This is a genomic window from Methylobacterium sp. J-070 (assembly GCF_022829385.1).
Lineage (GTDB): Bacteria > Pseudomonadota > Alphaproteobacteria > Rhizobiales > Beijerinckiaceae > Methylobacterium.
Map to the genome: position 1 here is coordinate 1 of NZ_JAKSXX010000075.1, position 57,098 is coordinate 57,098.

Below are 57,098 nucleotides of genomic sequence, written 5' to 3' on the forward strand. Positions count from 1 at the left end.
TGCCTGGCCGGGGACGCGGACGGGTTCGAGGAGCCGGACCCGGGCGAGCGGCGGGCGGCGTTCGGGGCGTTCCTGGCCGGCGCCGCGCGGGTGTTCGCGCCGTCGGCCGACACGGCGGCGCGGATCCGGACCGTGTACCCGGACCTGCCCGTGACGGTGCGGCCCCACGCCGAGCCCGAGCGCGCCGTGCGCGACACCACCCTGCACCGCCCGGGACGCATCCGCCGCGTCGCCGTGCTGGGGGCGATCAGCATGCCCGAAGGCGGGCTCCTGCTGCAGGCCCTGGCGACGAATGCGCGCAAGCGCGAACTGCCTTTGCGGTTCTCGATCGTGGGCTTCTCCGACCCGGCGCTTACCGACGGCTTGGAGCGGGCCGGGGTCACGGAGACGGGGCGTTACTCGACCGACGACCCGACCCTCGATCGCGTGGCGCGGGCGGCCCTTCAGATCGCTGAGACCGGCCGCCACTGGGACGACGAGGAGATCCTCGATCTCGTCCCTCATGTCTCGGCCGACCTCGTGCTTCTGCCGTCGATCTGGCCGGAGACCTACTCGTACGCCCTGACACTGGCGCTGCGCACCGGCCTGCCGGTGGCGGCCTTCGACCTCGGCGCCCCGGGCGAGCGGCTCTCCGCCTGTCCGAACGGACACCTGATGCCGGCCGCGCTCGCCGCCGATCCCGCCGCCCTCAACGACCGGCTGCTCGCCATTGACGTCTCAGAAACCGGCCGGCTGTCCAAGCCAATCCAGGCCGCAACGTACGATGACCTGATGGGCGACTATTACGGTTTCCCAGCCTGACCTCCGCGCCCGGCGCACCGACGGGCTGTGTCAACGCACTTTGGCCCATTTTCTCAGTGAAGCAGGCGACGAAACGCAGAGGTCAATCCCATGGCTGCTCTTCCGTCGGCCCAGACAGAAAAGAACCCGATCGAGTCGTATCTGCACGTGCTGCATGCCTTGATGCTGCGCGACATGCGCACGCGTTTCGGAGCCTCGATGTGGGGTTACGGCGTGATCGTGCTCTGGCCCTGCGTGCACGTCTTCGCGTTGATCTCGATTTACACTTTCCAAAAATTGGCGGCCCCACTAGGGGACAACCGAGCTCTGTTCTTCGCCAGCGGCGCGGTTCCGGTTCTCATCTTTCAGTATATCTCCCGTGAGGTCATGAAGGCTGTGATCATGAATCGGCCACTGACCTATTATCCGCAGGTCAAACTTTTCGACGTGATCTTGGCCCGCGTCCTCGTGGAGATCGTGACGGGTTTCCTCGCGTTGCTCGTCGTCGCGTCCGTCCTCGTCGTCATAGGCACCGATCCGATTCCTGCCGATCCGATTACCGCCGTGTGCGGCTACCTTGCCGCCATCGTGCTCGGAATCGGAGTCGGGACGATCAACGTCGCGATCATCGGGTTCTTTCCCGGCTGGCTGATCGGCTACGCACTGTTCAGCATCATCCTATACGTATCGAGCGGCGTCATGTTCCTTCCGAGCTACATGCCGGAGAAGATCTACTACTGGATGAAGTACAACCCTGCGATGCAGGTGGCGGAATGGGTTCGGTCCGCCTACTATCCCTATGCCGGCATTCAGGTCGACTATCTCTACGTGATCATGTTCGGACTGACGGCGGCCAGCATCGGCTTGCTTCTGGTGAAGCACATTGTGGGCAAGATCCAGATGTGACGAGGATCGGCAGTATCCTGATCGTCCGACCGTTCCGCTCTGAGAAGGCGGCGCGGCGGCGCTCGGTTCTTGAGCGGCCGCGCCGCCATCGCGAACGTCGCGACGAAGACGGTCCTGTCGGGCCTGCCCGCAGCCGCCGAATTCAAGACGATGTTGCAGCACAGATAAAGGCCTGACGAAATCAATTTGATCGACTCCGCGCCGCCTCTGCTGCGGGACACAAACCTCCCCAGCCTCACAGCGCCCTCATGACCATGAACCCTGTCCAAGCCATCGATACGAAATACATCCGCCTGATCCAGCAGCAGCAGCTCGAATTGGCGCTGATCAAGGCGGAGCGCGATGTGGCCCTGCGCGACCGGGACATTGCCCAATCGCGGTCCGAAGCGATGAACACCCTAGTCGACGCCCTGATTGGCAGCTTGCGTCCCTTCGGCTTCGACCGCAAGCGCTTCCTGACCACGATCCGCCAGGCGGCGCGATCCCTTCCAGACCATGGCCCCGCCGCCTCCCAGCATACCGTCCTGTTCGAGGGATCGAACAGATTCCTCGGACGCAAAGCCTCATCGCTGTCGTCGCAGCACGAGTGATACGCACTTTCGTCCGCGCGTCAGATCAATTCCTTTCAGAGGTTGGAGCCGAGGGTCATGGATGTCGAACTCCTGACGATGTTCAACGCCATCATCGGGCTCAGGGACAATCTGGATTGCGGTCCTCATATTCTCAGTTCCGAACTCGATTTTCTATCTTTCGCCACCAGGATGGCTCCGCTGTCCAACGCACAATTACTCCAGGACCTCTGGGTTCTGTATGAACTGAATGAGAAACGGAACGGGTATTTCGTGGAGTTTGGTGCCTGCGACGGCATCAGCCTCAGCAACACCCTCCTACTGGAGAAAACATTCGGCTGGCAGGGAGCCTTAGCGGAGCCGGCTCGAGCTTGGCATGAGGCCCTGTATAAAAATCGCAACTGTTATATCAGTGACAAATGCATCTACAAGACTGACGGGATCGAAGTCCTATTCAACGAGGTCGATATCGGTGAGTTATCCGGCATGAAGGACCTCGTTGAAAACGATTTCCACTCGCATTTTCGGCAGGAAGGTCGGCAATATGGCGTTGAAACGATTTCTTTAAGCCGTTTTCTCTCGGAGGCGCGAGCGCCTAAGCGAATCGATTACATGAGCATCGATGTTGAGGGCGGTGAGTTCGATGTGCTGCAGAGCTTCGATTTCACGAGCTACGACGTTGCCTTGATCAGTGTCGAGCACAATTTCTCAAGAACCCGCGAGCAGATCTACGAACGTCTGGTCGGCCTTGGCTATCGACCGCGGTTCCGGCAATTCTCCCTATTCGACGATTGGTACGTGCGCCCCGATCTAGTCGTCGCGCAACCTTGATCGGAGTGCCTCGTGTCCGCACTTGCCGCCCTCGAAATTCTCGACTCGACGTTCGATCTGTTTAAGCAGATGGGCAGCGGCATCGCTCTTAGCCTGCAATGGCTTGAGATTTCCAGGCGGCTCCAGCTGGTTCGCGCTGAGGCCATCTGGTCGTCCGATCTGGCGTTCGTCGCAACGAAGCTGAAGGCCCATGCGGCCTATTACGTGATGAGTTACCGGCCCGATCTCGGTTCCGAACGCATCAGGAAAATGAACGAGGCCAAGCTCGAAAATGTCGTCGCGCAATATTCCATCCTCCGCGCGCATCTCGAACAACAATTGGCTGATACTTGACTGTGGATCTGCTCTGAATCGGGATCCGAGCTAAAACGGTATTAACGCTTTGATATTGCTCACGCAAATGAAAAAATGGCGGAGTACCGATTGGTATCTCAGGCGACCATCAAATTTACTCGTATGAGCAAGGCATTACATAGATTTTTGACGCGGGTTAGGCTTAAACGCCGATACACAGCACCGTTCGATACGCCGCTTGCATACCGCTGAACCGACCTCCCGGTCAGCGACGTTCCTGAGTTCGGCGCTATTACATCCGCACGCACCCGATTTCCTCTGGTCAATCGATCCGCGAACGGAGACACCGATGTTCAGAGGCGACTGCGCACCGAGCGACGGATCGTCTGACCATTCCGCTCGTCTGGCCCACCCTGCGCTGGGATCGACGTCGATGCTGGGACGTGGAAGACACGACCCCCATTTGCACCACGCTCCTCCACATACCCGGCGAACGGGACGGCCGGTTCGACCTCTGCGAGTACCGCATCGACGGCCCCACGGCTTGTGGTCGGCCTTCGTATACTCTCCCGGCTGCGCCGGACCGGCGGACGTGCCCGCCGAAGCCAATCCGTGAGGTAGTGCAACGCGTAGCTTGTGGCATCGACCTGGTCATCGTGGCGGCCATTCGGGAAGGCTAGCAGTTCGGCTTCGTAGACGCCGAGCCACGACGCCTCCTTGGGAAGGTACACCCGTCCCTCCTCGAAGCGCGCCGACTGCGCCTCACAGCGCGCCACCTTGTCGAGGCGCGCGGGCAACAGAACTGGGCGTAGGGTGCTTGTGCGACGCAGATCCTGCAGCAGCGCGTAGCCGAGCGCCGTCTTTTCGATCAACGTGACGTCCGCGTTCCAGCGCTCCCTCAGCTCCAGCACGGCGCGCCGCAGCTGAGGGAACTCGAGACGCTGGCGGACCGCATCAAGCAGGTAGAAATCCTGATCGTAAACGCCCCAAACCAGCCCGACCGACCAATCGCTGGTCTCCCCGAGCGTCGAAGCGGTATCCCAGGCGATGATGATCCGGTCGAGCGACGCCGGTTGCTCACGATAAAACCTCAGCCACTCGCGCCGGATGAGATTGCCGCCCGCCGGCGTCGGCGCCTGCTGGTATTGTGCCTCGAAAGTGCGCGAGCCGAGCTCACGGCGCAGACCCTCGAGCAGATCGCATGGCTCGCGGTCGGGCTGGAGGGCATCGCCGCAGCGGCGCCGGTGTATGTGGCCCGGACGGTCGCTGAGCTGAAACTCGCCGTCCTCGATTGCGATCGCCGGCAAGTGGACGAGCTGCCAATCCTCTCGGGCTCGCTCGAGCAAGTGGCCGCATAGATCTGCCTCATGCAGACGCTGCATGACGAGTACGATCGCACCGCGACGTTTGTCGTTCAGACGCGAAACCAGCGTACCCTCATAGTACTCGATCGCCCGGCGCCGATCGGCCTCTGAGGTGGAGCTGGAGGCTTTCATCGGATCGTCGAGGATGATGACGTCGGCTCCGCGTCCGGTCAGTGCACCCCCGAGGCCGAAGGCCAAGCGCCCGCCCTTGAGCGTGGTCACGAGCTCGACGTCGCGCTGGCGGCGTGCGACGAGCTCGCAAACTGGAAACAGCTCCCGAAACCAGTCGCTCTCCATGATGTTACGCGTATCGATCGCGTGTTTGCGTGCCAGATCAGCGGCATAAGAGGCGCACAGGATGCGTTTGGTTGGATCGCGGCCCAGAAGCCAAGCCGTGAAGGCGACCGAGACGGTGATCGACTTCATCGAGCGCGGCGGCACGTTGATGATCAAGCGGCGCACTTCGCCGCCGGCGACCCGCCCTAGCTGCCACGCGAGATGGTCAAGGTGCCAGCTGTGACAATACGGTGTCCCGGGCTCGAGGGCATGGAAAGCCTTCTGAGCGAAGGCGGCGAGGCTTTGGCGGAGGAGGGCGCGCAGGAGGCGCTGGCGGTCAATCACGGCCATCCTCCTCGCCACCATCATCGGGCCGGCCCGGACCAATATCCTCGGCGTCGAGTACGTCGGAGCAATGATTGCGCAGGATCGCCTCGTCTTCGGCGGTAGTCTCGTCTCTTGTCCGCTGCGCGGAATCCGCGACTGCTACGCGGAAGATGAGAGCGAAGCAGTCATTAATGGCTTTGCGATCGCCTTTGAAAGCGAGCTCTGCCTGCTTCTTCAGGAGGACGACCAGTCGAGCAACCTGACGCTCGCGGCCGCCCTCGACAATCTTCATTGTCCCATCGAGCCACTGTTCCGCGATCAGCCCGCGAAGAGTCGATTCGTTGAGGCTTCCTTTCGGTCTTCCCTTTGGATTGCCGCTTTGTCCTTTGCGAAAGCGTGTTCGCTTCGGCGGGCGTTTGTACCCGACGCGCTCCACGTCCTCTGCGGGCGGATTCACCTCGGGAGAGCCAGCGGGCTGCTCGTCATCGTCGTGAGTCATTGCGACCTCCAGCGACGCAATACGCCCCCCTCACCGAGGGAGGACGAGTCTGCGCCGGAATGCCGCTCGTTCGAGCGATGACGACTGACCCGCACGATGGCGGAGCGTCTTCCCGGTTGCGTCTATTGGTTAAGAGCGTATCACAGCGATACACTGGTATTACAGTGGCGAAATCTCAGAAACTTGTCAAGCATCCAAGCTTTAAAAAAGCATAATTTTCGAATTTCTTTAAGTAATTCAGCAAAATCAATCTCGGAATGACATAGAGATGCTATGGCTCAAAGCGACTTGCTCCGAACCATAGCCGCCGGGGGTGTCTTGATTGAATGCGAGCGGCGGCGTGACGCTCGTCGTACGGTTACGAGCTCGGCGATCTCAGCTGTTCCCGCACCCGGGGCTTGACCGCTGCCGCTGGCTTCTTTGCCGCGGGTGCAAGTACCTGATCCGAGGTCACACCTGTCTGCGCATCCGCGAGGCGGCGCTCGGACAGCTGCGCCAGGGTCAGCCCGGACTCGAGATGTACCGCCTCAAGGCCCGAGACTTCCTCGAAGCGTCTGATCGCGACCTCGGCGTAGCGAGGCTCGTACTCCACCGCCCGGACGCGCCGGCCAACCCGTTGCCCGGCCAGGATCGTGGTACCGGAGCCCACGAAGGTGTCGAGGACCATCGCGTCACACCCGCTCACATCCTTTAGCGCGTCGGCCACGAGCTGGATCGGCTTGACCGTCGGATGATCGCCGAGGTCGTCCAAGCGCCCGGCGCGAAACGCGTTGGCGCCGGCATAGGTCCAGACGTTCGAGCGGTTGCGCCCGAAACGGCCCATTTGGACGTTGTCACGATGCGGCGTGTCTCCGACCCGAAAGACCCCGATCAGCTCGTGCTGGCTGCGATACAACCCACCCTGGCCCGGGTTGGTCTTCACCCATGTGACAAGGTTGAGATGCGCGCCGTAGACGCGCTCACCGGCCTCGATGAGGTCACGGACGTGCTTCCAGTCCATACACACGAAGTGCACCGCCCCCGGCTCTGAGACCCGAGCGGCGTTTCCGAGCGCAGTCTCCAGAAAAGCCACGAACTCGGTTCGGCTCATCTCCCCCGACGCGAACGCGAAGTCGGGGTGACAGATTTGGCCACGGCCGCCGGTCGAGCGCACGGGCACATTGTAGGGAGGATCTAAAAACGCGACCTCGGCCTTCTCGCCGGCCATGAGGCGGTCGAGGAGATCGATATCGCGCGCATCACCGATGGCGAGCCGATGCGCGCCGAGACCGAAGATATCGCCGCGCCGAAGGCAGGTTTCCGATGCTGTGAGCGGTGAATCGATCGCCTCCTCGGCCAAATCGCCCCCATCCTCGTAGTCGAGCACGAGCGCATCAATCTCGGCAACTTCGAAGCCGGAGTCGCAAACGGTGAGGCCAGCATCCTCGAAGAGCAGCGTCAATTCGGGGATCTGGCCGGCCAACGCCTTACGGTCGAGACGCGCGTCCAACCCGATGCGGTTGTCGCTGAGCAGGAAGGACCGTTTCTGGGCTTCCGACAGATTGAAGACCTGAACGACTGGCATGCAGTCGAGGCCGAGCGCTTTGGCAGCCGCGAGGCGTCCATGGCCCGCCAGGATCATGTAGTGCTCGTCGATGATGGCCGGCGCCAACTGCCCCGCGACCTCGATGGTGCGACTGAGCTTCTTTACCTGCCGTGACGAGTGAGTCTGCACACGGTGCGGGTTCTCGACCAGAGCCGCAAGTGGGGCGCGCCCGTAACGCCCCTCCAGCCCCGACCCGAGTGGCACGCGTGGGGCGTCGTCGAGGGTGATCGCGTTGGCGTGAGATGCGGAGGATGCAAGACCTGCCGTCATGCCGCCAGGACGGATGAGAGACTTCTTAGACATGATGGACTCCATGGCTGACCCAGCGATGGAGACCGATGTTGAGCAAGATGATCGACAGCGTGCGCAGCCATCAGCGGTCGAACGACCCACAGGACCGTTCGCGCCAAACCGATGCTGCTCAGGGCTGGGACGCCCTATGCTGCCTCATATGATATGATTGCGGGCTGCCGACTGCCTCACGGCTCATCGGTCCCGGACACCTGTCGAACCTGAGTCGGCTCCGACAAGTGCCCTTAGGAATGCCGCATTATCTCGGCTGAGGCAAGCGGGTCACAGGCGCTTAAGAAGCGCCATCCACAGAGCACACCGGCGTCGGCGTCCCCGCACTTCTCCGGAGCGGTAAAGACAGCGATCGACCGAAGAGCCCGCCCACGGAGCGTCAAACTCTCTGCCTGAGCGCTTTGCGTGGCGCGCTCGCTCTACTTGCCTCGCCTATCCAGACGTTCGCCCGTGTCGCGACGAATGACGCCACCGCCAATCAGCCGCTTGAACGGGCTAGTCTTCCCGCCCGGAAACGGGCGGCGGTGGGGATCCGCGATCCCGACGTGCCGGTCGCGGACCCGTCGCACCCGCGCAATCACGCCGACATCCACCGCCGTCTTGGCCGCATGACAGGGACGGCACAATACCTGACAGTTCTCCATCGAGGCGTCCCCGGTCAGCGCAGTCGGAACGATATGGTCGTACTGGAACCGCCCGACCTGCAGGGCGCATGGGCAGCGGCTACCGTCTAAAAGGATGCCCTCGCAGCGCCCGTCAGCGCGGGCCAGGGCGGCGCGCAGCACCGCCTTACTGAACTCCCGCCGTGCCATCACGCCGCCCCCGCAGCGGTGTCGTCACTCGGCCCGCCTAGGTCGGCCGCGATCTTGGCGCGCTCAGGCCTCGTCTCGGCCAGCCGATAGGCGTGCAACTCGCGCGCGCCGAGCCTGGCACACGCCGCGAGCCAGCCGAGAAAGCCGGGATCGCCCGCCTCGCAAGCCCGAGCCGCTACGATCGAGGCCCGCCCTTGGTCATCCCGAGCAACCGCGAGGACGACCGCCGCCTGGTCGGCGACCAGGTCTGGAGCATCGAGCGGCTGGACGACCACGACGTAGCGCCGACCGGAGCGACCGCGCCAAACGCTCATGGCGAGGCCAGGCGCGCCGCGCAGGCCGGCGTTCGTGCGCAAGCGCTCCTCGCGCACCGGGGAGCGGACGGCACGATCAGCCTTCAGCTCGCGCAGGGCGGCGGCCCAAGAGATGGTGCGGTTCGACATGCCCGCCCTCACGCCGAAAGAGTGTGAGACGCGGCCCAGCACGGAACTGATGGCCGGCGGCACGCCACCCCTCTGGAACGGTGATCAGAAGATGGGAGGAGGGGGCGGATCTGAACTGGACTGCGTGAGTACATAGCGCGCCTCGGGCTGGCGGCGGGATCTGCCCCGCCACTGCCCCGACCCCGCACGCGGCCTCATGAGCCTGCGGGGCGACGCGATCGCCAGACCTTAAGCGTGCCCGTTGACGGCGCGCTTCAGCCAGATCCTACGGCTGCGCTCGTCTCCGATGGCCTGGGCTCCTCGAGGCCTATCGTGCCCTGCATCAGATCGCCCCTCTTGTAGGAGGACCTTGAACGCGAAGGCCCCGTACTCGTGATCGGCTGATAATGCGCCTGCCGCGCAGGCCAGGATCCCGCCGGTCGGCGCGCCCGTCGGTCAGGCGCACGTCGAGTACGGGCGGATTGGTGACGTTGCTCCAGCCAGCCATACTCAAGATGTTTCGCTCCCGACTTAGGCAAGCCAAGTGCTTCCTGGCATGACCATTCACACTCCAATCACGGCGCCAGTCCAGTCGAATATTGCTGCCAACCCGACAACCCTGTCGGCTCGAAACTCCTTGGCTCAGGAGCCTGCGCGAGCGCTGCACGCGCGACTGAAGGGAGAAGGCGCTCCATGTGCTCGTTGAGCGGTACCGAGCGACATCACCCGGGAATTTCAGTCCCTTCTTCACGACGGCGCCACGTGCCGGTCCCAGTCTATGAGCTCACCCGGCTCGACGCGGCTGATACTGAATCCGATGCGCTGGCTCTCGGCAGCCCTCGACGAGGCGCTTCGCGCCCCTGGTGGATGCGGCCATAATCGCCCGAGTGCGATTCAGCATGAGCGACACGCGGGTATCGCTGATCCGCACCGGCGGCCGGTGCCGGGGCGATCTGATGGTAGTCGCCCCTCCAAGTTTGGCCACCTTCGCGCGCTAGCGCCTCCGGAACGGCCATCGATGGCTGACGATGGCTTACCGTCTGTCGGGAGAGCGGTCCCCGTGATCCGTTTCGAGAAAGTCACCAAGATCTACCGGACCAACGGGCATCCTCGGATCATCCTGGACCAAGCCTCGTTCACCCTGAAGCCGGGCATCTCGTACGGCATCCTCGGCATCAACGGCGCCGGCAAGTCGACGACGATGCGCCTCATCGCCGGGACCGAGGACGCGTCGAAGGGAAAGATCCAGCGTGACCGGAGGGTGTCCTGGCCTCTGGGCTTCGCCGGCGGCTTCCATCCCAAGATGACCGGTCGCGACAACGTCATGTTCGTGGCCCGGATCTACGGGGAGGACCCGCGCAAGGTCCTCGACTTCGTCGAGGATTTCTCCGAACTCGGCAGCTACCTCGAAGCTCCGATCTACACCTACTCCTCGGGCATGGGCGCACGGCTCGCCTTCGGCATGAGCATGGCGATCCCGTTCGACTGCTACCTGATCGACGAGATCACCTCGGTCGGCGACGCGCGCTTCTCCAAGCGCTGCGACGAGGTCTTCGCCCAGCGCTGCAAGCACGCCGACATCATCATGATCTCACACTCGATGGAGACGATCCGCCAGTGGTGCACCCACGGCCTGGTCCTGCTCAACGGGCGCGCGATCATCTATGAGGATGTCGACGACGCGATCGAGGTCTACAAGCGCCTCAACGCCTGAGGTGTCGTCGGGGCGCAAACGGCTGACGTGCTGAGCGGAAACGGCGGGATGGCTTCTCGCCGGCCACGATCCGATCGGCTTTGCCCGTATCGAAGTGGGCATATCCAGCTGTCGATTATAGGCGCCGGCTTGGCGCAGGTGCCTCAGCTAAGACTGCCGCCCAGGAAATTCCCTGTACCTTTCCCTGGTGCAGGGAGCGGCGTAGGGCGCGCGTTCACCGATGATCGCCCCTCGCGAGATCAACGTCCGACCGCCGCAGCTTGAAGATCCATCGCCAGCGCGTGCCGCTCTGCACCTGTTGTCCGTCCGAGTCCTGACCTGAAAGCACCGGGACCGCTCCGGTTCAGCCGATCGCCGCCGGGGCAGCCCCTGCGAGCGGTCCGGCCTCGACCGTCGCGCCGTCGACCGCTGCGGATGAGCCTCCGGCCCGCTGGGCATGGCGCTCCCGGAAATGCGGCACCGCCGCCTCGAACACCGCCTCCGCGGCGCCCCGGTCGCCCGCCGCCACGGCCGCGCGCAGCTGCGTCACCCAGGCATCGAGCCGCGCCCGGTCGGCGAAGACCGGCCGCGCCGCCATCACCCCGTCGATGCCCGGCAGGGCGACGCGGGGCTCCTCGCGGGCGAACAGGATCTCGTTGAGCCGCTCCCCGGGCCGGGCGCCGGTGAAGGCGATCTCGATCTCCGCGCCCGGCTCGAACCCGGCGAGCCGGATCATCCGGTCGGCGAGGTCGGCGATCCGCACCGGCTGGCCCATCTTCAGGACGTAGACCGCGGCGCGCGCGGTATCCGGGTCGGCCCGGGCCTCCCCGTCGGCGTGGGAGGCCGCGGTGAGAACGAGGTCGCAGGCCTCGCGCACGGTCATGAAGTAGCGGACCATGTCGGGGTGGGTCACCGTCACCGGCCCGCCCCGGGCGATCTGAGCCTTGAACACCGGCACCACCGAGCCGACGGAGCCCAGGACGTTGCCGAAGCGCACGGCGATCAGCCGGGTCGGGGGGTCGCGCGTCGCGGAAGGCTCGGCGTCGAGGGCCTGGGCGACCATCTCGGCGAAGCGCTTCGTGACCCCGAGCTGCGAGACCGGCTCGATCGCCTTGTCGGTGGAGATCATCACCAGCGCCCGGGCGCCCGCCGCCACCGCCGCCTCGGCGACGTGGATCGAGCCGAACACGTTGGTCTTGATGCCCTCCTGCCAGTCGCGCTCCAGATAGGGCACCTGCTTCAGCGCGGCGGCGTGCAGCACGTAGTCCGGCCGGAACCCGGCGATGACCTCGTGCACCCGCGCCCGGTCGCGGATATCGGCCAGCACGCCGGTGACCGTCGCCTCCGCGGAGAGGATCGCCGGATGGCTGAGGATGCCGTGCAGGGCCGGCTCGGAGGAATCGAGCACCAGCACGGCGGCCGCCCCGAAGGCCACGGCCCGCAGGCAGATCTCGGAGCCGATCGAGCCGCCGCCGCCCGTCACCACGACCCGGCGGCCGGCGAGGAACGCCTCCAGCCGCGGCCGGTCGATGGCGACCGTGGGCCGGAGCAGCAGGTCCTCGATCTCCAGAGGTGCCAGTTCCGGCCCCTGCGTGCCCTCGCCGAGACTCGCCACCCGGGCCAGGGGCAGGCCGAGCCGGCGGGCCCGGGCGATGAGGTCGTCGGGGGCGGCCTCCGGGACGAGGGCGCTGGGGGCGGCCACGAGCCGGCGCACCGGCTCGCCGCGGGCGCCGAGATCGGCCACCACCCGCTCGAGGTCCGGGAATCCCCCGAGCACCGGCACGCCGCGCATGAACTGGCCGCGCTCGTCGGCCCGGGGCGAGAGGATGCCCCGGGGCGCGAGCTTCCGCACCGAGCCCGCCTCGATCGCCCGGATCAGCACGTCGATGTCGGCGCCGCGTCCGAGCAGCAGGGTCGGGACGGTGGCGGCGCGGGCGCTGGACTGCCGGGAGCGCGTGTCCTTCAGGTAGCGGAACGCCAGACGCGTGCCGCCCAGGAAGAAGATCTGCAGGACCCAGTAGAGCAGGATCGCGATCTTGCCGAAGAAGTAGAAGCCGTACAGGTCGGCCGAGACCAGGACCCAGTCGATCACCAGCAGGGCCAGCGCCAGGACGCTCGCCGCCCGGACGATGCCGGCGAGATCCTGCAGGGAGGCGAAGCGCCACTTGGTCCGGTAGAGCCGGAAGCGGCCGTAGACCAGGCCGGCGAGGAGCAGGAAGGGCGGCAGCAGCAGGGGCAGGGCGTGCAGCCGCTCGGCCAGCATGCTGCCCTGGAAGCGGAACAGGAAGGTGAGCACCACGGCGGCAGCGGTCGCCGCGAGGTCGTGGGTCACCATCACCGCGGTCTTGTAGAGGCGCTGCTGCATCGGGTGCCGGATGGGATGCCGCGGGGTATCCGCCGCGGCACCGGCCCTGTCAACGCGCGGCCGCCCCGCACGCCCCCCGGGACGCGCGACGGCCCGGGCGGGCTACCGGACGAGCGCGCCGGAGAACCCGGTCTTGAAGTTCTTCCGGTAAATGCGGCCCTTCACCGGGTCGAGCTTGTCGACCAGCAGCAGCCGGACGCGTTCGTTGAAGTCTTCCGTGGTCACGGTCTGTGCTCGACCGGTAATCAAGGTTCTGGCCATCATCGCCTCCGCGTCAGCGCCCAGGGCACAGGATTGCGCGGAGGGTCTGTTAGACTTGGGGTGCGGGCGGCCGATTACAATCGGGACGGGCGACGAACCGGCCGGATCAGGTCAGCGCCCGGGCCGCGGCGCCGGCCGCGTCGTCCACCCGGTCGATGTCCGGGGCCTCGATGTGCCGGTACCGCGCCTGGATCAGACCGAAAGCCCCGAAGGCGGCGTGGCCCGCGGCCGCGAGGCCGAGCAGCACCCAGCCGTAGGGCTGGGCGCGCAGCAGCGCGAAGGCCTCGGACAGCCCCTTGGCGTCGGAGGAGCGCTGGTGCCACGCCGCCGCCACCAGGAAGCCGCCGATGATCAGGAAGGCCAGGCCCCGCGCCGCGTAGCCGAACCGGCCGATCGGGCCGGCCCAGCGCGAGCGCGCCTGCGCATCGAGGGCGAGCCGGTCGGTGACGTCGCCGCGCCAGGCCTTGCCGAGGAAGCCGAAGCCGCCGCCGACGACCGCGAGGCCGCCCAGCGCCACCAGCCAGCGGCCGAACGGCTTGGCCAGCAGCCACGCGGTCCAGTCGTGCATGCCGTCGCCGCCGCCCTGGCCCAGACCGAGGCTGAGCGAGGCCGCGCTGACGGCGAGCCCGAGATAGAGCCCGGCGCTGATCAGGTGGGCGCCCCGCACCGCGAGGCCCTTGGCCGACGTGCCCCGGCGGTCCGCGTCGGTGATCCCCTCGACGAGCCTCCAGAGGGCGAAGCCGCAGAGGCCGAGCGCGATGAGCCCGACGACGACCGCGCCGAACGGCCCGGCCATCACGGCGCGCAGGGCGTCCTTGCTGTCGCCGGCCCGCCCGCCGTGACCGAGGGCCGCCAGCAGGGCGAGGCCCCCGACCACCAAGTAGACCACGCCCCGGGCGCCGTAGCCGAGGCGGGCGATGCGCTCGATCGTGTTGCGGCCGCCCAGAACGACCCTCATCGGCAGGCGCGGGATACGGGGGCTCGGGGGTTCGGCGCGGGCGACATCGAGGGGCGGCCTCCGGTGAAGCGGGACCGGTCAACGCCCGGCGGCCCGCACCCGATCCGTTGCCGGCGCATCGGATCCAGCCCGCCTACATCGGTGTCCGATCGGCCCGGCCGGCGAGCGCCACGTAGAAGCCGAGCCCGTCCTGTGCCGGAAGGGTCTGCAGGCGTTCGATCAGGCCGCGGCGCTTCGCGTCGAGGAGCAGGCGTCCCGCCGGCTGGAACAGGGTCTCGCCGCCGCCCTCCGGGGGCGGATCGAGCCGGATCGCCACGGTCTTGCCCTTGGCGAAGCGGCTGCGCTCCAGCATGTCCTTGAGCGAGGCCTCGGCGGTCGCCCGGTTGGTGCCGCGCAGGTCGAGCACCGAATCCGCGTCCGTCACCCCGAGGGACCCGCGCAGCTTGGCCGCATAGAAATCTTCGAAATGGGGCAAGTCGGTGCCTTGATGCTTCGTCGATCGGTGAGGTGGGGTGCGGCCGCTCAGAAGGCGAGGGTGCGGTCGATGTCGGGCAGCGCCCCGGTGCCGTCGAGCCGGAAGGCCGCCACGCGCCATCCGTCCCCCGCCCGCCACCGGCCCTCGCCCTCGCCCTCGCGGCCGCGGTCCGGGCGCATCGTCGCGGGGGAAAGCCCCCCGGCGACGCGGCGCGGATCCGCGGCGTCGCCGATTCGTCGGATCGGCCCGGCGACGATCGCCCGATGCCGCCTCCGCGGCGGCGCCATGGGCACGGGTCGGCCATCGAGGAGCGCCCGGCGCCCGTGCTCCGGCGGGCGCTCCACCCCGAGCATGACCTCGGACACCTCCATCCCCGCGTCGCGCGTCGCCGCCAGAGCCATTGTCGACCCCCATCCCGGCCCGATGGTAGCACCGGGCCTGCCGCCCGCAACAGCAGCGGCTGGGCGACCGCCGGCCCGGAGCGGCGACCCGCAGGGTCCAGCCGGCCTCCCGGCCTCAGACCTCGATTCCTGCGCGATCGGCCGGGACCGGAGGCCGGGCCCGGGGCAGGCCGCCCGGCGACGGGCTCAGTCGGCGGCGAGTTGCACCGTCGCGAGCGCCGCACCGGCGTCCAGGAAGCGTTGCGGATCCACCGGCTCGCCGTCGATGCGGGTCTCGTAGTGCAGGTGCGCCCCCGTGGAGCGCCCGGTCGAGCCGACATAGCCGATCACGTCGCCCGCGGCGACGCGCTGGCCCGGATGGACCGCGATCCGGGCGAGATGGCCGAACCGGGTCGTCAGGCCGCGGCCATGGTCGAGCTCGACCATGTTGCCGTAGCCGCCGGCGAACTCCGCGGCGGCCACGCGGCCGGGGGCGGTGGCGCGGGCGGGCTCGCCGTACTCCGCCTTCAGGTCGAGGCCCGTGTGCAGGGCGAAGCCGCGGGTGAACGGGTCGAGGCGGGTGCCGAACGGGCTCGACACGGGCGCGTCGTGCCGGATCGGGCGGCTCAGGGGCAGGGCCGCGGCGAGCCGGCGCAGCCGCTCGCCGTCGCCGAGCGTCCGGCGGGCCAGCGCGACGCCGGCCTCGAAACCGGCGCCGTCCAGAATCCTCGGGTCGAGGGCGACCAGCGGACCGCCGACGCCCGCGGTCGGGCCGGGCGCGTCGAAGCGCCCGGGGTTGAGACCGGTCCGGCCGATCACGCCGCGCAGCCGCCGGACCTCGTCGCCGGCCCGCCCGGTCAGGCGGGCGAGGTGCTCGCCCTGCGCCGCCTGAAGGCCGTCGAGGCGGGCCTCCAGCCGGATGAGCCCGAGTTCGGTCTCGCGCGCACCCTGGCGGGGCAGGGGGCGCACGGCCGTGCGCGGGGGCTGATCGTCCCCGGATGGGCGCAGGAGGAGTCCGTCGTCGGGTTCGCCGCCGGCCGCATCGCGCCGCGCCGGCAGCGCGCCGGTGGTGACCGGGTCGGACGGGACGGGCCGCGCGAGGCCGGCCAGGGCCGCGGCGCGGCGCTCCAGTTCGGCCTGACGCTCCAGTGCCGCCGACACCCGCTCGACCAGGCCCGATTCGGCGCCGTCACGGTCGCGGCGGTCGCGTTCGAGCCGGTCCTGGAGGGCACCGATCCGCGCCTCGTAGGCATCCCGCAGGGCGGCCTGCCGGGCCACGAACCCGGCGAGCACGTCGTCGTGGAACACGATCAGGTAGGAGGCGCCCAGCGCCCAGACGAGGGCGAGCCCGAGGCAGCCGGCGAGCCAGGGCGCGGCCGTCCGGGACATGAGGCGCGAGAAGATCTTCGAGAATTGCATCGGGACGGCCCCGCGGAGGCCGTCATTCAATACTGAGTAAGGTTAAGGATCCGTCGAGAGCCTCGTGGAGACGGATCCTCTTCCCTCACGGGAGGGCCCGGGCGGCCTCCAGCACGGCCTCGGCGTGACCCGCGACCTTCACCTTCGGCCAGATCCTGGCGATTCGGCCCGCGCGGTCGACCAGCACCGTGGTGCGCTCGACACCCATGTAGGTGCGCCCGTACATGCTCTTCTCGACCCAGACGCCGTAGGCTGCGAGCACGCCCTTGTCCTCGTCCGAGGCCAGCGGGAAGGCCAGCCCGTACTTCCCGCAGAACTTGTCGTGGCTCTTCACCGGGTCCGGCGAGAGGCCGACGACCTTGACGTCCGCCTCCGTGAAAGCCGGCAGGAGGCGGTTGAAGTCCTGCGCCTCCAGGGTGCAGCCGCTCGTGTCGTCCTTCGGATAGAAGTAGAGCACGACCTTGTGACCCGCGAGCGCCGACAGCGCGATGCGCCCGCCGCCCGAGGCCGGCAGGTCGAATTCGGGGGCCGGATCACCCTCTGACAGCGGCATCGTGCCTTCCTTTCGGCCGATTGATGATGTGCAACCGAGTGCGTGCCCGGCATCCCGCGGTTGCGCCGCGCACATCCGAGCCAAACCCGGAGTCGCGGCCGCTGTAAAGTGCGGGCGGGCTTCGATCCACCGGCCGCGGCGCCCGACAGCCCCGTGCGCAGAGCCCCCGGAACAAAGGTCCCGATGGCGGACGAGACAACGTCGGCACGCAGGCCCCGGGGGAGGGGACGCCGCTGGGGTGGCTTCTGCCTCGTGAGCGCCCTCGCCGTGGTGCTGCTCCTCGGCGGCGGGATCGGCCTCGTCGCGATGCGCCTGGCCAACGGGCCGCTGCAGATCGACGGCCTGTCGCGCCGCGTCGCCGCCGCGGTCGCCGAGCGGATCGGCCCGGGCTGGAGCATCGGCATCCGCGGCAGCAGCCTCGAACTCGACCGCGAGAACGCCCTGAGCCTCCGCTTCTCCGGCCTCGACATCCGCAACCCGCAGGGCGCGCTGGTGGTGCGCGCGCCCCTCGCTTTGGTGAGCCTCGACCTCTGGGGGCTTCTGCGGCTCAACCTGCAGCCGCGGTCGATCGAGTTCCGGGAGACGCAGACCACCGCGCTGGTTCACCGGGACGGCTCCATCGCCTTCGCGGCCTCGGAGGCCAACCACCCCGTCGACATCGAGCCGGTCACGCCGCCGAGCGTCGACGGCGTCCGGGGCAGCGTCTCGCCGCTGTCGGCCGCCATCGCGTCGATCTTCGGGGTGGTGCTGGATTCGAGCGGCGTGGTCGGCGCCCTCGACCGTGCCCGCGTCACGGACGCGCGCCTGCGGCTCATCGACGAGGACGGTCACGAGCGCGCCGTGTTCTCGCGGGTCAACGGCCTGTTCGGGCGCGATCCGGTGAACGGCACCCGCAACTTCGAATTGCGGCTCGACGGGCCGCACGGCGAGTGGCGCTTCGGCGGCTCGCTGCGCGACGGCGGTGACGGGCGGGAGCGCTCGGGCGTCATCACCCTCGACGACCTGCCGGCCACCGACCTGCTGCTGCTCTCGGGCCAGTCGGGTCTCCCGCTGACCACGGACCTGAAGCTCTCGGCGCGCGCCGATGTGAGCCTCGCGGCCGGGCGCATCCGGACGATGAACGCCAAGCTCCACACCGGCGACGGCACGTTCCTGATCGAGGAGAAGGACTTCAATCCCGTCACCGTCGAGAGCCTCGACGCCGCCATGACGTGGGACGAGGCCGGCCGCGTGATGACGCTCACGGGCCTGGATTACCGCGGTGCCGGCAACGCCGTGCACCTCACGGGGGCGTGGGCGGGGAGCAGCCCGGATGCGGCGACGGCCTGGACCGCGACCCTGGCGAGCCGCGACGCCACCCTGCGCGGCGCGACCCCGCAGGACGCGCCGGTGAAGATCGACGCGCTGGACGCGCAGCTCTCCGGACGGGACGGCGGCCTGGCCATCGACGCGCTCACCCTGTCGGCCCCCGGCGTCACCGGGACGGTCAGCGGGACCATCGGCACCACCGCGGACGAGGGCGGCCTCACGCTCCACATCGTCGGGCACGACGGCGAGGTCCGGACCGGGCTGCGCCTCTGGCCGGAGCACATCGCGCCGCCGGCCCGGACCTACCTGGTGGACCAGTTGCGGCGCGGACGCGTCGACTCCGTCGACATCCGGGTGAAGATGTCCGGGACGGTGCTGGCCGCCGCCACCCGGGGCGATCCGGCCCCGGACGACGCGGTCCGGATCGATTTCCACGTCTCCGACGCGGCCCTCGACGTCACGGCCGACGCGCCGCCGGTGACGAAGGGCAACGTCGTCGGCACCGTCACCGGGCGCACCACGACGGTGCGCAACGTGACCGCCGAGGTGCAGGGGCCGGACGGGCGCGGGCTCGCGATCTCGGACGGCAGTTTCGTCATCCCGCAGATCACGCCGGACCGGGTAGTGGCGCAGATCGGCATGCGCCTCTCCGGCGGCGCGGACGGGATGGCCTCCGTGCTCCAGGCCAAGCTGTTCAAGAGCATGATGAGCGCCGACCTCGACCCGGCCACGATCAAGGGCAGCGCCGACCTGCGGGTCGACTTCCCGCTCAACCTCAAGCACATCCCCGATCTGCCCGACCTGCCGGTGACGCTGACCGGCACGCTGTCCGACCTCTCGGTCGACAAGGTGATGGGCAAGGACCGCCTGGAGGCCGGCAGGTTCGCCCTGTCGTACGACCGCGGCGCCTTCGGGCTGAAGGGCGACGGCCGGGTCGCGGGCGCCCCCGTCGCCGTCGACCTGCGCGTGCCCAAGGTGGGCCAGCCCGGCGAGGCGGTGGTCAGCCTGTCGCTCGACGATGCCGTCCGGAGCCGGAAGGGCCTGCCGAGCGCGCCGGCTCTCACCGGCACGATCCCGGTCCGCGCCGTGATGCCGATCGGCCGGCCCGGCTCCGGCAAGCCGCCGATCCGGGTCGAGGCCGATCTCGCCAAGGCGGGGATCGACGGGCTGCTGCCGGGCCTGACCAAGCCCGCGGGCAAGCCGGGGCGGCTCACCTTCACCCTCGTGGACAGCGGCCAGGGCGTGGACCTGCGCGACTTCGCCCTCGACGCGGCCCCGGCGAGCGTCCGCGGCACCGTCTCGATCACGCCGGAGGGCGGCCTGGAGCGGGCCGATCTGACGAACGTCAAGCTCTCGCCGGGCGACGACATGCGGGTCAGTCTCGACCGGGCCGGCAACGGCTACAAGGTCGTGGTCCGGGGCGCCGTGGTGGATGCGCGGCCGTTCCTCAAGTCGCTCGGCGCGTCCGACACCAAGGGCGGCAAGGAGGCCAAGGAGGCGAGCCCGAAGGATGTCGAGGCCGACATCCAGCTGCCGATCGTCACGGGCTTCAACGACGAGGCGCTGACCAACGCCAACCTGCGCCTGTCGCTGCACGGCAAGACCCTGCGCGCCGCCACCATCTCCGGGCGGTTCCGCGCGGCGCCGGTCACCGCGACGGTCACGCGCGGCGAGCGCGGCGTACCGACGCTCGCGGTGGACTCGGCCGATGCCGGCGCGAGCCTGCGCTTCGTCGACGTCTATCGGCGGATGTATGGCGGGCGCCTGAATGCCGGGATCGGCCTCAACGACGGGCCGCAATCGGGCGTCGTGCAGATCCGCGACTTCTCATTGCGCAACGAGCCGGCCCTGTCGAGCATCATGGCGCAGGGTCCGGAGCCGGGCGAGGCCGACGCGGCCCGCGGCCGCCGGATCGCCCCGGGCCGGGCGGCCGGCGACGTGACCTTCGACCGGATGCGGGCCAATTTCGTCCGCACCGGCAGCCGGGTCGATTTCAGCGACGCGGCGATCTCCAACGCCGCCATGGGCTTCACCCTGTCGGGCTGGCTCGATACCGGCCGCGAGCGCACCGACATGACCGGCACCTTCGTGCCGCTCTACGGACTCAACAACGTCGCCTCGCAATTGCCCCTGCTCGGGCCCCTGCTCGGGGGTGGCCACAACGAGGGCCTGTTCGCGGTCAATTTCCGGGTCGCCGGCAAGCTCGCGGCGCCGGACGTGAGCGTGAACCCGCTCTCGGCCATCGCCCCGGGGTTCCTGCGCAAGCTGTTCAGCGCCGGCGGCGGCCCCTTCGCCGACGGGATGCCGGGGGTGCCGCAGGGCGAGCGCTGAGCGGTCCTCCGCCCAGACCGCCGATGTGCTGCGGGCCGGGGCGGGCGCCCGTTCCCGTCTCATGCGCGGATGTGATCCGCGATCGCGGCCGGCGCCGCCGCGTCGAAGCCGACCACCCGCTTGCCCGGGATGCCGGGCCTCACCCACGACGGCAGCCCCGACGCCCTCGATCCGAGACCGCGTGCGACGCAGAAAACCCGGCGCGGCGGACCGCCCCGGGCTGAAGCGACCGGACGAGAACCGACCGGCCGAACAGATTATTTCTCCACGAAGGCCTTCTCGATCACGTAGTGGGCGGCCTCGCCGTGGTTGCCCTCCTCGTAGCCGCGGCCGGTGAGCAGCTCGCGGGTGTCGCGGATCATGTCGGGGCTGCCGCAGAGCATGAAGCGGTCGTTCTCGATCGCCATGTCGGGCAGGCCGATATCCTCGAACAACTTGCCCGAGACCATCAGGTCGGTGATCCGGCCGCGGTTGCGGAACGGCTCGCGGGTCACGGTCGGGTAGTAGACCAGCTGGTTCGAGATCATCTCGCCCAGGAACTCGTGGCGGGGCAACGTCTCGGTGATGGTCTCGCCGTAGGCCAGCTCCTGCACCTGACGGCAGCCATGGACCAGCACGACCTTCTCGAACCTGTCGTAGGTCTCCGGGTCCTTGATGATCGACAGGAACGGCGCGAGCCCGGTGCCGGTGCCGAGCAGGTAGAGGTGCCGGCCGGGCAGGAGATTGTCGAGCACCAGCGTGCCGGTGGGCTTCTTGCCGACGATGATCGGGTCGCCGACCTTGAGGTGCTGGAGCTTCGAGGTCAGGGGCCCGTCCTGGACCTTGATCGAGAAGAACTCCAGCTCCTCCTCGTAATTGGCCGAGACCACCGAGTAGGCGCGCAGCAGCGGCCGGCCCTCGACCTCCAGGCCGATCATGGTGAACTCGCCGTTGCGGAAGCGGAACGCCGGATCGCGGGTGGTGCGGAACGAGAACAGGTTGTCGGTCCAGTGGTGGACCGACAGGACGCGCTCCTCGTAGAACTTGCTCATCGACGGATCAGTCCTCGAATCCTTTGACGCTCGGTTCATGCCCCCGACGATCCGGGCGGCACGGTTCGGCGGCGTCCCGCCGCCCCGCTCCGGCAGGTCCGCGCGGGACGCCCCCGCGGGAATCCGGATGATCAACACACGTGCGCTGCTTCTTTCGCAGTTGCAGCACGCCCGTCAAGGCGCGCCGGGATCACACCCACGCAAGAAGTGAACGGCCTGGAATCGTTCGAATATTTAGCATCCCTTCCGGCCGTCCGCAGCACCGGTCCGGACATGGGAGGGTTGCCGGTCACCGGACCGCGCGGTCCGCTCAGCCGGCGGGCCCGGGCCGGAGCGGCTTCAGCCCGGCCTCGATCTCGGCCCGGCGGGGCTCCAGGAACGGCGGCAGGGCGAGGCGCTCGCCCAGGGTCTCCAGCGGCTCGTCGGCGGTGAAGCCGGGCCCGTCGGTGGCGATCTCGAACAGGATGCCGTTGGGCTCGCGGAAGTAGAGGCTGCGGAAGTAGTAGCGGTCCACCGGCCCGCTGGTCGGCACCCGGGCGGCCCGGAGCCGGTCGGCCCAGGCCTCGTAATCCGCGTCCGGAATGCGGAAGGCGACGTGGTGGACCGCCCCCGCGCCCTGCCGGGCCGGCGCGGAGGGATCCGCCAGGAGCTGGATCTCCGCGGCCGGCCCGCCGGGACCCATGGCGTAGACCGCGACGGGCCCGTCCTCCGTCTGGAACGCCCGGGCCCGGCGCAGGCCGAGCACCTCGGTCAGCACCGCTTCGGTACGCCCGATATCCGGCACCGAGAGCCGGATCGGCCCGAGGCCGCGAAGCTGGTAGGCGGCCGGCACGGGCGAACCGGACCAGGGATGCTCGGGACCGGTCCCGCCATCGTCGACCAGGGCGAGGCGCTGACCCTCCGGATCCTCGAAATCGAGGGTGAGGCGTCCGTCGCGCAGGACGGGCTCGGCCTCCACGATCCCGGCCTCGCGCAGGCGCGCGTGCCACCACGCCACGGCGGCCTCGCCGGGGACGCGCAGATGCGTGCGGGTGATGCTGTTCGAGCCCCGCCGCTCCCGGGGCGCCGGCCAGTCGAAGAAGGTGATGTCGGTGCCGGGGCTCGCCAAGCCATCCGCGTAGAACAGGTGGTAGGCCGAGACGTCGTCCTGATTTACCGTCTTCTTCACGAGGCGCAGGCCCAGCGTGCCGGTGTAGAACGCGACGTTCTCCGCCGCGCGGGCGGTCACCGCGGTGAGGTGATGGATGCCGGTGAGCTGCATGGGGGTCCGGGGGACTGGCGCCGATGCGCTTCAGGTAAGTGCCGGGGTGGGTGTTGCGAGCCCTGGGCGGCTCAAGACGAGAACCTTGCTCGGCGGATCCTCCGATCCCGACCGATCATGATGTCTCCTGACTCGGGCCGCCGCACGCCGGTGCGCACCCCGACGGCGACCGTCAGGACCGCCTCGATAAAGGCTTTCGGGCGGCATGGCGAAACCGCTGCACCACGACTTCAACGTCCCCTACATAATAGTCGATGTGGTACGGATAAGGGGTCAGGAAGATGCGCCGAACGCCGGGGAGCGACGTTCGCGTTCCGGCGCGGGTGATCCCGTAGAAGCGCGATGAGCGCCGTCAGCCGCGCCTCGACCTTGGCTGCGCCCTGTGGGGATTGCGCCGGGATCTGGGCCAAGGCGCGGTCGATCTGTTGCAGGGCGCGTCTCTGAAAGCGCAGCTTCAAAGGCGGTACTTGGAAAAGACGGCCTCGACCTCGGACTCTGTCGCGAAGTCGCCGCGCGCCATTTCTGATTGGGCATCGAGAAGATCGGCCGTCTCGTCTGCCGAGAGTTCGATCATTGCGTCGTCCCGGCCCGCATAGGCCAAAACCATGCGGGCGATGTCATCCTGCATCTCGGGCGACAGCGCGCGGGCGGTCTCCACCGCCCGGTCGAGGAGTTCGGTCATCACGTCAGTATGCACCGATCGCCGCCCGAGAAAAGTGGCGGGTTTCTCACAGCCCGACCGGCCGGCCGGCCGCGACCACCAGCATCCGGCCGTCCGCGAAGGTGCGGGCGGCGGCGCGGCGGATGTCGGCCTGGGTGACCGAAGCCACCAGGGCGTTGCGCCGGGCGATGTAGTCCATGCCCAGCTCCTCGAAGGCGATCTGCACCAGCTGGTGGGCGATCTTGGTCGAGGTGTCGAAGCCGAGCGCGTAGGAGCCGGTGAGGTAGTCCTTGGCCTTCTGCAGCTCGTCGTCGTCCGGCCCGTCCGCGATCAGCCGGCCGATCTCGTCGCCGATCACCGACAGGGCCTCGCCGACGCGCTCGTTCTTGGTGGCGGTGTAGCCCCAGGTCATCGCGGCCGACCGGTGGCTGACCAGCGAGGTGCCCACCGAATAGGCCAGGCCACGCTTCTCCCGCACCTCCTGGAACAGGCGCGAGGTGAACGCGCCGCCGCCCAGGATGTGGTTCAGCACGTAGGCCGGGATGAAGTCCGGGTCGCGCCAGGGCACGCCGGCCATGCCGAAGCGGATCACCGATTGCGGCACGTCGAGGTCGACCACGATGCGCCGGCCGAGATCCTGCACCTCGGTCCGCGGCACCGCCTTCAGGGCGCCGGCCTCGGGGAGCGCCCCGAAGGCCCGGTTCAGGCCCTCGGCGAGCTGCTCGGCCCCGATGGCGCCCACGGCCGCGACCTTCACCCGGCCGCGGCCGATGATGCGGGCATGCATCGCCAGCAGGTCGTCCCGGGTGATCGTCGTGACGCTCTCCACCGTGCCCGAGGACGGGCGGGCATAGGGATGGCCGGCGAAGGCTTCCTTGAAGAACCGGCGGGAGGCCAGGACGCCCGGATCGTTCTGCTGGTAGCGCAGGCCGGCGATGATCTGGCCCCGGACGCGCTCGATCGCGTCCGGGTCGAGGCGGGGCTTGGCCAGCGCCAGGGCCAGGAGGGCGATGCCCTCGTCGGCGTGCTTGACCAGCATCTTGAGCGAGCCGCCGACCGCGTCGGGCCCGGCGTGGAACGACAACTCGATCGCCCGGGCGGCGAGGCGCTCCTGGAACAAGTCGGAGGTGAGGTCGCCGGCGCCCTCGTCGAGGAGCCGCGCCAGCATCTGCGCGCAGCCGGCCTTGCCGGCCGGGTCCTGGGCGGCGCCGCCCTCGAAGGTGAAGGCCAGCGCGATCATCGGCACCACCGGCGATTCGACGTGCCACGCCTCGATGCCGGCGGCGGTCGTCACCGGCAGCGCGGTGGTGGGTGAGTTGGCCGGGGTGGCGGTGTCGACCAAGTTCTCGGCGACGCTCATGGGAACCTCAATGCATGTCGTGTCACGGGCGGCGCGGCGGAGCGAGGCTCTCGGCCGGATGCGGAATCCCGACGAAGGCCGAGGGCCACCCGCCGGGACGCGCCCAGAGTTATTCCGCGGCCATCGCCACCGGGGCGTCGGGGTCCTGAGCCTTGGTCAGGTAGCCCGTGACCGACCGGGCCGGGGTCAGCCAGCGCTCGGCGGCGGCCTTCAGGCGCTCCTGCGACACGGCCTCGATGTCGGTCGGCCAGCGGCGGACCTCCTCGATGGTCTCGCCGATCGCCAGCGCCGAGCCGTAGATGCGGGCGAGCGACGACTGGCTGTCGGACGAGTAGACGGTCTCGGCCACCAAGCGGGTCTTGGCGCGCTCGATCGCCTCGGCGTCCAGGGCCTCCGCGGGGGCGCGGCGCAGGATCCTGTCGACCGCCTCCTCGAGCTTCTCCAGGGAGACGCCCTCGGCCGGGACCGCGTAGACGGAGAACCGGGTCTCGTCGATCGCCGAGCCCATGTACCAGGCGCCGGCATTCACCGCGAGGCCGGTCTCCATGACCAGCTTGCGGTAGAGGTACGAGGTCGAGCCCCCGCCCAGCACCTCGGCGAGCAGCTCGAGGTCGTGGCAGCCGCCGTCGCGGGCGGTGATGCAGGAGGGGGTGAGATACAGCCGCTGCAGGGTCGGCTGCTCGACCTTCGGGTCGGCGATCGCGACGCGGCGGAGCGCCTTCGGCTCCGGCTCCCGCGCCCGCAGGCGCACGGGCCGGGCGCCCTGAGGCGTGACGCGCCCGTAGGTGGCCTCGGCGAGCCGGCGGACCTCGTCCGGGGTCACGTCGCCGGCCACCACCAGGATGGCGTTCTCGGGGGTGTAGAAGCGCTTGTAGTAGGCCAGCGCGTGCTCGCGGTTCAGGCCCTCGATCTCGTGCATCCAGCCGATGATCGGGATGCCGTAGGGGTGATGCACGAACAGGCCGGCCGCCATCGCCTCGGAGAGCTGGGCGGAGGGGTCGGTCTCGACCCGCATGCGCCGCTCCTCCAGCACCACGTCGCGCTCGGGCGCCACCACGGCGTCGTCGAGGACGAGGCCGCTCATCCGGTCGGCCTCGAACTCCATCATGGTGCCGAGATGGTCGCGGGCGACGCGCTGGAAATACGCGGTGTAGTCGTAGCTGGTGAAGGCGTTCTCCTGGCCGCCCAGGCCCGACACCGCCTTCGAGAAGGCGCCCACCGGGTGCGTCTCGGTGCCCTTGAACATCAGGTGCTCGAGGAAGTGGGCGATGCCCGACTGGCCGAGCGGATCGTCGGCCGAGCCGTTGCGGTACCAGATCATGTGGGTGGCGACGGGGGCCCGGTGGTCGGGTACGACCACCACGTCGAGGCCGTTATCGAGGGTGAAGGCCGTCACTTCCGGGCCGCCCGCCTCGGACCGCCCGAACGGCGCGGCCTCGCCCCGGCCGGCGCTGCCGCCGAAGGACGAGCCCGGACGCTGCGGGACAAGGGTGGGCGTCGCCTTCCTGAACAGGTGCATTCCGCTTTCCTTCTGCCGGCCCCGTCCCCGACGCCTCCCGTGGAGGCGCACAAGCGGACCGGAACCGTCCTGGTCACCGGCGGGCAAGAACCGCACCGGGACGAACATCACATGTTGCCACGCCGGGGCGCCGTTGCAACGGCGCAACGGCGCTGGCGTTACTGCTGCGCCCGCTGACGGAGATAGGCGCCGGGATCCGATTCTTCGCGCTCACGGCTGGCGTTGTTGATCGGGTCGCTCGACGGCGGCCGCGCCAGCTTCTTGGGCGACTGCCGGTACCCGGTCGGCGGATCCGTGAGGACGTCACGGCTCGGCTCGACGTCGGAGGGCTCGGCGTTGGCGCTCTTGCCCTTCAGCAGCTCGAAGGGGCTGAGCAGGCTGTCGTCGCGGTTGGTGTCGCCGGGCTTGCGCTCGGCCTCGGTGGTCACGTTCGCCCCGGCGCGGCGACCGCCGCGGATCTCGTCCACCGACAGCGTGGCGTTGTTGTCTTCGTAGCGACCGCGCGCCTGATTGCCCGAGGGGCGCCGCCGCTCCGCGGCGGCGCGCTCGCGATCCGCGATCTCGGGATCCTTGGGCCAGGCGGCGCTCGTGGAGCGGGCCCGCGGCTGCGGCAGGGCCTTGCCGTCGAGCTTGGGCGGCATCACCAGCGGCGGACGCTCGTGGTAGTCGATCGGATCCTGCCGCTTCTCGAGCAGGCCGATGCCCGACAACGCGTCGCGCATGAACTCGCCGCGCTCCTGCGCCTGCGCGCTTCCGGCGCAGAGTGTGGCCAGGGCAAAAGCGGCGGAGACGAGGGGACGAAGCCTGCGATGCCCGGTCATGCTGCCTCACGGGTTCCGGACGGAGCGTCCGGTTCAAGGATCGCCGCGGCGCGGCCTGATCCGACGGGCCCCGGCCTGAGACCGGTTTCCGGCGATCGTATGGCGCCTTGACCGCGGTGCGCCGGGACCGCGATGCGGCGCGGGCGGTGTGTTGCGCGGATCACAGGCGCGGGGCCGGATCGCCCCGGGCGGGCGCCCCCTGGGCCTTGTCCCCGGGTTCAGTGCGCCGCGCCGGGGACAGGCTGTCGAGGATCAGCCCGATCACGCCGGCGACGATCGCCGCGTCGGCCACGTTGAACACGTACCAGGACCATTGGCCCGCGTGCAGGTGGACGAAGTCGAACACGGCCCCGTAGGCGGCCCGGTCGATGGCGTTGCCCAGCGCGCCGCCGACGATGAGCCCGAGGGCGACGGCCAGCAGCCGCGAGCCCGCCCGCCGCATCCAGAGGCCGAGACCCAGAGCCGCGGCGAGCGACAGGATGACGAGGAACCAGCGCCCGAACCCGCCCTCCTGCTGGAACAGGCCGTAGGAGACGCCGCGATTCCACACCACCACGAAGTCGACGAACGGCACGAGCCGCCACGGCTGGGTCAGGACGAGATCGGTGCCGAAATAGAGGCCGAGCTTGGAGGCTTGATCGAGCAGGAGGGTGAGGATCAGGGCCGTGAGGCCGGCGCGGAAGGGGGTCATGGGAGGGTCGCGCGGCCGATGGCAGGTCTCGCCTCTCCCCGCGGGCGGGGAGAGGGGGGTGCTGCGGTGACGGAGGCGTGGATCACCCTCACGCCGCGCTCGCCTCCGGATGCGCCCTGTCCCACTCGCGCAGGGCCTGGGCGTCGCGGGGCGTCACGTCCGGATAGTCCGGATCGTCGCCCACCGCGGGGCTGACCCGCCACGAGCGGGCGCATTTGCGCCCCTCGGCCGGGCTCGGCACCACGGCGACGCCGCGCACCTCGTCGAGCCGGAAGGCCTCGGCCGGGCCCTCGCCCGCCACCACGGTGATGGCGGAGGTGATGCAGGTATCGGCGAAGTCGCATCCCTCCAGCGCGGCCAGGAGGTCCGGATCCGCGACGTAGACCGTCGGCGCCGCCTCCAGGCTCGCGCCGATCCGCTTGGCGGCGCGCTCGATCTCCAGGGCGCCGGTCACCACCCGCCGCACCCGCCGGATTTTTTGCCAGCGCTCCGCGAGGGGGGCATCGAGCCAGTCCACTGGGGTCTCCGGCAGGATCTGGAGATGCACCGAGCCGTCCTCGGACGGGTAGCGGTCGAGCCAGGCCTCCTCGGCGGTGAAGGCCAGCACCGGGGCGAGCCAGATCGCCGCCCGCCGGAACGCCGCGTCGATCACCTGGAGCGCCGCCCGGCGGCGGACCGAGGAGATCGGATCGCAGTAGAGCGCGTCCTTGCGCACGTCGAAGTAGAAGGACGACAGGTCGCCGGTCATGAAGCCGTTGAGCAGCGCCACCACCCGCTTGGTGTCGAAGGCCGCGTAGGCCTCGCGGATCTCGCCGTCGAGCTCGGCCAGCCGGTGCAGGATCAGCCGCTCCAGCTCCGGCATTTTTTTCGGATCCACATCGTCACCTTCGACCCGATGAGCCAGGGAGCCCAGCATCCAGCGCAGGGAGTTCCTGAGCTTCCGGTAGGTCTCGGCAAACGTCTTGATGATCTCCGGGCCGATGCGCAGGTCGTCGGTGTAGTCGGAGGCGGCGACCCAGAGGCGCAGGATGTCGGCGCCCGAATCCTTGATCACGCTCTGCGGCGCGACGACGTTGCCCTTCGACTTGGACATCTTCAGGCCCTTGCCGTCGAGCACGAAGCCGTGGGTCAAGACGATGTCGTAGGGCGCCCGGCCGCGGGTGCCGGCGGATTCGAGCAGCGAGGACTGGAACCAGCCTCGGTGCTGGTCGGACCCCTCCAGGTACATGACCCGATCCCGCCCGCCGTCGCGGACGCGCTCGACGCCGGCCAGCCCCGGGAAGGCCTCCGGATCGTCCAGCACGAAGGCGTGGGTCGAGCCCGAATCGAACCAGACGTCGAGGACGTCGGTGACCTTGTCGTAGGCGGCCGGGTCGTGGCCGGGGGCCAGGAAGCGCTGCGCCGCGTCGTCCCGGAACCACGCGTCGGCGCCCTCTTCGGCGAAGGCGTCGCGGATGCGGGCGTTGACGGCCGCGTCCTTCAGGATCTCGCCCGTCTCCCGGTGGACGAACACGGTGATCGGCACGCCCCAGGCGCGCTGGCGCGAGACCACCCAGTCCGGCCGGTTGGCGACCATGCCGGTGATGCGGTTCTTGCCCTGGGTCGGCACCCACTGGGTGTCGTCGATCCCCTGGAGCGCCGCCTCGCGCAGGGTCCGGTTGCCGAGGGACTCCACCGGCCGGTCCATGGCGATGAACCATTGCGGCGTATTGCGGAAGATCACCGGCTTCTTGGAGCGCCAGGAATGCGGGTACTGGTGGCGCAGCACCCCGCGGGCGACGAGCGCCCCGGCCTCGGTCAGCGCGGCGATGACCGCCTTGTTGGCATCGCCCTTCTCGCCCTTCGCGGTCAGCACGCGGGTCCCGGTGAAGCCCGGGGCCGCCTCGGTCAGCACGCTGTCGGCATCCACCGTGTAGGGGATGGTCGTGTCGATGCCGCACTCGCGCAGCAGCCGGCCGCTCGCCATCCAGAGTTCGAAATCCTCGCGGCCGTGGCTCGGCGCCGTGTGGACGAAGCCGGTGCCGGATTCATCGGTGACGTGGTCGCCGTCGAGCATCGGCACCGCGAAATCGTAGCCGAGCGACGGCAGGGGATGGGCCAGGGTCAGGTTGGAGAGGACTTCCGGGCCCACGTCGCCGACGCGCTCGAACGCCTCGACGCGGGCGGCCTTGAACACGGTCGCGGCCAAGCTGTCGGCGAGCAGGTAGGTCTGGCCGGGGGTCGCCCAGTTGTCGGCCGGCGCCTCTGTGACCCGGTACAGGCCGTAGGCGATCTTTTTGGAGTACGCGACGGCGCGGTTGCCGGGGATCGTCCACGGAGTCGTCGTCCAGATCACCACCCGGGCCGCCGCGAGGTCGCCCTCGGCGCCGGAGCGGATCGGGAAGGCCACGAACACGGTGTCGCTGACATGCTCCTCGTACTCGACCTCCGCCTCGGCGAGCGCGGTCTTCTCGACCACCGACCACATCACCGGCTTCGAGCCGCGATAGAGCTGGCCGCTCATGGAGAACTTCATCAGCTCGTCGGCGATCACGGCCTCGGCCGGGTAGGCCATGGTGGCGTAGGGATGGTCCCAGTCGCCGGTGACGCCGAGCCGCTTGAACTCCTCCCGCTGCACGTCGAGCCAGTGGGCCGCGAAGGTCCGGCACTCCTGCCGGAACTCGATCACCGGCACGGCGTCCTTGTTGCGGCCCTTGGCGCGGTACTGCTCCTCGATCTTCCACTCGATCGGCAGGCCGTGGCAGTCCCAGCCCGGGACGTAGTTGGCGTCGAAGCCGAGCGCCCCCTGGGAGCGCACAACCACGTCCTTCAGGATCTTGTTGAGCGCCGTGCCGATGTGGATGTTGCCGTTGGCGTAGGGCGGGCCGTCGTGGAGCACGAATTTCGGCTGGCCCTGCCCGCGGGCGCGGAGCTTCCCGTAGAGGTCGATCGCGTTCCAGCGCGCGATCAGGAGCGGCTCGCGGACCGGCAGGCCGGCGCGCATCGGGAATTCGGTCTGCGGCAGGAACAGGGTCTTGGAATAGTCGCGGACGGGCGCGGTCTCGGGGGCGGTCATCGGATCTCGCATCGGCGGTCGGGCCGGCGGAAGGCCGGCGGCATCGGGTCAGGCGGCAGGAGGATCCCGGACCTCCGCGCGGCCGCGCCGAAGCGGGCCCTCAGGCGGAGGCCGGGCCGGTAATTCGAATCGCACGGCCGGGGCCGCGCAGGGCGCGCGAAGCCTGCATGATGCGTTCTCTATCAGCCGCCCCGGCGCGAGGCCAGCGGCAGGGCCAGTCCCGGCGCCGATCACGCGCATCCCGAGCCGCGATCACGCGGATGCGAGCCCGGATGACACCTTTCGGCTTTCGAACCGTTGACGGGTACGCCCTCCGCGCCGCGGCGCGGGGACAGTCAGACCACGTTTTTGGAGTCCAGGATGAAAAAGCTTCTGATCACGACCCTCGCACTCGCGCCCCTCGCCTTCGCGGGGGCCGCTCAGGCCCAGGGCACGGTCCGCGGTGCCCAGCGCGGCGCCGAGGACGGTTCGGCCGCGGCCGGCCCTGTGGGTGGGGTCGTCGGCGGCGCGGTGGGCGCGGCCACCGGGACGGTCGGCGGCGTGCTCGGCACGGATCCCGATCCGGCCCGCCGCGCCCGCGAGAACCGCCGCGAGGAGCGCATGGAGCGCCAGGAGCGTCTCGGCCGCTGACTCGATCCGGCCGGTCGCCTCAAGCGGCCGGCCGCGCCTCCCGGCGGATGGTCTCCTGCGCCAGCAGGTACAGGCCCGAGCCGACCACGATCATGGCGCCCGCCACCGTCCAGCGGCTCGGGACGTCCCCGAACAGCAGGTATCCGAAGGTCACGGACCAGAGCAGCTGCGTGTAGATGAACGGCGCCAGCACGTTGGCCGGCGCCCGGGCATGGGCCAACACCAGCAGCCAGTGGCCGAGGGTCCCGAACAGCGCGACGCCGAGGAGCAGGGCCCAATGGGTCAGGCTGGCCGGGCTCGCCCAGATCCACGGCAGGAGCGGCGCCATCAGCGCGAGACCCGCCAGCCCCGTGTAGAACATCGTCGTGGCGGTCGAGTCGTAGGCCGCGAGCTTTCGCGTGATGATCGCGTAGAAGGCGTAGACGACCACGTTGGCGACGCAGAGCAGCGCGGCCGGGTGCATCCCGCCCAGGCCCGGGCGCACGATCACCAGCACGCCGATGAAGCCGACGCCGATCGCCGCCATCCGGGTCCGCGACGACCACTCGCCGAGCAGCGGCCCGGCGAGCAGCGCCAGCGTCAGCGGCGCGGCGAACTGGATCGAGATCGTCTCGGCGAGCTGCAGGTAGCGCAGGGCCAGGAAGTTCAGGGCCGTGGAGGCGAAGAGCAGCAGCGAGCGCACGATCTGCAGCGGCAGCCGGCGGCTCTTCATCACGCCCGGCGTGCGCACCGGGTTGATGAACAGCGAGATCATGGCGACGCTCGCCGCGTAGCGCATGAACGTGGTGACCAGGGGGTCGACCCCGGCCTGCGCCAGCGTCTTGGCGCTGGCGTCGAGGCTCGCGAAGAACGCCACCGCCCCGCACATCAGGGCGATGCCCACCAACCTCCGCCGGCCCGCGAGATCGGCCTCCGGCGCCGCGCGCCCGGGGGCGATGTCATCGGTGGCGGATGTCGCGACCGGCGTGCTCATACCTGCCCAATCCCGGTGGAGGCCGACAGTCCTGCCACGCGCGACCCCGCGGCGGTACCTGTCGGGGTGCAGGGGAACCATGCAGCCGGCACGGTCGTCCCGGCCGGGGGGGCGGTTCAACGCCGGGCTGCGGCCTTCTCGGCCGGAGGCGTCTTCTCGGCGGAAGCGGTCTTCACGACCGAAGCGGTCTTGGTCGCTGCCTTCGCGACCTTCGGCTTCGGCGGCTTCGCCCCCGCGATCAGGGCCGCGAGATGCGTCTGATCGAAACCCGAGACCGGCGGGGCGGCCGCCCGCGGCTCCGGCGTCGCGACGGGCGTCGGCACGCTCGCGACCGCGAGCGGACGCGGCTCGATGGAGCCCGTGGCGACCGGGTCGGGAATGCTGGCGACCGGAACCGGCGCCTCGCGCTGGACGCGCAACGTCCAGTGTGCCGCGGTCGAGAGCGCGGCGACCGCCAGGATCGCCTTGATGCCGGTGGTGAGCAGGGCTCGCATGATCGTCAGGCCCGAGAGAACGCGGTTGCGCGGGACCGGATCCCCGGTCCCGCTTCATCATCGCCGCGGAGCGTGAACGAACCCGCACGACGCCGCGGTCGCCCCTGTCCCGGAACGGGGCATCCCGCCTGTCGAGCCCCGGAGGTCGAAGCGGCCGGGCCGCGGACGGGAAATCGATGTGGGCCTTGCGCCGGATCCGCGGTTCCTGTTCCCCGCGCTCCCGACACTCCTGCAGCGACTCGGCCCACTGAGCCTCACAGGAACGGCCCAGAGAACTGGTCCGGACCACCCCGTCACTACCGACCCCGCTACCATGCAGGCCCGAGCGGGCTCGCGAAACCTTCAGGCGCATCGGCCGCTGGGGACAGCCCGTGTAGAGGGTGATAGCCGAGCCGGCAACAGAGGCCCGGGCGTTTCGCCGGTCCCGCGGCGATCAGCGCTCCGCGGCGGCCGCGGCGAAGCGTATCAGCGCGGCGATGTCGGACTCGCCCGCCTCCGCGGCGAGGTGCCGGTACAGGGCGGCGTAGCCCGCGAAGACCTGCCGGCCGGCCGCGTCGGCTCCGAGGAAGCCCGCGATCTCCGCCATCTCGGGGGCCCAGCGAGCGGCCTTCGGCGCCATGTCGGGCAGGCCCTTGGCGAACCGCGCGAGGAGCGCCGGCTCGTTCTCGGCGAGTTCGGCCAGCAGCGCCGCGCCGGCGCCGGCGCGCTCGGCCGCCAGGATCATGATCGCCGCGAGGGCCGTCAGCCCCTTGTTGAGGCCGGCATAGCTCATCTTGAGGCTCGAGGCGGCCCCGATGGCGCCGGGACAGACGCGCAGGTCGAGGCCGCGGTCGCGCAGGACCAGCGCGGGCGTCGTGTCCGCCCCCGAGACGTAGACGCGGGGTCCCTTCGCGCCGGGCTTCGGCGGCAGGCCCAGGATCGCCCCGTCGAGGAACGGCGTCCCCGTGGCGGCGACGATCCCGGCGATCCGGCCGACGGTCTCCGGGCTGACCGCGTTGGCGTCGATGTAGACCGGTTTCCTGCCGGCGGCCGCCAGGGCCGGGGCGAGGCGGCGTGCCAGGGTCTCCGCGTCGGCGGGGGGCACGATCGAGAGCAGGATGTCGGCGGCGGCGAGTTCGGCGTCCTCGGCGTGGGCCATGCCGGCGGCCTCGGCGCGCGCCCGGCTCGCCGCCCCGCGCCCGTCGAGGGAGGTCAGGACGCGGGCGCCGTGCTCGGAGAGCCGGGCCCCGATGGCGCTGCCCATGGCGCCGGGGGCGATCACCGCGATGGTGGGCATGAAAAAATCCTGATTCGGCGAAGGGCAGGGAGTCTAAAGCTTCCAGCCCCGCCCTCACCAGGGCCGGGATGCTGCAATACGGCCCCGTGCGCAGCCGGTATCACCCGATCCATGATCGAACCTGCCGCGCGCGCCGTCGTACCGGTCGGGTCTTGGCGTCTGCAGGATGCGAAGGCTCGTTTCAACGAGCTTGTCCGGCGTGTCCGAAGCGACGGGCCGCAACACGTGACGGTCAGGGATCAGGAAGCTGTCGTGGTCATCTCGGCGGAAGAGTACCGCCGGCTCACCGGTAGGCCGACGGGACAGGCTCTGATCAGTGTAGTGCAAGCCTCACCGCATCGCGACATCGACCTCGAGCCCGAACCCGTCGTGATGTCTGTCCGCGACGTCGACGTGTGAACGGCTGGTTGCTCGACACCAATGTCCTGTCCGAGCTTCGCCGCCCGCGGCCGGAGCAGAAGGTTGTCGCCTTCATCGCCGCTCAGCCGCTCGAGGCGCTGTACGTCAGTACCGTGACCTTCGCGGAGCTTCGCTTCGGCATCGAGCGGCTCCCAGATGGTCCGCGCCGGGCGGAATTGACCGATTGGCTGACGCTTCAGCTTCGGCCCATGTTCAGGGGCCGCGTCCTTCCCGTCGATGAAGACGTGATGGTGCGCTGGCGGTTGCTGGTCGATGACGGCCGGCGAAACGGTCACACATTCTCGCAACCGGACCTGCTCATCGCCGCAACCTCGTTGGTCTTTGGCCTCCCGCTGGTCCCGCGAAACACGGCAGATTTCGCAGCAGCCCGCGTGCCAATCCTCGATCCCTGGAACGACCCGCTGCCATAGGCAGTGGCCGATCAGGTTGCCCAGAAGCCTACCGCAGCGAGCCGCAGAACCGCTGGATGCGCCGGCAGGCCTCCTCCAGCACCGCATTCGAGGTCGCGTAGGAGATCCGCAGGTTCGGGCCGAGCCCGAAGGCCGAGCCGTGGACCGCGGCCACGCCCTCCGTCTGGAGCAGCTCCATGACGAAGTCCTCGTCGGTCTCGATGGTCTTGCCGGCCTCGGTCTTCCTGCCGATCAGCGCCGCGCAGGACGGGTAGACGTAGAACGCCCCCTCCGGCGTCGGGCAGGTCAGGCCGTTGGTCTGGTTGAGCATCGACACGACCAGGTCGCGCCGGCCCTGGAACGCCGCGCGGAACGTGGCCAGATGGTCCTGCGGCCCGTCGAGGGCGGCCACCGCGGCCCATTGCGCGATGGTGCTGGCGCCCGAGGTCTGCTGGCCCTGGACGAAGTCCATCGCCTTGATGAGCTTTTCGGGCCCGGCCGCGTAGCCGATCCGCCAGCCGGTCATGGCGTAGCCCTTCGAGACGCCGTTCATGGTCAGCGTCCGCTCGATCAGCCGGGGCTCGACCTGGGCCGGGGTGACGAATGCGAAGTCGCCGTAGGTCAGGTGCTCGTAGATGTCGTCGGTCAGGATGTGCACGTCGGGGTAGCGCAGCAGCACGTCGGTGAGCGCCTTCATCTCGTCGCGCGTGTAGGCGGCCCCCGACGGGTTCGACGGCGAGTTGAGCACGATCCACTTGGTCTTCGGGGTCAGGACCCGGTCGAGTTCCTCCGGCTGGAGCTTGAAGCCGTGCTCCATGTCGGTGTCGGCGAAGACCGGCGTGCCGCCGCACAGCCCGACCATCTCCGGATAGGACACCCAGTAGGGGCGGGGGATCACCACCTCGTCGCCGGGGTTCAGGGTGGCCAGGAAGGCGTTGTACAGCACCTGCTTGCCGCCGGTGCCCACGATGGTCTGCGAGACCTTGTAGTCGAGCCCGTTCTCGCGCTTGAACTTGCGCACGATCGCCTCGCGCAGGGGCACGATGCCCGAGACCGGCGGGTAGCGGGTCTCGTTGCGGTGGATCGCCTCGATCGCCGCCTGCTTGATGTGCTCGGGCGTGTCGAAATCCGGCTCGCCCACCGACAGGCTGATGACGTCGACGCCGGACGCCTTCAGGTCCCGGGCCTTCTGGGTCATCACGATGGTCGCGGACGGCTTCACCCGCGAGAGGACGTCGGCGAGGAGAGCCATGGCGTGCGATGCTCCGGATCTATGAGGTCGGGCGCCGCGTCTCCGCGGCGCGGCGGACCCTAGGCCCGGGACGGTGAGCCGGCAAGCGTGAGGCGCCGGAGCGGCGCGCGGGACGGCGTTCTCTGCTCTCCTCCAGCGAGTGGAAAGGGACGGCCCAGCATGCCCAGCGGCGAGACGATCAGCATCACCCTGACGCCGGACACGCTCCGCACCGTGCGCGAGAGCGTCGAGGCCGGCGAATACGCCTCCGTGGACGCGCTGCTCGACGAGGCCGTGCACGCCCTGCAGCGCCAGCGCCGAGAGAATGCCGAGCGTCTCGACGAGATCCGCGCCCGCATCCGGCGCTCCCTCGACGCTCCGCGGCCACCGCTGAGCATCGAAGAGGTCGAAGCACACATGGAAGTCCTGTTCTGACAGACCCGAGACGAGCAGCGCCGTGCGTAGGTTGCCGGTCGGGTTCCAACGCCACTCCGAGGCCGATCTCGCAGACATCTTCCGCGTCGTTCTGAACGCAAGCCAGGATCAAGCCGTCGCCGAGGGCTTCATCCGACGGATCATTGCGCGTTGTCGTCGGATCGGCGATGCGCCCCGTGGCGGGCGGCCGCGCCCCGATCCGGAGCCCGGCCTGCGAACCGTGTCGTTCGAGCGATCCGCCATCATCGCCTACCGGGTCGAGGCCGGCCGCGTGACGATCACCAACGTGTTCTACGGGGGCCGTGACCCGTCTCGCCGGGCCCGGGATGCGGATTGCCCCGCCCTCGCACCGGCCGGCCCGCACCCCCATCTCTTCCGGCATGATCCCGCTCTCCGTCCTCGACCTCTCCTTCGTCAGCGCCGATTCGACCCCGGCGCAGGCGCTCCACGACACCCTGGCGCTCGCCCGCCACGTCGACGGGCTCGGCTACCGGCGCTACTGGCTCGCGGAGCACCACGCGCTCCCCAACGTCGCGAGCCCGGCCCCCGAGATCATGATCGGCCAGATCGCCGCCGCGACCCGCCACCTCCGGGTCGGCTCGGGCGGGATCATGCTGCCGAACCACGCCCCCCTGATGGTGGCCGAGCGGTTCCGGGTGCTGGAGGCTCTGTTCCCGGATCGGATCGACCTCGGCCTCGGTCGGGCCCCTGGCACCGACGGCCTCACCGCCCGGGCCCTGCGCCGCCGGGAGGCGCCCGGCGAGGGCGGCAACGACGATTTCCTCGACCGCCTGCAGGAGTTGCTGTTCTGGGACGCGGGCTTCCCGGAGGGGCATCCGTTCGCCCGGATCGAGGCGAGCCCGTCCGGCGTGAGGCTGCCGCCGCTGTTCCTGCTCGGCTCGTCCGACTACAGCGCGCAGCTCGCCGGTGAGATCGGCTGCGGCTTCGGTTTCGCGCAGCATTTCTCGGGCATGCCCGCAGAGGCGCCGATGCTGGCCTATCGCCGCCTGTTCCGGCCGACGCGGCTCGGCGCGCAGCCCCACGCGATCCTGGCGGTGGCGGCGATCTGCGCCGCCACGGACGCGGAGGCCGAGCGGCTCGCCGCGAGCGCGCGTCTCTCGACGCTGCGGCGGGAACGCGGCGAGTACCGGCCGCTGCCGAGCCTCGCGGAGGCGCTGGCCTACCCGTATTCCGACGCCGAGCGGGCTCAGATCGAGCGCGGCCGCGACCGGCTGCACGTGGGCGGCCCGGAGACCCTGCGCGCCCGGCTCGCCGACATGGCCGCGCGGACCGAGGCCGACGAGCTCATGATCGTCACGGCGATCCCCGACCAGGAGGCGCGGCGCGAGGCCTACACGCTGCTGGCGCGGGCCTGGAACGGTTAGCCGGCGCTGGAGCGGATCGCGCCACGACGCCATCTCGGGGCGGCCCTGCCGAATTCATGCCGAGATCTGCGATCCGATGCACGAACAAGGCGATGATGGCATATCCCGACGCGATTGATCGTTCGAAATCAGTTTACGGAATGCCGACGACAGTATAGATCCGACTCGGTCTGCCAGACGAGTCCGGGCATGAGCACGACATCCGCGGATCCGACCGGCGTTCCGCACGACGCCCGGACCCTTGTGGTCGTCTTTCACGGTCTCGGAAGTTCGGCGCATCGCCTGCGCGACGTGATCGGTGCGGCCCGGGCCGCCTACGGCCCCAACACCGATATCTTTGCGCCGGACCTGCCGCACGGGCGCTGGCTCTCCGGGGCACGCGCCGGCGCGATCATCGGCCTCGTGCTCGACGGCATCGACGATCGTGTGCGCCTGCGCGAGCCCGACCGGATCGTCCTCGTCGGCCACAGCGTCGGCGCCACGCTGGCACGGCGCCTGTTCCTGGTGGCGGCCGGCTGGCCCAGCAACTTCCGGCAGGAGCGCGATCTCGGCCACCAGGGGTCGCGCGACTGGGCCTTCAAGGTCGAGCGCATCGTCATGCTCGCGGCCTTCAACCGCGGCTGGAAGATCTCCGAGCGGATGAGCTGGTACTACAGCATCCTGTTCAACCTCGTCGGCCTGTTCGGTCACCTGCCGACGCCGGGGAAAGGCTGGACTCCGACCGCCTTCGATTTCCGGCTCGGCGCGCCGTTCATGGCCCAGACCCGGCTGCACTGGCTCGCCTATCGCAGGAACCCGCCGCGCCACCTCATCGACAAGGACCGTCCGATCCTCATCCAGATGCTCGGCACGCAGGACGATCTGATCTCGCCGGTCGATCAGGTCGACCTCGCGGTCGACGGCAGCAAATGGGCCTTCCGGGAGACCGGCTACACGGCCGACGCCTCCGGTCCGACGCAGCAGGATTACTTCCTGATCGAGCTGCCCGACACGGACCACGCGCAGGCGATCACGCTCACGGGCGATCCGGCCGCCCTCCGGCGCGGCGGCCTGCTCCACACGGCGCTGACCGCCTCACGCCCCGCGTTGGCCGATGCCGCCCTCGATCCGGCCCTGCTGGTCGATGAGATCGACGCCGTCGATTTCGATGTCTGCAACACGGTGTTCGTGATCCACGGCATCCGCGACGACGGCTTCTGGACGCACCGGATCGCCGAGAAGGTCCGCGAGCTCGGCGGCAGGACGGACCAGGGCGTCACGCGGTTCCGCAGCTGGACACCGAGCTACGGCTACTTCGCGATGCTGCCGTTCGTGCTGCCGTGGATCCGGCGCGAGAAGGTCGAATGGTTCGCCGATCAGTACGTGACGGCCTTCGCGCAGTACCCAAAGTCCGACTTCCACTATGTCGGCCACTCGAACGGCACGTATCTCGCGGCCCGCGCGCTGATCGAGTATCCCGCGCTCCACTTCCAGCGCGTGCTGTTCGCCGGCAGCGTGGTCCGCCGCGATTACCCGTGGGAGCGGATGCGCCACGACAAACGCATCACGGCCTTCCAGAACATCGTGGCGGCCGACGATTGGGTGGTCGCCCTGCTGCCGAAGAGCGTCGAGTGGATTCGCGCGTTCGATCTCGGCGGCGCCGGGTTCGACGGATTCGACGATGCCGGGAAAGCGCCGGCCATCACCGAGTACCGCTACCTCCTGGGCGGGCACGGGGCGGGGATCAGGGAGGCGCACTGGCCCGAGATCGCGGCCTTCATCGCGAACGGAACCCCGTTCCCGCCCAATCCGACCGACACCGTGCCCGGCCTCCACGACACGGAACCGGATCCGACCCTCTCGATCCTCGGCAGGCTCCATGTCGGCCTGCCGGCGATCGTCGTGGTCGGTTTCCTCGCCTGCTGCCTCGCCTGGTCGCTCGGCGGCGCGTTCGGATTGCTGCTGGCGATCCTGCTGTTCCGGTTCATCGTGCTGCGCGTGTGACGCGCGCAGCCCGATGGCGGCTCAGCGCCCGAAGAGCCGCTTCAGGCCCCGCAGGAGGCCACCGCGTGCCGGCTGGGTCGTCGGGGACGCCTCGACGGAGGGCGCCAGCACCAGCCCGAGCGCCGCCGTGTCGGTGGTCTCGCGGTCGATCAGGATCAGGCTGCCGGTCTCGCGGTTCTCCGCGTAGGCGTCCACCGCCACCGGTCGGTCGAGGCGCAGGCGCACATCGGCGATGTCGTTGGCCGACAGGCGCTCGGCCGGGCCGGGCTTCCCGGTCTCCGGGTCGATACGCGAGACGATCCGCTCCACGGTCGCGGTGACGGTGGCGGTGCCGATCTTGGCGAACAGGCTCGCCCCCGGCGCCAGATCGGTCTCGGCCGCCCAGAACAGGCGTGCGTCGAGGGTCTCGGCGACCCGCATCGGCGCGTCCGTCGCGACGATCACCTGCCCGCGGGAAGCGTCGATCTGGTCGGCCAGAACCAGGGTCACCGACTCGTCCTCGCCGGCCTCGGGCAGGTCGCCGTCGGCCGTGTAGATCCGCGCCACCGTGGAGGTCCGGCCCGAGGGCTGCACCGTCACCGAATCGCCCGGACGGACCCGGCCGCTGGCGATCCGGCCGCTGTAGCCGCGAAACTCGGAATCCGGCCGGTTGACCCACTGCACCGCCATCCGGAACGGCGCGTTGAGCGCCTCGGCGCGCACCGGCACGGTCTCCAGATAGGCCAGGAGCGGGCCGCCCGCGTACCAGGGGGCCGCGATGCCCGGTTCCACGACGTTGTCGCCGTTCTTGGCCGAGAGCGGGATCGCCTTGATCTCGCTGAAGTTCAGGTCGGCCGCGAAATCCCGGAAGCCCGCCACGATGCCGTCGAAGGTGCCCTGCGCCCAGCCGGTGAGGTCCATCTTGTTCACCGCCAGCACCACCCGGCGAATCCCGAGATTCGAGACCAGCAGCGCGTGGCGCCGCGTCTGCCGGGTCAGTCCCTGCCGGGCATCGACCAGGATCACCGCCACGTCCGCCGTCGAGGCGCCGGTGGCCATGTTGCGGGTGTACTGCTCGTGGCCGGGGGTGTCGGCCACGATGAACGAGCGCTTGTCGGTGGAGAAGAACCGGTAGGCGACGTCGATGGTGATGCCCTGCTCGCGCTCGGCCTGGAGCCCGTCCACCAGCAGCGCGAGGTCCATCTCCTGACCCTGCGTCCCGTGCTTGCGCGAATCGCGCTGGAGCGCCGAGATCTGGTCGTCGAAGATCTGCTTCGTGTCGTGCAGGAGCCGCCCGATCAGGGTCGACTTGCCGTCGTCCACCGAGCCGCAGGCGATGAAGCGCAGCACCGCCTTGTTGCGGTGGGCGACGAGGAACGCCGCGTAGCCGGAGGCACGGTCGGCGAAGGCCGTGGGAGCCTGGTGCAGCGTCATCAGAAATAGCCCTCCCGCTTCTTGCGCTCCATGGCGCCGGCCCCGTCCTTGTCGATCACCCGGCCCTGGCGCTCCGAGGTGCGGGCGGCCAGCGTCTCGCCGATGATCTCGGGGAGCGTCGCCGCGTCGCTCTCCACCGCGCCGGTGAGCGGGTAGCAGCCGAGCGTCCGGAAGCGGACGAGGCGCTGCTGCGGGGTCTCGCCGGGGGCGAGCGGCAGACGGTCGTCGTCCACCATGATCAGCTGGCCGTCGCGCTCCACGACGGGGCGCTCCTTGGCGAAGTAGAGCGGCACGATCGGAATGTTTTCCTGCTCGATGTAGAGCCAGATATCGAGCTCGGTCCAGTTCGACAGCGGGAAGACCCGAAGGGATTCGCCGCGCTTCTTCCTGAGATTGTAAAGGTGCCACGGCTCGGCGCGCTGGCGCTTGGGATCCCAGCGGTGCTGCGCGGTGCGCAACGAGATGATCCGCTCCTTGGCGCGGCTCGCCTCCTCGTCGCGGCGGGCGCCGCCGAAGGCCGCATCGAACCGATGCTTGTCGAGCGCCTGCCGGAGCGCCTGCGTCTTCATCACGTCGGTGTGGACCTCGGAGCCGTGGCTCACCGGGCCGACCCCGCGGGCGAGCCCGTCCGGGTTGGTGTAGACCAGGAGATCGAGGCCGAGCTCCTTGGCGCGGGCGTCGCGGAAGGCGATCATCTCGCGGAACTTCCACGTGGTGTCGACGTGGAGCAGGGGGAACGGCAGCCGCCCGGGCGCGAAGGCCTTCAGGGCGAGGTGCAGCAGGACCGAGGAATCCTTGCCGATCGAGTAGAGCATCACCGGGTTCTCGGTCTCGGCGACCGTCTCCCGGAAGATGTGGATGGCCTCGGCCTCCAGCCGCTTGAGGTGGCTCAGACGGTCGGCGGGGCTGGACGGGGCGGCCGAGGGGACGCTCGGCTGCACGGCGGCGGAGAGGGCGGCGCTCATCGGGCGAACTCCGGCTGGCGGGCGGTCTGATCCTGGGTGGTCTCGAACGCGGCGGGCTCCTGGCCCGGCTGCACCGACGCCCCGGGGCGTCCGACATGCAGGCCGCATTCCTTCTTGTCTTCCTGCTCCCACCACCAGCGGCCGGCGCGCTCGGGCTCGCCGAGCTTCACCGCGCGGGTGCAGGGAGCGCAGCCGATCGACGGGAAGCCGCGGTCGTGCAGGACGTTGTATGGGACGAAGTTGTCGCGCACGAAGCCGTCGACCTGCGCCCGGGACCAGTCGGCCAGGGGATTCAGCTTGATCAGGCCGCGTGCGGGGTCGAACTCGGCGAGCGGCGTCTCGGCGCGGTTGGCCGACTGGCCGGCCCGCAGCCCGGTGAGCCAGCCGCTGGCGCCGTCGAGCGCCCGACCCAGGGGCTCGACCTTGCGGAAGCCGCAGCAGGCCTGCCGGGCGGCGACCGAACGGCGGAAGCCGTTGATGCCCTCATCCCGCACGAAGGCCTCCGCGGCCGCGCGCTCCGGCGCGTAGGCGGCGATCCGGATGCCGTAGGCCGATTCGGTCTCGGTCCAGGTGTCGTAGGTCTCCGGAAACAGGCGGCCGGTATCGAGGGTGACGATCTCGACGCGGCCCTTGGCGAGACCCGCCATGGCCAGCGCGTGGGTGAGCGCCTGATCCTCGACGCCGAGGCTCGTGGTGAACACCAGACGCCCCGGAAGCTCGGCGGCGATCAGGTGGAGGCGGCGTGTCAGGTCGAGCCCGGACAGCCGTTCCGCGAGGGATTCGGCCGTCTGTCGGTCCGGACGGGTCATCGCGACATGTCCCGGGTTTGATGGCGGAAAGGGGACGGCCTGCGCCGGACCCCTGTTGTCGGACGGTCGAGATGTTCGCTATAACGAACGAAGTCAAGGCGCTCCGGCGGCCTTGTCGGGCCTGTGCGGGGGTTCCGCGTGCGATGGCGCACAGGGACATTCCCGGCGGCAGGGTGCCCGGGATAAAAAATTCTTCTTCTTGGCCCTATCAAACCCCTATATGTGCCCGCGCGGCCCCGCGGGATGCAGACCACGGAGACAGCCTTGGACGCGATCGATCTGAAGATTCTCGCCCTGCTGCAGACGGATGCGACGCTCTCCATCGCGGCGATCGGCGAGCGCGTCGGCCTCTCGCAGACCCCGTGCTGGAAGCGCATCCAGAAGCTGGAGGCCGACGGCGTGATCGACCGGCGCGTGGCGGTCCTCGACCCGGTCAAGCTCGGCCTCGGGCTGACCGTGTTCGTCTCCATCGAGACCGCCGACCACTCCCAGGAGTGGCTGCAGCGCTTCGCCGCAACCGTCTCGGCCATGCCGGAGGTGCTGGAATTCTACCGCATGGCCGGCGACGTCGATTACATGCTGCGGGTCGTCGTCGCCGACATGCAGGCCTATGACAGCTTCTACAAGCGGCTCATCGCGGTCCTGCCGCTGAAGAACGTCACGTCCCGCTTCGCCATGGAGAAGGTGAAATCCACCACCGCGCTGCCGCTGCCCGCCCCGCCCAAGAACGGGCGCCATCTGCCCGGGACCGGCCCGGTCCTCTCGGTGGTCGGAGAATGATCTTCCCTTTTTCCGCAGCGCAGCGAATGCGATCTCCTAGTTTCCGCCCGTTCTACAAAAAGAACGTTTCTCGATTGACAGCGGCCTTGTAGGCCCCGACATGGTTCCCTGATGTCACGCCAGAATCTCCTTCCGCGCACCGCCCCGTTCGGGGACGGCGAGCGCGCCAGTCTCGACGCCGTACTGGGCGCCGCGACGCCCACGCAGCGCGCATGGCTGGCGGGCTTCCTGGCCGGGCTCGACGCGGCCGGGGGCCAGCCCGCCGCGGTTCCGGCCGCCCCGCCCAAGGCCGCCGCGCCGCTGACGGTGATCTACGCCAGCGAATCGGGGAACTCCGAGGCGCTTGCCGGCAACGTCGCCAAGCTCGCGCGCAAGCAGGGCTTCAAGCCGAAGGTCGTGGATTTCTCCGATCTCGACGTGGCGACCCTGCCCAGGGCCGGCAAGCTCATCGCGATCGCGGCCACCTGGGGCGAGGGCGAGCCGCCGGCGCGCGCCGTGCGGGCCTATGGCGAGCTGATGGGGGAGGGCGCCCCGCGCCTCGACGGGGTCGAGTTCGCCGTGCTGGCGCTGGGCGACACGTCCTACGTGGAGTTCTGCGCCATCGGGAAGGCGCTCGACGCGCGGTTCGAGGCGCTGGGCGGCAAGCGCGCCGCGGAGCGCGCCGACCTCGACCTCGACTTCGAGACGCCCGCCGCCGACTGGATCAAGGCGACGCTCAAGGCACTCGCGCCGGCTGAGCAGCCCGACAACGTCGTGGCGGTCGACTTCGCCCGCGCCGGGGCCGGCGAGGACGACGAGGCCGAGCCGAGCCGCGAGCCCGTGGTGGTCGAGGTCGTGGAGCACGTGAACCTCAACTCCTCGCGCTCCGACAAGGAGACGATCCACCTGGCGCTCGCCTTCGAGGACGGCGCGCCGGCCTACGAGCCGGGCGATTCCCTGGAGATCTTTCCCGAGAACGACCCGCAGCTCGTGGACGAGATCCTCGACGCCGCGGGTCTCTCGGGCGACGCGGCCCTGCGCAGGGCGCTTCTCGCCGAGCGGGACATCACCACGCTGTCGGCGGCCACGATCGAGCGCTTCGTCAAGGCCACGGGCCATGCGGACGCGCAGAAGCTGATCGAGAGCGGCGAGGCCAGGGCCTGGATCGAGGGCCGGCACCTGATCGACCTGCTGGCGACCTTCCCGGCCCCGCTGACGGCCGAGCACCTCCACACCATCACCCGGCCGCTGCCGCCCCGGGCCTACTCGATCGCGTCCTCGCGCAGGGAGGTCGGCGACGAGGTCCACCTGGCCATCGTGGCGGTGCGCTACGAGACCCACGGGCGCGCCCGCTCGGGGGTCGCCTCGGTCCACGTCGCCGACCGGATCCGGGACGGCGCCAAGCTGCGGGTGCGGCTTAAGCCGAATCGCCATTTCCGCCTGCCGCAGGACCCGGCCACCGACATCATCATGGTCGGGCCGGGCACCGGCGTGGCGCCGTTCCGCGCCTTCGTGCAGGAGCGCCGGGCCGTCGAGGCGTCGGGGCGGTCGTGGCTGTTCTTCGGGGACCGCCACTTCCTCCACGACTTCCTGTACCAGCTCGAATGGCAGGAGGCCCTGGAGGACGGCTCGCTCACCAAGATCGACGTCGCCTTCTCGCGGGATCAGCCCGAGAAGGTCTACGTGCAGGATCGGATCACCCAGCACGCGCAGGAGTTGGTCTCCTGGCTGGACGGCGGCGCCCATCTCTACGTCTGCGGCGACGCCAAGGCCATGGCCAAGGACGTGCGCGCCGCGGTGGTGAAGGCCTACGAGACCGCCAAGGGTCTCGGGGCCGCCGAAGCGGAGGCGCAGGTCGCGGCGCTGGAGCGCAGCCACCGCTACCAGCAGGACGTTTACTAGCAGGATTGGCCTATCCCGGTTGGGGTAGGGGCCTCCGGAGTCGCCGGAGGCCGCACATCAAGATCGTGACGGAGCGGGACGCAGCGCGGGTCCCCTCTCCCGTGCGGGAGAGGGACAGGGTGAGGGATCAGGTCTTTCCGGAGAGGGCGCACCCCTCACCCCAACCCTTTCCCGCTCGGGAGAGGGGGACTGTCGCGGATCCCGCCCATCCCGTGAACCGGCCGCGTTCCGCTCGGCACCCGCCCCTGAAGCGAGGGGCGGGAGACGCGTTCAGACAGACGGATCCGACCCATGGACGACCACAGCCCCCGCGACGCCGACACGCCGGTCCCGACCGCGACCGCCACCCCGGTCAAGCGCGTCTACGAAACCCCGCCGACCGAGCGGCCGATCACCGACGCCGAGGCGGCCCGGGCGGCCAACCTCGCGGCCAACGAGCATATCAAGATCGCCAGCGGCTATCTCCGCGGCGGCCTGGCCGACGGCCTCCTCAAGCACGCCACCGGGGCGATCTCGGAGGATGACGGGCAGCTCGTGAAGTTCCACGGGATGTACCTGCAGGACGACCGCGACCTGCGCCCGGAGCGGACCAAGAAGAAGCTCGACAAGGCCTACAGCTTCATGATCCGCCTGCGCATCGCCGGCGGCGTGATCAGCCCGAAGCAGTGGCTGGTCCTCGACGACATCGCCCGCACCTACGCCGGTGGGGCCCTGCGGGCGACCACGCGCCAGACCTTCCAGTACCACGGCGTGATCAAGTCGAACCTCAAGCGCACGATGGCGGCGATCGACGGCGCGCTCCTCGACACGATCGCGGCCTGCGGCGACGTCAACCGCAACGTCATGGCGGCGACCAACCCGGCCCAGACCGGCGCCCACAAGGCCGCCTATCAGCTCGCCAAGGACATCTCCGACTCGCTGCTGCCGAAGACCAGCGCCTGGCGGGAGATCTGGCTCGACGGCGAGCGCGTGGTCGGCGGCGAGGACGAGGCGACCGAGGTCGAGCCGGTCTACGGCCGGACCTACCTGCCGCGGAAGTTCAAGACCGTGGTGGCGGTGCCGCCCTCCAACGAGGTCGACATCTTCGCCCACGATCTCGGCTTCATCGCGATCCTCGACAAGAAGAACCGGGTCACCGGCTGGAACGTCACGGTGGGCGGCGGCATGGGCATGACCCACGGCGAGCCCGACACCTTCCCGCGCACCGCCGACGTGATGGGCTTCGTGGCCCCGGAGGACGCCATCAGGGTCGCCGAGGCCGTGATGACGGTCCAGCGCGACTGGGGCAATCGCAAGAACCGCAAGAACGCCCGCCTGAAGTACACGATCGAGCGCTACGGGCTCGACGCCTTCCGGGCGGAGGTGGAGGCGCGGATCGGCAAGAGGCTCGGCGCGCCGAAGCCCTTCGCGTTCACCGGCAACGGCGACCGCTTCGGCTGGACCGAGGGCGACGACGGCCGGCACCACCTCACGCTCTACGTCCCCTCCGGGCGGATCAAGGACATCGACGGCGGCGCGCAGTTCCTCACGGGTCTGCGCCGGATCGCCGAGGTGCATGAGGGCGATTTCCGCCTCACCGCCAACCAGAACGTGATCATCGCCAACGTTCCGGCGGAGCAGCGCGCCGCGATCGAGGCGCTGGTCGACGCGCACGGGCTCACCAAGGGTGCGGGGGCGCTCCGGCGCAACTCCATCGCCTGCGTGGCCCTGCCGACCTGCGGCCTCGCGCTCGCCGAGAGCGAGCGGTACCTGCCGGACCTGATGACCGAGCTGGAGGCGAGCCTGGCCTCCCACGGCCTCGCCGAGGAGGAGATCACGATCCGCTCCACCGGCTGCCCGAACGGCTGCGCCCGGCCGTTCATCGCCGAGATCGGCCTCGTGGGCCGCGGCCCCGAGCGCTACCATCTCTATCTCGGCGCCGCCTTCGACGGCTCGCGCCTGGGCAAGCTCTACAAGGAGGACGTGGCGGCCTCGGAAATCCGCGACACCCTCGACCCGCTGTTCGCCGACTTCGCCAACGGCCGCGAGCCCGGCGAGCATTTCGGCGACTACCTGATCCGGGCCGGGCACGTCGCCCGGACGATCAACGGTCCCGACTTCCACGACCGGACCGGGGCGCTCAAGCCGGCCCTGCGGGGCTGAGGCGTCCTGCGCGGCCGGCGCGTTTCGCCGACCGCGCAGGAACCGATGGCGAGAGCCGCGCCCGACCGCGCTGCAATCGTGCACGGCTCCAAGCCTCTGTTTCAACGGACTCTCGCGCGCTGAGTCGGTATCCACTTCAGCGGAGAGCGCTCCGGGCTCCGGATCGACGTTTTCTGCTTGCGCAGCTTTCCCGCGAGGATTCCGAACTGCACGATCTTTAGATTTTCAAATTATTCCAATGTGATATTGTGGCCCCTAGGTCACGTCCGGTGAATTCCAGACGAATTCGCGCGGCCCTGCGCACCCGATCGTTGAAAAGTGAACGGCACTATCCTCAAGAGTCCTTGCGCCCGAGTCGCACTGATCTTCTTGAGAGTCATTATAAACTATGCCATCCGGTCGCGAATACACTTTCTACAGAAATTCTCACCCACGTACGCCTCGTCTATCTTTCAGCAGAGCGCTGGTTTCGACGCTTTTCGCGCTTTCGACAACTGTTTCGCACGCGGCGAATGACGATATCTCTGGCGACGTCGTCCTGTCGGAGCTGAGCGTGACCGGCACCGGTCCGGCGGTCGAACGGGCGGACAGCCCGGTCATCGGCTACCGGGCGACGCGCTCGGCCACCGCCACGCGGACCGACACACCGGTCCGCGACTCGCCGCAATCGATCAACATCGTGCCGCGTACGGTGATCACCGATCAGCAGGACCTGCGCCTGACCGATGCGATCACCAACGTCAGCAACGTGACGCCCAGCAGCACGGTCCAGGGCCGGTCGCAGAACTACGTCATCCGCGGCTTCGCCACCCAGCTCTTCGCGGTCGACGGCGTGCTGACGAACCCCGCGATCAACTTCTATCCGGTCGAGCGCGACCTCGCGAACGCCGAACGCGTGGAGGTGATCAAGGGACCGGCATCGGTGCTCTTCGGCCGGGGAGATCCGGGCGGCCTCGTCAACATCGTCACCCGCCGGCCGACAGTGGAACCGACCGTCGATGCCAGCCTCCAGGGCGGCAGCTTCGGGTTCCGGCGCTTCCAGGGCTCGGTCTCGAGCGCGCTCCCGGACATCGACGGGCTCGCCGCCCGCCTCAGCTTCGCCGCGCAGGAGGATCCGACCTTCCGCAACTTCGGCGACAACACCAACCGGCGGGTCTTCGTCGCTCCGGCCGTGAACTGGACGCCGAGCGCGGACACGCGCGTCTACATCAATTCGGAATTCACCAATCAGCACAGCCAGTACGACGAAGGGCTCGTGGCTTTCCGTGGTCGCGTGCCGCTGGACAACATCCGCCGGTACTACGGCGAGCCGTTCTCGCGCTACTACGGCGAATTCAACGCCATCACGATGCGGGCCGAGCACGACGTCAGCGAGAACCTGACGCTGCGGCAGGTCGTCAGCGGCCAATGGGGCGTCTTCAATCAGTTCGTGGCCCGGGCCAACGGCATCAACAATGCCGGCACCCTGGTGACGCGCCGTGATCAAACGGTCGATTCCCGGTTCGCCGCCGTGGATACTCAGACCGAGGCCGTGCTGAAATTCGAGACGCTCGGCCTGTCGCACACCGTCCTCGCGGGCTTCGAGTACAGCAACGGCTTCCGGCACCCCTATTCCCAGCAGGGCAGCCTCGCCGCCGTCAGCTTCAGCAACCCGGTCTTCGGCGCGCTCCCCGGCGCCCTCGGGTTCCAAGCCGACCTGAAGCAGAGGCTGGAGCTGTTCGGATTCTATCTGCAGGACCAGATCGCCCTGACGCCCGAGCTTCAGCTCGTGCTCGGAGCCCGGTTCGATCTTGGCACCCAATACTATTTCAACCGCGTGCCCGGATCGAAGACCCAGCCGCCCGAGCAGCAATTGTTCGGCGCCTCCCCGCGCGTCGGCCTGATCTACCGGCCGTTCGAGCCGCTGACTCTCTATGCGAGCTACGCCACCTCCTTCGCGCCGCAGACGGCGAACCTGCTCAACGTCGCAAATCCGCCGCCGGAGACGAGCGAGCAGGTCGAAATCGGGGCCCGCATCGACATCAACCCGGACCTGACCCTGAGCGCCGCCGCCTTCCGGATCACCCGGGACAACGTCGCGGGCAACGATCCGGTCAACACCGGCTACTCGGTCATCACCGGCCAACAGCGTTCGGAGGGGGTCGAGGCCGACTTGGCCGGCGCGATCCTGCCGGGCTGGAAGGTCATCGGGGGCGTCGGCTATCTCGACGCGCAGATGACCAAGGACCGGATCTTCCCTGTCGGCAACCGGCTCGTCGGCGTGCCGGCCTTCAGCGGCAGCGTGTGGACGACCTACGACTTTCTAGAGGGGCCGCTCCGCGGCCTGGGTCTCGGCATCGGCGTCACCCATGTAGGGTCGCGCACCGGCGACCTCAACAACAGCTACCGGGTCGGGGCGTACAACCGCGTCGATGCCGCCGTGTACTACGATTTCGACGCGCATTGGCGCCTGTCGGTCAACATGCGCAACCTGACGAACGCGCGCTACATCGAACAGCCGACCTCGCAATTCATCAACACGCCTGGTGCACCGTTCTCGGTGCTGGCGACGATCACGGCGCGGTTGTGAGCCACACGGTCGGGCCTTGCGCGATTGTCGGACCTCGCACGATCGGCCAGGGCTCTGCCCTGGCGACACGTCAAAGGGTGTAGTCCCAGCCGTTTCAAGGTGTTGGGCAGAGATCCGATGCCATCGCGTGATCTGGTTCCGCGCCGTCCCTCTCCCGGGCGCATGCAGCGCAAGCGGAATGCGACCCGGGATCCAGCACGGGACGTCGCGAAGCGTCGATGTGAATCAACCGGAACCGCTTCGCGGCGCTTTGTGTGCTGGGTCCCGGATCAGGTTCCGCTTCGCTCCACCTGTCCGGGACAGGGGGCGCGCGTCATGGCCCGGGGGCGCTGATCGCGCGCCACGGGCTCGGCTAGACACCTTGAAAGGGTCGGGCGTAGCCCTTTTTGGCATCCGACGACGTCGGTCCCGGACAGGCATGGTCGGGGTGGATCGCGCGGCGCCTCAGGAGGGCGCGCGCACCGTCTCCTCGATCCGAACGCCGCGGAACGCTCTCAGGGATTGGCCGCGCGCAGGGTCGCCGGCCCGGCCTCAGGCCCCGCCGGCCTGCGCCGGGCTGCCGCGCGGCGGCGCAGGACGTAGAGCGTCAGGCCGGTGGCCGCGAAGCCCGGCATGGCGAGGGCCGCGAGGCAGAACAGCAGGGCGAACAGGTCGCCGAAGAAGCGGCCGCGGTGGACCTCCAGGATATTCTCCATGATCCGCCGGCCCAGCGGCGTGTCGGCGGCGCGCTCGGCGCCCAGCAGCGCGCCGGTGGCGGCATCGTAGCGGGCCTCGTTGCGGGCGCCCGGGCCGTCGACGCCCTTCGGCAGCCAGCGGATCCGGATCGCCGTCGCGTCGAGGTCCGGCAGGGTCAGGGTCGCGACACCGGCCTCGCGCCCCTCGCCGGTCCGGAACGCCGCCCAGGCGCGATCGACGGCCGCCGGCCCGGATGCGTCGGCGGGCGCCTCGCGGGCGGCCTTGCGGCCGGCACGGGCGGGCTTCGCCGCGGCGCCGTCGCCGACCAGCAGCCACGTGGCGCCATCCTTGAACGACGGGTAGGACCACGTCAGCCCCGTGAGCGCGATGACGAGGTAGACCGGCGCGAGCCAGGTTCCGGCCACCGCGTGGAGCGACCACCAGCGCGGCCGCCCCGGGCGGGACAGGCTCGGCTTCAGCCAGATCCGCCAGCGGTGGACCCTGGGCCAGCGCAGGTAGAGGCCGGTTCCCAGGAACGCCAGGAGCGCCAGCATGCAGGCGCCCGTGATGGTGCGGCCCCAGCCCCTGGAACCGCCGGGGATCAGGAGCCAGCGGTGCAGGTCCCGCACGGTCGCGAACGCCGCCTCCAGCCGCACCGGGCCGAGCAGGGCGCCATCGTAGGGATCGGCGTAGACGGAGGGCGGCCGCTCGCGGGTCGCGGGGTCGCGGGCGAAGCGGACGTGGATGCTCGCAGCGGGGTCGTCCGACAGGGTCAGGGCGCTCACCCTGCGGCCGCCGGCCTGGGCGTCGATCCGTGCCGCGAGGGCGGCGGGCGGAAGCGCCGACCGGTCGCCGACCGTCACCGCCAGCCGGTCGCGGTTGGCGGCGGCCGTGATCGCCTCCTCGTAGCTCATCAGCGCCCCGGTCAGGCCCATCAGGGCCAGGACGAGGCCGGCCGTGAGGCCCAGCACCCAGTGCAGGCGGAAGAGCACGGTCCGAAGGCGGGGAATCGGCAGCGGCATGGCGATTCCCGCTGCCTAGCAGAGTCCGGCCAAGGTGACGATGCCGCGCGGCGCATGCCCCCCGCGCGGACGCCCGGAGCCTCAGGTGATCGGCGCCGGATTGAACAGCGTCAGGTCGTTGAACAGCCCCCACCGGTCCGACCACGGCCGCTTGCGGCCGCTCGCCACATCGAGGATCAGGTGGAACAGCTCCCAGCCGACCGCCTCGATCGTCGCGTCGCCGGTGGCGATACGCCCGGCATCGAGGTCGATCAGGTCGGACCAGCGCTCGGCGAGTTCCGTGCGGGTGGCGACCTTGATCACCGGGGCCTGAGCGAGGCCGTAGGGCGTGCCGCGGCCGGTGGAGAACACCTGCAGGGTGATGCCCGAGGCGAGCTGGAGCGTGCCGCAGACGAAGTCGCTGGCCGGGGTCGCGGCGAAGATCAGGCCCTTCTCGCGCACGCGCTCGCCGGGGGCGAGCACCCCCGAGATCGCGCTGGTGCCGGACTTGGCGACCGAGCCCAGGGCCTTCTCGACGATGTTGTTGAGGCCGCCCTTCTTGTTGCCCGGGGAGGGATTGGCCCGGCGGTCGGCCTCGCCCTTGGCGAGGTAGGCGTCGTACCACGCCATCTCGCGGATCAGCGCCACGGCGACCTCCGGGGTCTTGGCGCGCGGCGTCAGGAGGTGGATCGCGTCGCGCACCTCCGTCACTTCCGAGAACAGCACGGTGGCGCCGCAGCGGACCAGCAGATCGGCCGCGAAGCCGAGCGCCGGGTTGGCGGTGACGCCCGAGAAGGCGTCGCTGCCGCCGCATTGCAGGCCGACCACGAGGTCGGAGGCCGGGCAGGGCTCCCGGGTCCGCCGGTTCAGCACCGCCAGGCGCGCCTCCGCCATGGCCAGGATGCTGTCGAGCATCGCCGAGAAGCCCCGGTGGCGCTCGTCCTGCAGGCGGACCACGCCGTCGCCGGCCGCGCCGTTGTCGGGCAACAGGCGCTCGGAGACGAGCTTCTCGCAGCCGAGTCCCACGACCATCACTTCGCCGCCGAAATTCGGGTTCTGCGCGAGGCTCTGGAGCGTCCGGATCGGCACCACCGCCTCGGGGGCGTTGATGGCGACGCCGCAGCCGTAAGCGTGGGTCAGGCCGACCACGTCGTCGACGTTGGGGTAGCGCGGCAGCAGCTCCTGCTTGATCCTGCGGATCGCCACGTCGAGGGTGCCGGCGACGCATTGCACGCTGATCGAGATCGCCAGGATGTTCTTGGTGCCCACCGACCCGTCGGGGTTGCGGTAGCCTTCGAAGGTGTAGCCCTCGAGCGGGGGCAGGGGGGCCGGCACCCGGGTGGCCAGCTCAAGGGCGTCGAGGGCGGGGGCGACCGGCGTCGTGACCCGCGACTCCTCCACCCAGGCGCCCCGGGGGATCGCCTGCGTGGCGATGCCCACGACCTCGCCGTAGCGGCGCACCGCGCCGCCCTCCGGGATGTCGGAGAGGGCGACCTTGTGGCCCTGCGGCACGAACTCGACGAGTTCCAGCCCGTCCGGGAACACCGTGCCGGCCGGCAGCCCGAAGGCGTTGACCACGATCGCGACGTTGTCGATCTCGCTCAGGCGGATCGTGCGCGGCACGTCGCCGGCACCTTGAGGACGGGTCGGGGCTTCGATCTCGGCCTGCATCGCCAATCCCCTCAGCTCGCAGTCCGAAAACGCCCGGCCAGCGCCTCGGCGTTGCGGGCGAGCAGACCGAGATCCGAGCCCACGGCGGTGAACCGGGTGCCGGCCGCGATGTAGCGCTTGGCCAGCTCCTCGCTCGGGGTCAGGATGCCGGCGGACTTGCCGGCCTTCACGATCCGGCCGACGGCCTCCTCGATGGTGCGCACCACCTCCGGATGGCCCTGCTGGCCGAGATAGCCGAGGCTGGTCGAGAGATCGCCGGGCCCGATGAAGACGCCGTCCACGCCCTCCACGGCGGCGATCGCGTCCAGATTGTCCAGGGCGCGGCGCGACTCGACCTGCACGATCACGCAGATCTCGGCCTCGCACCGGGTGTGGTACTCCGGGATCCGGCCGAACCGGGCGGCCCGGGGCGCCTGCGAGAAGCCGCGGATGCCCCGGGGGGCGTAGCGCGTCGCCGCCACGATCCGCTCGGCCTGCGCGGCATCGTCGACATTGGGGATCATCAGCGACTGCGCGCCGGCATCCAGGATGCGCTTGATGGTGATGGGGTCGTCGCTCGGCACCCGCACCACGGGGTGGGTGGCGTTCTCCATCATCGCCTGAAGCTGAACATAGATGTCCCGGAGGTCGTTGGCCGAGTGCTCCATGTCGAGGAGCAGCCAGTCGAACCCGGCTCCGGCGACGATCTCGGTTGAGATCGGGCTGGCGAGGCTGCACCACAGACCGATCTGCTGCCGGCCCTCCGCGAGGGCCGTCTTGAAGCGATTGGTGAGGCTGTCCATCGCGGTTCCTCCCTGGGTTGTTATCTCGCGCATAGGGGCAGTCTTCCGCCGCCGCGTCAAAGCCAAAGCGTGGATCGATCGATACCGTCCCGGCATCGGTCAGGCCGGCGGCATCGCGGCGAGGACCGAGACCAGCCGCGCGATCAGCGGCTCGTCCGCGTCCCGGCGCCACGCCAGGACCAGCTCGGCCGGGCGCGGCTCCGGCAGAACCAGGGGGCGGAACACGACGCCGTCGAGGCGCAGGTGCTCGGCCCCCGCCGGCACCAGGGCGATCCCCAGCGCCGTGCGGACGAGGGCCAGGATCGAGTGGATCTGCGCCAGCTGCTGCACGATCCGCGGGCGAATTCCGGCCTCGGCGAAGAGGCCCTGGACGAGGTCGTGGAAATACCGGGCCTCGTTCGGCGCATAGGCGATCAGGGGTTCGCCGCCGAGATCGCCGGGCGCGAGGGCGTCCCGGGCCGCGAGGGGGTTCTCCGCCGGCAGCGCCACCACCAGCGGTTCGGCCAGGGCCCGGACGGCGAGGAGGTCCGGGTGCGTCACCGGCGGCCGTACCAGAGCGGCGTCGAGGCGGCCGGCGAGCAGCTCCTCGATCTGGTCCTTGGTCACCATCTCGCGCAGGGCGAGCGTCACCTCGGGCAGCGCCCGCCGCAGGGCCGCGACGAGGCGGGGCAGGCAATCGTACGCCGAAGCCGCCGTGAAGCCGAGCTTCAGGACGCCCGCGCGTCCCGCCGCCACCTGGCGGGTCAGATACGTGGCGGACTCGGCCAGCCGCAGGATGCGCTGCGCTTCCGGCAGGAAGCTGCGTCCGGCCGCGGTCAGGCGGACCGAACGGCTGGTGCGCTCCAGCAGCTGCACGTCGAGCACCCGCTCCAGCACCTGGATCTGCCGCGACAGGGGCGGCTGCGTCATGTTCAGCCGGGCGGCCGCGCGCCCGAAATGCAGCTCCTCCGCCACGGCGGCGAAGCACCGGAGCTGGCTGAAATCGAACATGGCGTCTCCCCCTGCGCGTCGCGACGCGCAGGGGCAGCATAAGGCCTCGGCGCCGATCGGTCGCTCGGCCGATCGCGGTCTTCGCTCCCGCCGGATCGGCGAACCGGTCCTCCGGTTCCGAAGGGCTCGCGGCCCTTCTGCGGGGTCCGGGGTGGGGCGCGTCCTTAGGGCGTCAGCGCGTGGCCGGCATAGTCGATCTTGCCGTCGGGGCCTTTCGTCCAGACGTGCATGACGTAGTCGAGCCGGGTGATGTCGCCCTTCTTGTCGTAGGCGATCGGGCCGACCACGGTGTCGATGGCCTCACCCCGGTGCAACCAGTCGGCGAGCGCCCTGCCGTCGCTGGAGCCGGTCTCGGCCATCGCCTTGGCGAGCACCTGCACCGCCGCGTAGGCGTAGAGGGTGAAGGCCTCGGGGTCGATTCCCTTGGCGTTCAACGCGGCCACCGCCGCCTTGGCGTCGGGGTTCCTGCGCGGGTCGGCCGGAAAGGTCATCAGCGTGCCCTCGGCGGCCGGACCGGCGATCTGCGCGAATTCCTTGTCGGCCACGGCATCGCCACCGGCCACGATCGCCTTGAGGCCCTGGTCGTGCATCTGCCGCAGGATCAGCCCGGCCTCGGTGTGGTAGCCGCCGTAATAGACGAGATCGACATTGGCCGATTTGAGCTTGGACACGAGCGCCGAGTAGTCCTTCTCGCCCGGGTTGATGCCCTCGACCAGCACCGCCGCGCCGCCCTTGGCCTTGAACGCCTTCAGGGTCTCGTCGGCCAGGCCCTTGCCGTAGGGGGTCACGTCTGGCGGTCCGTCCGGGAGGTGCTTGTCGTTCATGCCGTGATCGGCCGTCATCACCAGGGCGCAGCCCGCCGCGTCGAGTTCGCCGACGTAGCGGTCGAACATGGCGTAGAAGGCGACGGCGACCGTTGAGCCCGGACCGGCCTTGTGCTGCACGTCGTCGGTAGTCGACACGTACATCACATCCGGTTTGAACGTCCGCAACAGCTGGACGGCCGCGGCGAAGACGAACTCGGACACGTCGGCGGAGTAAACCTCTCGCAGCGCGAGGCCGACGAATCCCAGCACGTCGCCGCGTCCGTTCTC

At 69.6% G+C, this 57,098-nt stretch carries 48 protein-coding genes and 2 pseudogenes; 18 read left to right on the forward strand and 32 right to left on the reverse strand.

From position 1 onward, the window contains the following. The 5 genes and pseudogenes from MKL01_RS05935 to MKL01_RS05955 all read left to right on the forward strand — a co-directional run. Nucleotides 1-801 (forward strand): annotated as a pseudogene (locus MKL01_RS05935) (glycosyl transferase); the annotation flags it as partial. Nucleotides 802-891: 90 nt separating this feature from the next. Further along, nucleotides 892-1,686, forward strand: coding sequence for an ABC transporter permease (locus tag MKL01_RS05940; RefSeq protein WP_243904296.1), 795 nt, complete (start codon nt 892-894; stop codon nt 1,684-1,686). A gap of 248 nt (nt 1,687-1,934) precedes the next feature. Further along, entirely contained in the window at nt 1,935-2,276 is a 342-nt protein-coding gene (locus MKL01_RS05945; RefSeq protein WP_243904297.1) for a hypothetical protein, read from the forward strand. Nucleotides 2,277-2,333: 57 nt separating this feature from the next. Further along, nucleotides 2,334-3,086, forward strand: a complete 753-nt coding sequence (locus MKL01_RS05950) for an FkbM family methyltransferase (protein ID WP_243904298.1) — start codon at nt 2,334-2,336, stop codon at nt 3,084-3,086. A 12-nt stretch (nt 3,087-3,098) separates the two neighbouring features. After that, nucleotides 3,099-3,419 carry a hypothetical protein gene (locus tag MKL01_RS05955; RefSeq protein WP_243904299.1) on the forward strand — a complete coding sequence of 107 codons (321 nt, stop codon included), beginning with the start codon at nt 3,099-3,101 and terminating at the stop codon, nt 3,417-3,419. Nucleotides 3,420-3,733: 314 nt separating this feature from the next. Here the strand turns inward: MKL01_RS05955 and terL are convergent, their stop codons facing one another. The 5 genes from terL to MKL01_RS05980 all read right to left on the reverse strand — a co-directional run bounded on the left by terL (nt 3,734) and on the right by MKL01_RS05980 (nt 8,989). After that, nucleotides 3,734-5,365 (reverse strand): phage terminase large subunit, encoded by a 1,632-nt coding sequence (gene terL, locus MKL01_RS35940; RefSeq protein WP_243904300.1) that lies wholly within the window; start codon nt 5,363-5,365, stop codon nt 3,734-3,736. Further along, nucleotides 5,358-5,846 carry a DUF5681 domain-containing protein gene (locus tag MKL01_RS05965; protein WP_243904301.1) on the reverse strand — a complete coding sequence of 163 codons (489 nt, stop codon included), beginning with the start codon at nt 5,844-5,846 and terminating at the stop codon, nt 5,358-5,360. The genes terL and MKL01_RS05965 overlap by 8 nt, the downstream gene beginning before the upstream one ends. A 358-nt stretch (nt 5,847-6,204) precedes the next feature. Continuing rightward, nucleotides 6,205-7,734 (reverse strand): site-specific DNA-methyltransferase, encoded by a 1,530-nt coding sequence (locus MKL01_RS05970; RefSeq protein ID WP_243904302.1) that lies wholly within the window; start codon nt 7,732-7,734, stop codon nt 6,205-6,207. Nucleotides 7,735-8,153: 419 nt separating this feature from the next. Then, complete coding sequence (locus tag MKL01_RS05975) at nt 8,154-8,546, reverse strand: HNH endonuclease signature motif containing protein (protein WP_243904303.1); 393 nt, start codon at nt 8,544-8,546, stop codon at nt 8,154-8,156. Continuing rightward, entirely contained in the window at nt 8,546-8,989 is a 444-nt protein-coding gene (locus tag MKL01_RS05980; protein WP_243904304.1) for a hypothetical protein, read from the reverse strand. Before MKL01_RS05980 ends, MKL01_RS05975 begins: the two co-directional genes overlap by 1 nt. 1,039 nt (nt 8,990-10,028) lie before the next feature. On the opposite strand from MKL01_RS05980, the gene MKL01_RS05985 reads away from it, so the two are divergent. Next, nucleotides 10,029-10,682 carry an ABC transporter ATP-binding protein gene (locus tag MKL01_RS05985; RefSeq protein WP_243904305.1) on the forward strand — a complete coding sequence of 218 codons (654 nt, stop codon included), beginning with the start codon at nt 10,029-10,031 and terminating at the stop codon, nt 10,680-10,682. 343 nt (nt 10,683-11,025) lie between these two features. Here the strand turns inward: MKL01_RS05985 and MKL01_RS05990 are convergent, their stop codons facing one another. From MKL01_RS05990 to MKL01_RS06015, 7 genes are all read right to left on the reverse strand, one after another. Beyond that, the gene (locus tag MKL01_RS05990) at nt 11,026-13,026 is read right to left on the reverse strand and encodes an SDR family NAD(P)-dependent oxidoreductase (RefSeq protein WP_243904306.1); all 2,001 of its coding nucleotides are present in this window, start codon (nt 13,024-13,026) and stop codon (nt 11,026-11,028) included. Between the two features lie 102 nt (nt 13,027-13,128). After that, nucleotides 13,129-13,251: a hypothetical protein gene (locus tag MKL01_RS35655; RefSeq protein ID WP_279604422.1), complete on the reverse strand. Its 123-nt coding sequence runs from the start codon at nt 13,249-13,251 to the stop codon at nt 13,129-13,131. A 142-nt stretch (nt 13,252-13,393) separates the two neighbouring features. Further along, nucleotides 13,394-14,245, reverse strand: coding sequence for a DUF1206 domain-containing protein (locus MKL01_RS05995; RefSeq protein WP_243904307.1), 852 nt, complete (start codon nt 14,243-14,245; stop codon nt 13,394-13,396). 133 nt (nt 14,246-14,378) lie between these two features. Beyond that, nucleotides 14,379-14,720, reverse strand: a complete 342-nt coding sequence (locus MKL01_RS06000; RefSeq protein WP_243904308.1) for a hypothetical protein — start codon at nt 14,718-14,720, stop codon at nt 14,379-14,381. A 47-nt stretch (nt 14,721-14,767) separates the two neighbouring features. Beyond that, entirely contained in the window at nt 14,768-15,121 is a 354-nt protein-coding gene (locus MKL01_RS06005) for a hypothetical protein (protein ID WP_243904309.1), read from the reverse strand. 186 nt (nt 15,122-15,307) lie between these two features. Continuing rightward, nucleotides 15,308-16,519: a M23 family metallopeptidase gene (locus MKL01_RS06010; protein ID WP_243904310.1), complete on the reverse strand. Its 1,212-nt coding sequence runs from the start codon at nt 16,517-16,519 to the stop codon at nt 15,308-15,310. Nucleotides 16,520-16,604: 85 nt separating this feature from the next. Then, complete coding sequence (locus tag MKL01_RS06015; protein ID WP_243904311.1) at nt 16,605-17,072, reverse strand: peroxiredoxin; 468 nt, start codon at nt 17,070-17,072, stop codon at nt 16,605-16,607. A gap of 183 nt (nt 17,073-17,255) precedes the next feature. Here MKL01_RS06015 and MKL01_RS06020 point away from each other — a divergent pair, with 183 nt between their 5' ends. Continuing rightward, complete coding sequence (locus MKL01_RS06020) at nt 17,256-20,711, forward strand: DUF3971 domain-containing protein (RefSeq protein WP_409566205.1); 3,456 nt, start codon at nt 17,256-17,258, stop codon at nt 20,709-20,711. A 257-nt stretch (nt 20,712-20,968) separates the two neighbouring features. On the opposite strand, the gene MKL01_RS06025 is transcribed toward MKL01_RS06020, so the two are convergent. The 8 genes from MKL01_RS06025 to ileS all read right to left on the reverse strand — a co-directional run bounded on the left by MKL01_RS06025 (nt 20,969) and on the right by ileS (nt 31,110). Beyond that, complete coding sequence (locus tag MKL01_RS06025) at nt 20,969-21,742, reverse strand: ferredoxin--NADP reductase (protein ID WP_243904313.1); 774 nt, start codon at nt 21,740-21,742, stop codon at nt 20,969-20,971. Nucleotides 21,743-22,052: 310 nt separating this feature from the next. Next, nucleotides 22,053-23,003 (reverse strand): ring-cleaving dioxygenase, encoded by a 951-nt coding sequence (locus tag MKL01_RS06030; RefSeq protein WP_243904314.1) that lies wholly within the window; start codon nt 23,001-23,003, stop codon nt 22,053-22,055. 454 nt (nt 23,004-23,457) lie between these two features. Next, nucleotides 23,458-23,685: a hypothetical protein gene (locus MKL01_RS06035; protein WP_243904315.1), complete on the reverse strand. Its 228-nt coding sequence runs from the start codon at nt 23,683-23,685 to the stop codon at nt 23,458-23,460. 46 nt (nt 23,686-23,731) lie between these two features. Continuing rightward, nucleotides 23,732-25,024 (reverse strand): M16 family metallopeptidase, encoded by a 1,293-nt coding sequence (locus tag MKL01_RS06040; RefSeq protein WP_243904316.1) that lies wholly within the window; start codon nt 25,022-25,024, stop codon nt 23,732-23,734. 109 nt (nt 25,025-25,133) lie between these two features. Beyond that, entirely contained in the window at nt 25,134-26,543 is a 1,410-nt protein-coding gene (locus tag MKL01_RS06045; protein WP_243904317.1) for a M16 family metallopeptidase, read from the reverse strand. Nucleotides 26,544-26,701: 158 nt separating this feature from the next. After that, entirely contained in the window at nt 26,702-27,364 is a 663-nt protein-coding gene (locus tag MKL01_RS06050) for a hypothetical protein (RefSeq protein ID WP_243904318.1), read from the reverse strand. A 160-nt stretch (nt 27,365-27,524) separates the two neighbouring features. After that, nucleotides 27,525-28,055 carry a signal peptidase II gene (gene lspA, locus MKL01_RS06055; RefSeq protein ID WP_243904319.1) on the reverse strand — a complete coding sequence of 177 codons (531 nt, stop codon included), beginning with the start codon at nt 28,053-28,055 and terminating at the stop codon, nt 27,525-27,527. Nucleotides 28,056-28,143: 88 nt separating this feature from the next. Beyond that, nucleotides 28,144-31,110 (reverse strand): isoleucine--tRNA ligase, encoded by a 2,967-nt coding sequence (gene ileS / locus MKL01_RS06060; RefSeq protein WP_243904320.1) that lies wholly within the window; start codon nt 31,108-31,110, stop codon nt 28,144-28,146. Between the two features lie 360 nt (nt 31,111-31,470). Between ileS and MKL01_RS06065 the strand changes: the two genes are divergently transcribed. Next, nucleotides 31,471-31,740: a hypothetical protein gene (locus MKL01_RS06065; protein WP_243904321.1), complete on the forward strand. Its 270-nt coding sequence runs from the start codon at nt 31,471-31,473 to the stop codon at nt 31,738-31,740. Nucleotides 31,741-31,759: 19 nt separating this feature from the next. Here the strand turns inward: MKL01_RS06065 and MKL01_RS06070 are convergent, their stop codons facing one another. The 3 genes from MKL01_RS06070 to MKL01_RS06080 all read right to left on the reverse strand — a co-directional run bounded on the left by MKL01_RS06070 (nt 31,760) and on the right by MKL01_RS06080 (nt 34,483). After that, nucleotides 31,760-32,713: a DMT family transporter gene (locus MKL01_RS06070; RefSeq protein ID WP_243904322.1), complete on the reverse strand. Its 954-nt coding sequence runs from the start codon at nt 32,711-32,713 to the stop codon at nt 31,760-31,762. A gap of 116 nt (nt 32,714-32,829) precedes the next feature. After that, nucleotides 32,830-33,207 carry a hypothetical protein gene (locus MKL01_RS06075; RefSeq protein ID WP_243904323.1) on the reverse strand — a complete coding sequence of 126 codons (378 nt, stop codon included), beginning with the start codon at nt 33,205-33,207 and terminating at the stop codon, nt 32,830-32,832. 433 nt (nt 33,208-33,640) lie between these two features. Beyond that, nucleotides 33,641-34,483 (reverse strand): DUF1932 domain-containing protein, encoded by an 843-nt coding sequence (locus MKL01_RS06080; protein WP_243904324.1) that lies wholly within the window; start codon nt 34,481-34,483, stop codon nt 33,641-33,643. A gap of 111 nt (nt 34,484-34,594) precedes the next feature. On the opposite strand from MKL01_RS06080, the gene MKL01_RS06085 reads away from it, so the two are divergent. Together MKL01_RS06085 and MKL01_RS06090 are read left to right on the forward strand one after the other, a co-directional pair. After that, nucleotides 34,595-34,882, forward strand: a complete 288-nt coding sequence (locus tag MKL01_RS06085) for a type II toxin-antitoxin system Phd/YefM family antitoxin (RefSeq protein WP_243904325.1) — start codon at nt 34,595-34,597, stop codon at nt 34,880-34,882. Then, nucleotides 34,879-35,313, forward strand: coding sequence for a type II toxin-antitoxin system VapC family toxin (locus tag MKL01_RS06090; RefSeq protein WP_243904326.1), 435 nt, complete (start codon nt 34,879-34,881; stop codon nt 35,311-35,313). Before MKL01_RS06085 ends, MKL01_RS06090 begins: the two co-directional genes overlap by 4 nt. 28 nt (nt 35,314-35,341) lie before the next feature. Here MKL01_RS06090 and MKL01_RS06095 read toward each other — a convergent pair whose 3' ends face one another. Then, complete coding sequence (locus MKL01_RS06095) at nt 35,342-36,544, reverse strand: pyridoxal phosphate-dependent aminotransferase (protein WP_243904327.1); 1,203 nt, start codon at nt 36,542-36,544, stop codon at nt 35,342-35,344. 159 nt (nt 36,545-36,703) lie between these two features. On the opposite strand from MKL01_RS06095, the gene MKL01_RS06100 reads away from it, so the two are divergent. The 4 genes and pseudogenes from MKL01_RS06100 to MKL01_RS06115 all read left to right on the forward strand — a co-directional run bounded on the left by MKL01_RS06100 (nt 36,704) and on the right by MKL01_RS06115 (nt 40,326). Continuing rightward, nucleotides 36,704-36,958: a type II toxin-antitoxin system ParD family antitoxin gene (locus tag MKL01_RS06100; RefSeq protein ID WP_243904328.1), complete on the forward strand. Its 255-nt coding sequence runs from the start codon at nt 36,704-36,706 to the stop codon at nt 36,956-36,958. Between the two features lie 22 nt (nt 36,959-36,980). Beyond that, a pseudogene (locus MKL01_RS06105) lies at nt 36,981-37,253 on the forward strand (type II toxin-antitoxin system RelE/ParE family toxin); the annotation flags it as partial. An 85-nt stretch (nt 37,254-37,338) separates the two neighbouring features. Then, entirely contained in the window at nt 37,339-38,343 is a 1,005-nt protein-coding gene (locus MKL01_RS06110; RefSeq protein ID WP_243904329.1) for an LLM class flavin-dependent oxidoreductase, read from the forward strand. Between the two features lie 189 nt (nt 38,344-38,532). Continuing rightward, on the forward strand, nt 38,533-40,326 hold the full coding sequence (locus tag MKL01_RS06115) for an alpha/beta fold hydrolase (protein ID WP_243904330.1): 1,794 nt from the start codon (nt 38,533-38,535) through the stop codon (nt 40,324-40,326). Between the two features lie 21 nt (nt 40,327-40,347). Here MKL01_RS06115 and cysN read toward each other — a convergent pair whose 3' ends face one another. The 3 genes from cysN to MKL01_RS06130 are packed head-to-tail and all read right to left on the reverse strand — an operon-like array spanning nt 40,348 to nt 43,513. Then, on the reverse strand, nt 40,348-41,739 hold the full coding sequence (gene cysN / locus MKL01_RS06120) for a sulfate adenylyltransferase subunit CysN (protein WP_243904331.1): 1,392 nt from the start codon (nt 41,737-41,739) through the stop codon (nt 40,348-40,350). Then, nucleotides 41,739-42,704, reverse strand: coding sequence for a sulfate adenylyltransferase subunit CysD (gene cysD / locus MKL01_RS06125; RefSeq protein WP_279604423.1), 966 nt, complete (start codon nt 42,702-42,704; stop codon nt 41,739-41,741). Before cysD ends, cysN begins: the two co-directional genes overlap by 1 nt. Then, a complete protein-coding gene (locus tag MKL01_RS06130; RefSeq protein WP_243904332.1) occupies nt 42,701-43,513 on the reverse strand; it encodes a phosphoadenylyl-sulfate reductase in 813 nt (270 codons plus the stop codon). Before MKL01_RS06130 ends, cysD begins: the two co-directional genes overlap by 4 nt. A gap of 264 nt (nt 43,514-43,777) precedes the next feature. Here MKL01_RS06130 and MKL01_RS06135 point away from each other — a divergent pair, with 264 nt between their 5' ends. The 4 genes from MKL01_RS06135 to MKL01_RS06150 all read left to right on the forward strand — a co-directional run bounded on the left by MKL01_RS06135 (nt 43,778) and on the right by MKL01_RS06150 (nt 50,885). Continuing rightward, on the forward strand, nt 43,778-44,293 hold the full coding sequence (locus MKL01_RS06135; protein WP_279604424.1) for an Lrp/AsnC family transcriptional regulator: 516 nt from the start codon (nt 43,778-43,780) through the stop codon (nt 44,291-44,293). 111 nt (nt 44,294-44,404) lie between these two features. Beyond that, a complete protein-coding gene (locus MKL01_RS06140; RefSeq protein ID WP_243904334.1) occupies nt 44,405-46,174 on the forward strand; it encodes a sulfite reductase flavoprotein subunit alpha in 1,770 nt (589 codons plus the stop codon). A 291-nt stretch (nt 46,175-46,465) separates the two neighbouring features. Next, a complete protein-coding gene (locus MKL01_RS06145) occupies nt 46,466-48,316 on the forward strand; it encodes an NADPH-dependent assimilatory sulfite reductase hemoprotein subunit (RefSeq protein WP_243904335.1) in 1,851 nt (616 codons plus the stop codon). Nucleotides 48,317-48,869: 553 nt separating this feature from the next. Further along, nucleotides 48,870-50,885, forward strand: a complete 2,016-nt coding sequence (locus MKL01_RS06150) for a TonB-dependent siderophore receptor (protein ID WP_409566206.1) — start codon at nt 48,870-48,872, stop codon at nt 50,883-50,885. 494 nt (nt 50,886-51,379) lie between these two features. Here the strand turns inward: MKL01_RS06150 and MKL01_RS06155 are convergent, their stop codons facing one another. The 5 genes from MKL01_RS06155 to MKL01_RS06175 all read right to left on the reverse strand — a co-directional run. Continuing rightward, complete coding sequence (locus MKL01_RS06155; protein ID WP_243904337.1) at nt 51,380-52,582, reverse strand: PepSY-associated TM helix domain-containing protein; 1,203 nt, start codon at nt 52,580-52,582, stop codon at nt 51,380-51,382. 81 nt (nt 52,583-52,663) lie between these two features. Then, nucleotides 52,664-54,232: a galactarate dehydratase gene (gene garD / locus MKL01_RS06160; RefSeq protein WP_243904338.1), complete on the reverse strand. Its 1,569-nt coding sequence runs from the start codon at nt 54,230-54,232 to the stop codon at nt 52,664-52,666. 11 nt (nt 54,233-54,243) lie between these two features. After that, nucleotides 54,244-55,014, reverse strand: a complete 771-nt coding sequence (locus tag MKL01_RS06165; RefSeq protein ID WP_243904339.1) for an HpcH/HpaI aldolase family protein — start codon at nt 55,012-55,014, stop codon at nt 54,244-54,246. Nucleotides 55,015-55,113: 99 nt separating this feature from the next. Then, nucleotides 55,114-56,004 (reverse strand): LysR family transcriptional regulator, encoded by an 891-nt coding sequence (locus tag MKL01_RS06170; protein WP_243904340.1) that lies wholly within the window; start codon nt 56,002-56,004, stop codon nt 55,114-55,116. Between the two features lie 164 nt (nt 56,005-56,168). Then, nucleotides 56,169-57,098, reverse strand: a 930-nt coding sequence (locus MKL01_RS06175; protein ID WP_243904341.1) for an ABC transporter substrate-binding protein, incomplete at its 5' end; no start/stop codon positions are given.

What these genes read in the sequence shown, in the direction of transcription:
- MKL01_RS06100 (WP_243904328.1), top strand. Translation starts at nt 36,704, where the DNA reads ATGCCCAGCGGCGAGACGATCAGCATCACCCTGACGCCGGACACGCTC.
- ileS (WP_243904320.1), bottom strand. Translation starts at nt 31,110, where the DNA reads ATGACCGCCCCCGAGACCGCGCCCGTCCGCGACTATTCCAAGACCCTG.
- MKL01_RS05990 (WP_243904306.1), bottom strand. Translation starts at nt 13,026, where the DNA reads ATGCAGCAGCGCCTCTACAAGACCGCGGTGATGGTGACCCACGACCTC.
- MKL01_RS06115 (WP_243904330.1), top strand. Translation starts at nt 38,533, where the DNA reads ATGAGCACGACATCCGCGGATCCGACCGGCGTTCCGCACGACGCCCGG.
- MKL01_RS05970 (WP_243904302.1), bottom strand. Translation starts at nt 7,734, where the DNA reads ATGTCTAAGAAGTCTCTCATCCGTCCTGGCGGCATGACGGCAGGTCTT.
- lspA (WP_243904319.1), bottom strand. Translation starts at nt 28,055, where the DNA reads ATGACCCCCTTCCGCGCCGGCCTCACGGCCCTGATCCTCACCCTCCTG.
- MKL01_RS06040 (WP_243904316.1), bottom strand. Translation starts at nt 25,024, where the DNA reads ATGAGCGTCGCCGAGAACTTGGTCGACACCGCCACCCCGGCCAACTCA.
- MKL01_RS06095 (WP_243904327.1), bottom strand. Translation starts at nt 36,544, where the DNA reads ATGGCTCTCCTCGCCGACGTCCTCTCGCGGGTGAAGCCGTCCGCGACC.
- MKL01_RS06025 (WP_243904313.1), bottom strand. Translation starts at nt 21,742, where the DNA reads ATGAGCAAGTTCTACGAGGAGCGCGTCCTGTCGGTCCACCACTGGACC.
- MKL01_RS06020 (WP_409566205.1), top strand. Translation starts at nt 17,256, where the DNA reads ATGGCGGACGAGACAACGTCGGCACGCAGGCCCCGGGGGAGGGGACGC.
- MKL01_RS06030 (WP_243904314.1), bottom strand. Translation starts at nt 23,003, where the DNA reads ATGCAGCTCACCGGCATCCATCACCTCACCGCGGTGACCGCCCGCGCG.
- MKL01_RS06085 (WP_243904325.1), top strand. Translation starts at nt 34,595, where the DNA reads ATGATCGAACCTGCCGCGCGCGCCGTCGTACCGGTCGGGTCTTGGCGT.
- MKL01_RS05965 (WP_243904301.1), bottom strand. Translation starts at nt 5,846, where the DNA reads ATGACTCACGACGATGACGAGCAGCCCGCTGGCTCTCCCGAGGTGAAT.
- MKL01_RS06155 (WP_243904337.1), bottom strand. Translation starts at nt 52,582, where the DNA reads ATGCCGCTGCCGATTCCCCGCCTTCGGACCGTGCTCTTCCGCCTGCAC.
- MKL01_RS06110 (WP_243904329.1), top strand. Translation starts at nt 37,339, where the DNA reads ATGATCCCGCTCTCCGTCCTCGACCTCTCCTTCGTCAGCGCCGATTCG.
- cysD (WP_279604423.1), bottom strand. Translation starts at nt 42,704, where the DNA reads ATGAGCGCCGCCCTCTCCGCCGCCGTGCAGCCGAGCGTCCCCTCGGCC.
- MKL01_RS06140 (WP_243904334.1), top strand. Translation starts at nt 44,405, where the DNA reads ATGTCACGCCAGAATCTCCTTCCGCGCACCGCCCCGTTCGGGGACGGC.
- MKL01_RS06080 (WP_243904324.1), bottom strand. Translation starts at nt 34,483, where the DNA reads ATGCCCACCATCGCGGTGATCGCCCCCGGCGCCATGGGCAGCGCCATC.
- MKL01_RS05940 (WP_243904296.1), top strand. Translation starts at nt 892, where the DNA reads ATGGCTGCTCTTCCGTCGGCCCAGACAGAAAAGAACCCGATCGAGTCG.
- MKL01_RS06170 (WP_243904340.1), bottom strand. Translation starts at nt 56,004, where the DNA reads ATGTTCGATTTCAGCCAGCTCCGGTGCTTCGCCGCCGTGGCGGAGGAG.
- MKL01_RS06005 (WP_243904309.1), bottom strand. Translation starts at nt 15,121, where the DNA reads ATGGCTCTGGCGGCGACGCGCGACGCGGGGATGGAGGTGTCCGAGGTC.
- MKL01_RS06035 (WP_243904315.1), bottom strand. Translation starts at nt 23,685, where the DNA reads ATGACCGAACTCCTCGACCGGGCGGTGGAGACCGCCCGCGCGCTGTCG.
- MKL01_RS05975 (WP_243904303.1), bottom strand. Translation starts at nt 8,546, where the DNA reads ATGGCACGGCGGGAGTTCAGTAAGGCGGTGCTGCGCGCCGCCCTGGCC.
- MKL01_RS05950 (WP_243904298.1), top strand. Translation starts at nt 2,334, where the DNA reads ATGGATGTCGAACTCCTGACGATGTTCAACGCCATCATCGGGCTCAGG.
- MKL01_RS06015 (WP_243904311.1), bottom strand. Translation starts at nt 17,072, where the DNA reads ATGCCGCTGTCAGAGGGTGATCCGGCCCCCGAATTCGACCTGCCGGCC.
- MKL01_RS06070 (WP_243904322.1), bottom strand. Translation starts at nt 32,713, where the DNA reads ATGAGCACGCCGGTCGCGACATCCGCCACCGATGACATCGCCCCCGGG.
- MKL01_RS06075 (WP_243904323.1), bottom strand. Translation starts at nt 33,207, where the DNA reads ATGCGAGCCCTGCTCACCACCGGCATCAAGGCGATCCTGGCGGTCGCC.
- MKL01_RS06065 (WP_243904321.1), top strand. Translation starts at nt 31,471, where the DNA reads ATGAAAAAGCTTCTGATCACGACCCTCGCACTCGCGCCCCTCGCCTTC.
- MKL01_RS06010 (WP_243904310.1), bottom strand. Translation starts at nt 16,519, where the DNA reads ATGCAATTCTCGAAGATCTTCTCGCGCCTCATGTCCCGGACGGCCGCG.
- garD (WP_243904338.1), bottom strand. Translation starts at nt 54,232, where the DNA reads ATGCAGGCCGAGATCGAAGCCCCGACCCGTCCTCAAGGTGCCGGCGAC.
- MKL01_RS05945 (WP_243904297.1), top strand. Translation starts at nt 1,935, where the DNA reads ATGACCATGAACCCTGTCCAAGCCATCGATACGAAATACATCCGCCTG.
- MKL01_RS05980 (WP_243904304.1), bottom strand. Translation starts at nt 8,989, where the DNA reads ATGTCGAACCGCACCATCTCTTGGGCCGCCGCCCTGCGCGAGCTGAAG.
- MKL01_RS06145 (WP_243904335.1), top strand. Translation starts at nt 46,466, where the DNA reads ATGGACGACCACAGCCCCCGCGACGCCGACACGCCGGTCCCGACCGCG.
- MKL01_RS06130 (WP_243904332.1), bottom strand. Translation starts at nt 43,513, where the DNA reads ATGACCCGTCCGGACCGACAGACGGCCGAATCCCTCGCGGAACGGCTG.
- cysN (WP_243904331.1), bottom strand. Translation starts at nt 41,739, where the DNA reads ATGACGCTGCACCAGGCTCCCACGGCCTTCGCCGACCGTGCCTCCGGC.
- MKL01_RS06045 (WP_243904317.1), bottom strand. Translation starts at nt 26,543, where the DNA reads ATGCACCTGTTCAGGAAGGCGACGCCCACCCTTGTCCCGCAGCGTCCG.
- MKL01_RS06165 (WP_243904339.1), bottom strand. Translation starts at nt 55,014, where the DNA reads ATGGACAGCCTCACCAATCGCTTCAAGACGGCCCTCGCGGAGGGCCGG.
- MKL01_RS05995 (WP_243904307.1), bottom strand. Translation starts at nt 14,245, where the DNA reads ATGAGGGTCGTTCTGGGCGGCCGCAACACGATCGAGCGCATCGCCCGC.
- MKL01_RS06050 (WP_243904318.1), bottom strand. Translation starts at nt 27,364, where the DNA reads ATGACCGGGCATCGCAGGCTTCGTCCCCTCGTCTCCGCCGCTTTTGCC.